This window comes from Marinomonas phycocola (assembly GCF_047525455.1).
Taxonomy (GTDB): Bacteria; Pseudomonadota; Gammaproteobacteria; order Pseudomonadales; family Marinomonadaceae; genus Marinomonas.
On the sequence record NZ_JBLIXL010000021.1, the window covers coordinates 1 to 55029 of the forward strand.

The window sequence follows — 55029 nt, forward strand, 5'->3', positions numbered from 1 at the left end:
GATGAGACGAATAAACAATCGTCCAAGGAAGTGTTTAGGGTTCAAGCAACCAGCCGTAATTTTTAAAAACATGTGCTTAGTTGCTTGAAGTGAAAAGTGTCGCACTTCGGACTTGAATTCAGGCTTAAGGAAGGTGCGAATAAGTCTACTAAGACTCAGTCTTTCAGAAAAACCGTCAAATAAGGCACGATTCTGCAGGAATGTTAATACCTTTCAAAGAGTCGTAACGAAATGTGGCGTTTTCTCTGAAAGACCCGCAGGGCATGGTCTAAAAGCCAGTCTCCAAAGAGTACTGACTTTTTATGCATCATTTCTTATGAGCCACTCTACTGTATTTTTCAATAACAGCTTGATTCTCTGCTATTAAATAACAGTAATCACATCGCTTGCTGGCAAACGAGATTTTGGTAAACCGTGGTTATAGTCTTCGCCCTCTTTGTGGTAACCCATTGCAAGCGCTACATCACAAACATAACCATCCAATTCGTCTTTAAAAAGCTCGCCTATAAGTTCTGCATCAACGCCCTCCATCGGAGTGCAATCAATGCCTAAACGCGCAACAGTATGCAATGCATTGCCTAGAGCAATATACAATTGTGCTTTTGTCCAATGACCATTGAAACCCGTTTCGTCCGTGTTCATTTGAGACACTTTTTTCTCCGAACATGCATTCAGTTAATGTAACTGGGCGAATTTACTAATAAGACTCACCTTTAAGCTTAGTGAGACTATTGGTCTGGTGTTGATTTAAGACGCATTCTACGCTTCGGAGATAGAAAATTCGATATGCAAATTCAACATAGAGTGTTGGCATGAAATCACCAATTCTACTTTTACCTTTTATTAGATGCAGATTGAAATACTTCCTTTTCCCGTTTTATTCACTTATCTATCGGCCTTCAATAAGAAAGATAAGCAACAAAAAAAACGCCTCGATAACAAGAGTCACCGAGGCGTTTTTAAAGATCACTTTTCAATGCCTATTTAGCTAAACATTGTCTTTAAGAAAGGAAATTATTCCGTTTCTTTGTGAAGGTGAACATCCATTTGTGGATAAGGGATACCAACGCCTTGCTCATCAAATGTGTATTTGATTTTTTCTAGTACATCCGCCCTTACTGTCCAGTAGTCCGCAGCATCAACCCAAGGACGAAGTACAAAATTTACCGAGTTATCCGCCAATTCCGAAACCGCAATAGTACACTCTGGTTCTTTCAGGATACGAGTATCGGCGTCTACAATTTCCTTCATGATCTTTTTAGCCAACTTAATGTCTGCATCATAGCTAATACCAATAACCAAATCGATACGACGCGTTTTTTCTTTAGAAAAATTAACAATGGCGCCGTTTGTTATCGCTGAGTTAGGGATAATAACCACGCGGTTATCCAGTGTTTTTAAGTACGTTGAAAACAACTCAATACGATCAACTATACCAGTTTGACCCGCTGCATCAATAAAATCACCAGCCTTAAAAGGGCGGAACAAGATAATTAATACGCCAGAAGCAAAGTTAGACAGTGAGCCTTGCAATGCAAGACCAACCGCTAAACCAGCCGCACCAAGAATCGCAATAAAAGATGTCGTTTCTACGCCAACATGACCCAATGCCATCAAAATAACACCAGCAAACATCAATGCGTACAAAATGCTGGATGCAAAACCTGCTACCGCTTTGTCAACATTGGATTTAAGCATTCTGCCTTCAATAAACTTGGCGATCTTAGCCGCAACCATTTTACCCACAATAAAGATTACCGCTGCAATTGCAACGTTTAACATCATTCCCATTATCCATGGTGCCATACCCGCACCTTGATCAATCACGTCATTCATATTTTTAGTCTCAACTATTCAATCATATTAAAAGGGCTATATTTCAAAATCCGTCTTAAATTTCCATTCATCCAGCAGTGCGCGTAACACTTTTTTGCCTTCGTTGGAGAATAATACACAAGCTTGAGAATTAACCAAATGACTTCCTGTTACATATTGTTCATCAATATCAACACACATTTGTCTCAGCTCGTCCAAATGCTCAGAATGAGTGACTGTCATACCAATAAAGAAATGCCAATCGGAGATGGGCAAATCACCTGCAATGGCATGTTCTAAAAGGCGTAGGCAATAGTTTTTATTGACACGATAGTATGGGATCTGTTGATTGTATTTTATATAAAACAACAAAAGCCCCACAAAAACGAGGAAACAGGCGGCGATCGAAATGACAAGATTCATTTGATTAAATTAATGGATATTCAAGTAAGGCTTTCTTGCCCACTTTCAGCGCGTCAAGGTGCGTTGCTTCCGTCTGTTGCATTTGAGCACGAAATTTTTTCCTTGCTGAAGCGGGTAATTCGTTCCAATTGTCATGCGTTGGGATATGCTCCGTCTCTGCATACACTTTATAGAACACACCAATTTCTTCATGCTTCGAGAGATCAATGCTTAGTTGATCCAATAATACTTTGATACGAATGGAAGCTTCCATCCATCCTAACTCTTCCGAGCCAACCACTTTCAGCAAGACTTGAATGCTTTCAACAATATGAGAACGGCCTTTAATAAAACGTTCTTCTGCTTCTTCTAATGATTGCTTTCGTTCGTGGCTTTTCCTCAACAAACGCAGGATAAGCAATACCAACGCCGCAATAGCCAATACTCCAGTCGTTAACCCCAGAAAAAATACACTTAATGACATACGGTAAACCCATACAGTTAAACAATAAACTAATTAAAAACACATTCGTCTAAATTCTAACACTATGCAGACCTTCCATTACAGTGAATCTCTTGGTATTTCCAAGATCGAACTAGCCCTAACGGCCTAAAACGTCATCAGTGTTTCTTAGTCCCTTTATTATTTTTCATGGCCTTATACGCTATATATCCAAAGCCACTCAAGAATGCACACATCAAACCAACTGTCATGACACCAGCAAGAACTACATTATCAAAAAACATAATTAAACCCCTCGTTTGTTATGCTTTTACTCTAGTCCTTACACCCATTTCTCTATTGATACAGATCAACCATCAATCTACCAAAACAACATAACCCTATGATTCATTGATCTGTATCAGTCGAAATAAGAAAGTCTTTGCTTTTTAAACTGTCACGAAATTCGATTTCTATTATTCTTACTTATCGAACAAGCAATGCTTTTAGCCAATTAGAAATGTCTGAAATTTGTTCAGGACAAACCGAATGCGGCATACTGTAATTCTTCAAGGTCACAGGGTACGATTTACTCAATAAAGTCTCGCGAGCTAAGTCGCCTAACGAAGGAGGAACAACGGGATCCATGGTTCCATGATGGATAAGAATTGGCGTCTCACCATTAATGCTGTCTTTTGCCTCAACAACCGAATCACCTTCTACCAAGTAAGTAGACAAAGCCATAATACCGGCTATTTTCTCTTTGATATTCAAACCTAACTGATACGCAATGACACCACCTTGGGAGAACCCTGCTAGTACGATACGCTCACTCGGAATACCCAAAGCAATCTGTGCATCGACGAGTTCATTAATTTGAGAGCAAGACTCTTTTATGTTTTCCATATCTACTTTGCGCTCTATAGACATTTCCAAAATGTCGTACCATGCACGCATTTCCATCCCCCCATTAATCGTCACAGGTCGAATGGGTGAATGCGGAAAAATAAAACGAACGCCTAGTTCATCCGGCAATGCTAAACTTTCAACAATCGGTTGAAAATCGTGTCCGTCCGCCCCTAGACCATGTAGCCAAATAACCGCACTGTCTACTGAGGGAGACGTTTCTACAACAACACATTCTAACAATGGCATTCTTTAATCCTCTATTTTAAAAATGAACCCACTCAACACGTATTACTCGTCTAACGGTAACTGCATTTGCATGGCATTATCCGATTTTAACCGATATCCCAGCCCAAGTAAGCGCACAGGTCGAGATTGACGAGCAATGGCTTCACTCATTAGCATTCTAAAGAAAGTGTCTTCTTCACCAGGTTGATAGGTTTTTTCCACCGTCGTTTGTTGAAAATTATCAAATTTCACTTTCACATAAAATTTACTCGGGTGTAAGGCTTCTTTTTTATTCGACATGCGGCGTGTCAGTTCTTCCATCAATATGGGAATTTGCAATAAGCATTCCCCCATTGTCTGCAAATCTTTATCGTATGTATGCTCCACCGAAAGGCTTTTACGAATTCGATTGACTTGCACTTCACGTTCATCAATCCCTAAAGCCAACTGAGACAAACGATAGGCAAAGCTACCAAACTGCTTTAATAACACCGTAAAGTCGACTTGTTGTAAATCCAGACAGGTTTCAATGTTTAGCTTATGCAGCTTTTCCTGGCCTACTTTACCAAGCCCCCAAATGTTTTTAATTGGAATGGTTTTAACAAATTCACTTTGCGATTCTGGCGTCACAACAAATTGACCATTTGGTTTATTCCAATCGCTGGCAACTTTGGCTAAAAACTTATTACTGGCAATGCCCGCAGACACTGTAATTCCTGTTATTTGAAAGATTTTTTGTCGAATGTCTTCTGCCATTAAGGTTGCACTGCCTCTACACAGCGTCACGTCAGTCACGTCAAGATACGCTTCATCTAAAGAAAGAGGTTCGATCCGATCCGTAAATTCATTAAAAACAGATCGCATTTGTTGTGACACTTCACGATATTTCTGCATGTTTCCGGGGATAATGGTTAACTGAGGGCAAAGTCGAACAGCATGGGCCGAAGACATCGCTGAGCGAACACCGTATTTACGGGCGTTATAATTCGCTGTTGAAATCACGCCTCTTGACGCAGACGGACCTCCGATAGCCAAAGGAACAGCACGCAATTCTGGACGATCACGCATTTCTACCGCAGCAAAGAAACAATCCGCGTCAATATGAATAATTTTTCTCTGGGACATAACTTAAATAAAAGCAATTAAGAATACTGAAAATACCACAAATACTGTATATAAAAACAGCTGTATTCATCATTTCCGCATAAATTCATTTCTTCATTGGCGTTATTTTCATCTAATTTTCCTTACAAACAAATTATCCTTTAAGATATGCAAGAAAAAGCCGTAAACTAATTACCTAAGGCGATCATCAGGATATGGGTAATATGAATTATACAGCACTGTCCATTCTTACATCATTTACCGTGATGCTATCAGGGTGCAACTATACTTATCATAAAACGTCGAGCGAAGAAGAAATAATTAAGCCTTCAAACCCAATGAATACCGTAATCACTGAAGAAGAACCAAAAAATCAATCTCAACAGCCCACTCCTCGTAAGATTATTATTTACAGGGTTCATTAATAAAGATCACTAAAACACCACAAATATAACGTGGTGCGATTTAAGAAAGAATTAGGAGACATTGCAATGCGTTTTTTCAAACCTGTGTACCTTTTATGTTTCGCCAGCGTGTTGTTAACAGCATGTAATGCACTGCAAAATGCAAACAACTGTACCAACATCGCCCCTTGCAATAACAACACTGTCAGTAATTCATTATTGGATAACAATAGCAGCAGTAACAACGGCAGCCCTTTCGAAATTATCGATGTGATTCCTAGAGAGCCCATCATTATCAATGCAACGGGTTACTCAGCACCGATTAGCAATAAAAAGTTCTCCAAGTCTCAAGCCAAACTACTCTCACTGCGCGGATCAAAGTTAGACGCCTACCGTAATTTGTCTGAACGTGTTTATGGTTTAAAAATCAATGGATCATCTACTCTAAGTAATATGATGACTCAGAACGACGAGCTCAGAACATACGTAGATGCATACCTTGTTGGTGCAAAAGTGGTTTCCCAACGAGAATTGGATGATGGCAGTTTTGAAACCGTCGTAGAAATGGCGCTACAAGAAAACTTTCGTCAATGCGCAGGTACACCAGAAAGCATAAAATCCAATCCGGCTTGCCAAATTCGTCCATCCTATCGTAGTGCTGATACCAGTAAAGCACAAAGTCAAACTAACAACTTTTATTCTGTAGAATAATGAACAGTTTTTTTAAGCGCCTCTCGCTCAGTACACTCAGCATCGCCTTACTAAGCGGTTATCCTTTAAATGCGGCCAGTATAGAATCGTCTGGTCGAGCCATCATTTATAACAATGATATTGAAGACGCTCGTTATCGAGCAACAGAACAAGCGATCAAACAAGCCGTTTTACAGTCTAGTGCAACCTTAATTGCAAATGACAAACTTGATAATGGCCAACTGGATTCCTCCATTCACCTGCAATCCGCAGGGTTCGCTGAATCAACAAAGATCTTGTCTGAAATCATTGACGATAACATTCTAAAAATACGCATTTCCACCGAAATCACCGATGAAATGCAATGCCGAAATGGCGCAACAAATCTTTATAAAAAATCCGTTGGGATCACAGGATTCGCCTTACAGTCACCTCAACACGCCAATGTCGGTGCGCTGCACAATATCCCACGGGCACTCCCTAAAAGCTTAACAAATGAAATCAACAAACAGGGCTATTTACATGCCCTAGCCGCCACAGAAATACTCATTTACCCAGACCTCATTAACGCGCCAACCTCAAGAAATGTTGATGGCTCTCTCACTGATGTCGCTAAAATTGGTGAAGAGTTGGGCGTTCAGTACGTGGTCAGCGGTGTCATACGCGACATCGATGAACTGAATCCTAGAAACCCAAATCAAGATACGCCATTGAACTCACTTTTAAGATGGGCTAATAAAGAAACCAACGAACGCAATATCATGCTTGATATTTATATTTATGATGGTTTCAGTGGTGCACTATTATTTGAACAAAGCTATCAAGAGTCTGGCGTTTGGACATTAAAACGTAATAAAAAAGTGGGATTCGGGTCGAACGCTTTTTGGAAAACAAATTATGGAAACGTTGTAAAACAAGTTTTGTGGCAGGCCTCTCTTGATGCCAGCGAGAAATTACGTTGCCAACCTTTTGTCGCCAATATTTTTCGTACTGAAGGCAATAAAGTCCATTTAAATGCGGGTACATTGTCTGGCATTAAAAAAGGCGATCAATTCAGCGTCTACCGTCGATATGAAATTTTTGATCAATTACAAAATGCCCAAACTCAGCTTAATAATGCCAATATAAATGTTACGATTACCCAAGTTCAGCCTAATTTTGCCATTGGTGAACTGGCTGTAGATGCAAGAATACTAAATGTACAACAACAAGATGTTGTTATCGCTTGGTAAATCACTACAATCAACTAAATACTTTTCTTAAAAGGACACAATACAAGATGAACAACGAATTATTACATCACCTAGAACAACGCATTAACCAAGCCGTTGAAGAAATTAATACGCTAAGAGGCAAGCTTTCTGATTTAGAAGTGAAAAACTACGAACTTAGTGAAGAAAAGTCCGAACTAGAAGCGAAGCTATCACAGAACTCAGAACAGCAAACAAGCTGGGAGGATTCATTAAACGGCATGCTTTCTCTTCTTGATCAATTAGATAAACATCAATGAAATATGCCATCGCCGCTGCGTTGATGCTAAACACATTCAGTGCCAATGCAGCTGGCACTTTGTCTACGTTACTTAACTATGATCATATTTTTAGTAAACCTTCTACCGCAACCAGTAATACGGATTCTATTATTTCTGGTTCAATGGAATACTCTTTCCCAAGAAGCTTAGCTTTTTATGGAGGCGCCTCTTTCTTTCTAAGAGATAGCTTTGAAAGCACAATCCATGTTGGCGCTAGATTTTACAGTATGAACCCAATAGCCAACGTAGGTAATGTCCCTGTCTGGAGCTTTATTGGTTTAGGAAATTACTTTGTTACTGAGAATGCATACTATCCTGAAGTCGGTTTTCGAGTCGGTATCAATCAGCAATCTCGCGTTGACATAACATTAAAAGTGCTCAATAGCAGTGACACCGCTTATGACAACCACGCGGCTTTGGGTTTTGGGTTTTCGTTCTAGTTCAGATCGCATACAGCGTTTTCTGCTTAGCATTTTACTTTAACAATAAAGAGGTATAAAAAGACCTCTTTTCTTTTACTGCTCGATATTTTAGCTATATCAGATACCATTTATCTGAATAGCTTACGAAGCGATTAGGTTTTGTTTTTATGGATCAACTTATTCAGAGACTTCAAGAAAAAATTGCGATTCTGATACACGAATTGGATGAGGCCCGTGCGCAAATAGCTACACTCAAGCAAACGGATCCAGATACAAATTTTTCAGCATTCCCATATTCAGAAACCCAATCGCCATACGATTTATTAAGTCAAATTAGCGACTTAAAACCCAACGACAAGCTACAGCTTTATATTGAAGACTCTCTAGATATAGACTCTTCTGATACTTTAAACGCGACAAATTCCGCTGGTAGCACTCAAAATACGACTAACGTTAATCCATCTGAAACTGACGAACAATCAACACAAACTCCATTTACTGAAAACGCATTTGCTATTGAGAATCAAGTGATATTAGAAGATCTATCCCCTGCTGAACCAACAGTCATTGAAACAACACCTGCTGAATCCACGCCTGTAGAATCAGTAATAGATACGCCATCAGCAGAGACACAAAAAGTAGAACCGCACTTAACCCCTCCAGAAAGCACCACCCCAGAAACAGAACAGGCAACCACCGCTCAGCCACGCCCTAAAAAACGCAATAAGAACAAACAAAATAATCTTAAACTGATTCAGCTTTTAGAAAAAAAATACCCTAAAGCGTTCAACTGGAGCAACCCTTCGCCTCTTAAGATCGGCATAGATAAAGAAATGCAAATTGATGAAGAGTTGACAGAGAGTAAATTAAAACGCGCTCTAGCCGCTTACACACGCTCTGACAGATACAAAAAGAGCCTTGCTAAGCAAAAAATCCGTATTGATCTAAACGGCAACCCAGTTCTTCCAAAGAAAATAACGAACAGACCAACAGACACCAAGCCATCTAACAATAAATATCAGAAACAACCTAAAGCGCAATTCAAGGAAAAAGAAGTTAAGGAAAAAGAAACAAAAGCAGAAGCGCCTCAGCATAGCGGGCTTTCAGATGAAGCTCAGCATAGCGGGCTTTCAGATGAAGAAAGAATGCAGAAAAAATTGGCTCTTTTATTAACAAAAAAATAAAAGGAAATTATTTCCAAAAAGCTATTTACAAAGTATAGCGGCGTAGATACTATATGCCGCGCTGCTGTGGAGGGGTTCCCGAGTGGCCAAAGGGAGCAGACTGTAAATCTGCCACGAAAGTTTCGGTGGTTCGAATCCACCTCCCTCCACCATCTCAGCACATTCAGATACAAATCATACCGCTACATCATTATTGCCTTCACTCAAAACACCCTCAAATCAAACAGTCTTTTATATGCACAGCATTACCTAAAAGCACAAATCATCCCAAAAACACAATTAGAAGCCAAATACTCACACACCGTCATTCAGTGCATCAACATCAAACAAGAAAAGCTAAAGCAAGCGATAAGCGATAAGCGATAAGCGATAAGCGATAAGCGATAAGCGATAAGCGATAAGCGATAACTTTAAACGCAATACCTAAACCAGAAAGAACTATAAGAGTTTTTTACAAAAGAAAGAAGAGAGATGAGAAGTGGTGGGCCGTACTGGATTCGAACCAGTGACCAATTGATTAAAAGTCAACTGCTCTACCAACTGAGCTAACGGCCCGCTCATAGCTTAATAATAAGAACAATGGTCGGAGTAGAGAGATTCGAACTCCCGACATCCTGCTCCCAAAGCAGGCGCGCTACCAGACTGCGCTATACTCCGGAATAACTCTTTTGAATGGCTCCTCGAACTGGACTCGAACCAGTGACCCAATGATTAACAGTCATTTGCTCTACCAACTGAGCTATCGAGGAACAGAGTATTTCCAAAAGATTTGTACGATGAAGAATAGTGGTGGGTCGTACTGGATTCGAACCAGTGACCAATTGATTAAAAGTCAACTGCTCTACCAACTGAGCTAACGACCCAACAATAGTATTCATCAGCAATGGGGTGGACGATGGGGCTTGAACCCACGACCGCCGGAATCACAATCCGGAGCTCTACCAACTGAGCTACGCCCACCATTACTAGATAGTAAAAATTAGTGGTCGGAGTAGAGAGATTCGAACTCCCGACATCCTGCTCCCAAAGCAGGCGCGCTACCAGACTGCGCTATACTCCGATTGGCTCCTCGAACTGGACTCGAACCAGTGACCCAATGATTAACAGTCATTTGCTCTACCAACTGAGCTATCGAGGAATTACTAATTTTTTTGCTGCAACACACTTTAAGTTAAAGTGGCGGAGGAGGAGAGATTCGAACTCTCGGTAGGCTATTAACCTACGCCAGTTTTCAAGACTGGTGCATTAAACCGCTCTGCCACCCCTCCGTTGCGAGCGAGGTGTATATTACTGATTTGAAATTTCAGTGCAACCACTTTTTTCATTTTTCTGAGTTTTTTTCGCTTTTTTCTTCAACATAGCCTTCTTCTGCCCTTGGTTTCACCCAAACGTTCGAAAACCAGTGAAAATTGGCTGTTTTATAGTCAGGCATAGTGCAATTTATTCTACCTCTACCATAAGAAAAAGGCTTTGCCGCTGTTACCTCCACTCTACGCTTATCTAGCCAATTTAACTGAGCTTTACCCTGCCCTGATACATAGCAGGTTAAATCACGTAATCTATAGCGACCTTCTTTAAAGGTCAGCACCATAGAAACCGCAGAGTCGCCCGCAAAATCCCCCTCCTTTTCGATATCTTTCAAAGGCATAGGTAAAGATGACAGCTTTGTTTTTAATGTAGAGACTGCTGCATATGCACCTGAAGCTGGAAAGCGAGGCAAGTTCGTAAAGTCTGAATCGATGTTCACAACACCTGATTGTTGACCAAAACCGACGATGCCTTTTTCTTTCAAAAAGCTTCGTATATAGCTGTTGGATTCACCGTAAGGATACGCCAACATCTGAGGCGAGCCACCTAGCTTCTGAATTAATAAATCTTCAACCTGCATGACCTCTTGTTTTATCCTATCAAACCAGACATCAAACGTTTCTTCTGCTTGTTTACGCATCATATAGGGATGGCTGATGGTGTGGTTTGCAAACACGCCTCCATATTGTTTCATCTCCCTCATATGATCCCATGTAAGAAAATTAGGATTTTTTCTAACAATAGGGTCGGTATTAATAAAGACAGTAAAAGGAAACTGTTTCTCTTTTAACCGTGGGTAGCCATTTATATAAATATTCTTATAAGCATCATCAAACGTAATCGCGACCGCTTTATCAGGCAGGCCCTTCCCTGCTTTTAACTTATCCAACCCTGATGCTAAATCAACAACCTGAAAGCCTGAGTCACTTAAATAGTCCAGATGCTCTTGAAATTGCTCAGGTGTCACGGATGTCGTAAAAGGTAACGAATCCCCCACATGATGATATTGTAAAATAGGCAAGTGATGCTGTTCTGCAAAAGCATGCACGCTAGATAACATAGCGCCCCCCAACCCGATACACAGTTTCAATTTTGTCATTTCAGTCTCATTCATTTTGTTGACCGTTAATATATCACCAAAAATCCATGATTTGAGTGTTGAATAGCACAAATAATCAGCTAAAACTGCATTGATGTAATCTCAACTGTTATGCTCAAATTAACTTGTCACTGCATCTTTTTCGTTTTTAATTTGTCTTCTAGACTTTAGAAACACTCACAAATAAAGCAGGAACAACCTATGAGCAAAGCAGCCTTTTTAAATAACCTTCAACATCAATTGGTTGAACTAAAAGAACAAGGATTGTTTAAAGAAGAGCGCATGTTATGGTCTCCACAAGCCACACAAGTAACTGGCAACAACAACCAACCTCTTATTAACTTATGCGCTAATAATTATTTAGGATTAGCCAGCGATAAAGATATCGTCTCTCATGCAAAAAATGCATTAGACGAGTATGGATACGGTATGGCGTCAGTGCGTTTTATCTGCGGCACTCAAACTATTCACTCTCAGCTAGAGCAAGAGATTAGTAAATTTTTGGTCATGGAAGATACGATTCTGTATTCTTCTTGTTTCGATGCCAATACAGGTTTGTTTGAAACATTATTATCAGACAAAGATGCTATCATCAGCGATTCACTTAATCATGCGAGTATTATTGATGGCGTTAGACTGTGTAAAGCAAAACGCTTTCGCTATAACAACAATGACATGCAAGATTTGGAGTTACAACTTCAAAAAGCCATGGAAGTTGGCGCTCAGACAAAACTGATTGTCACTGATGGTGTTTTTTCCATGGACGGTATCATCGCGAATTTAAAAGCAGTTTGTGATCTAGCCGACAAATACGACGCTCTTGTCATGGTCGATGATTCTCATGCCGTAGGCTTTTTAGGTAAAAACGGCCGAGGCAGTCATGAATATTGTGATGTTATTGGCCGTGTCGACATTATTACAGGCACACTTGGAAAAGCGCTTGGTGGTGCATCAGGCGGTTACACCAGTGCATCCAAGCCTATTATCGAGTGGCTAAGACAACGCTCGCGCCCTTATTTGTTTTCCAATTCTTTGGCTCCTGTCATTGTTTCTACGACATTGCACATACTAAAAGACATTCAATCCAATCATCAAGCACGTCAGTCTATAAAAGAAAACAGCCAATACTTCCGTGAAAAAATGACACAGTTAGGGTTCGATCTTGTTCCAGGTGATCACGCCATCATCCCCGTTATGCTAGGGGATGCAAAAGTCTCGCAAATCATGGCGACCAGACTCTTTGAAAAAGGCGTTTATGTCACTGGGTTTTATTACCCCGTTGTTCCTTTAGGGAAAGCTCGTATACGTACTCAGATATCGGCTACACTGACTCAGGAGCAACTGGATTATGCCATTGAAGCCTTTGCCACAGTAGGCAAAGAGCTTAACATTATTGGGGATCAGTAAATGAAAACACTGGCAAAAGTGCAAGATGCTCCAGGGATATGGATGACGGATTCTGAAGTACCAAAGTACGGACACAATGACGTTTTAATCAAAATACGCAAGACCGCTATTTGCGGCACAGATATGCACATTTACCATTGGGATGATTGGGCTAAAAAAACCATTCCCGTTCCAATGACAGTTGGCCATGAGTTTATTGGCGAAATTACGGCTATTGGCCCTGAAGTAATCGGCTTTCAAATTGGAGACCGCGTTTCTGGAGAAGGTCACATTACCTGTGGCCACTGCCGAAATTGTCGTGCAGGACGCCGTCACTTATGTGGTAAAACCATCGGTGTTGGCGTCAATAGAACAGGAGCATTCGCTGAATACCTTGTTATACCAGCCGTTAATGCATTCAAAATACCAGACAGCATTCCTGATGATATTGCGTCTATTTTTGACCCATTTGGTAACGCCGCTCACACTGCGCTTTCGTTTGACCTTGTTGGTGAAGATGTCTTAATCACTGGGGCAGGGCCAATCGGTGCAATGGCCGCTGCAATTTGTCGCCATGTTGGCGCACGTAATGTGGTTGTGACAGATGTAAATGACTTCCGATTGGAGCTTGCAAAATTAATGGGAGCCACCCAAATCATTAATGTTGCAAGAGAGGACATATCGGATGTTATGGCTGAAATGGGCATGAGAGAAGGCTTTGACGTTGGTCTAGAAATGTCAGGCAATGGCCAAGCGCTTAACACCATGCTCAGTAAAATGAACCATGGAGGCAAAATTGCCATGCTTGGCATTCCCAGCGAAGGAACCACCATCGATTGGAATCAAGTCATCTTCAAAGGCCTACATATCAAAGGCATCTATGGCAGAGAAATGTTTGAGACTTGGTACAAGATGGTCGCCATGCTTCAATCTGGCTTAGACATCAGCAAAATAGTAACTCATCACTATAAAATTGATGATTTTCAAGAAGCATTTGAAACGATGGCATCTGGTCAGTCTGGTAAGGTTATATTAGACTGGACATAAGCTTCCCGCTTGACCACTATTTTTCGATAGAATTGACTGGACCACTTGCGTCAGTTCTGTCGAAAAGGTAGCGTTAAACAATAGCTTAATTCAGAGTAAAACCATGCTTACTATCGGAACAACCAGTCACCCGAAGCCCCACCATAACGCTTTATTCATACTTATGTATCGTGGAAGCGTGCTAACCACCTCAGACTCACGAGAATACCTTGTATCAATAGACCACTTCCAGCCAAAAACCCAAACTCAACCTGTTTTTTGTGGCGGATGGCAGGGACAAGACGTGTTTGCTTGTTTACTAAACGCTATCCCACCGGGATTTCAAGAGGTGGGTTTACGAGATCTGTTATTCGAACAAGATGAAGCCCACTATTACCTCCTTAGTCGAGCACGACAATTGGCAACATGGAATGACGATCATAAATTTTGCGGTCGATGCGGCACAGATTTTAAAAACAAACACGATACCGAACACACTAAAATTTGCCCAAAATGCAATTTAAGACACTACCCCAGAATTTCCCCTTGTGTGATTGTCGCGATTCGTAAAGACAACCAAATACTCCTTGCCAGAGGTGTAAACTCCCCTTCCAGCCGATTTAGCAATATCGCAGGGTTTGTAGAGGCAGGAGAAAGCTTAGAACAAGCCGTAGTCAGAGAAGTACAAGAAGAAGTCGGCATTAAAGTCACCAACATTCAGTATACAGCCAGCCAACCATGGCCATTTCCCCACCAGCTTATGGTCGGCTTTCTGGCAGACTATGTTGAAGGAGAACTCGTACCCGCTCCCGGTGAGATAGCAGAAGCGGGATGGTATGACATTGATAATTTGCCTCAGATACCACCCACCGCCACGATCTCAGGTCAAATCATCTTAGAGCAAATAGAAAAAATTCGACAATCACAGTAAGCAATATCAACCGAGAAAAAGCCCATGTCTTTTTAAAATATGGGCTTTTCACTTTTTCAGATAAAGACTAAGACCGTCAGTGACACCGACTTTAATCCGTAATCACTTTATAACAAGGGATGTATTTACTTCCCGGTAACTTCATTCTTTGTTGCTCAACAAAGGCTTGCAGCAGTAAATCTAATTTTGCCAATAGCGTTTTATCACCATGAATTTCAAATGGGCCATGCTCTTTGATGTAAGCCACACCCGTCGTTTTTACATTACCAGAAACAATCGATGAAAATGCTCTTCTTAAATCGGCAGCAAGTAAATGCACGGGCTGATCAAAGTTCAAATTCAAACCGGCTACTTTTTCATGGGTAGGTTCAAAAGGATGTTGGAATTCTTCTGGTATATGAAGCTTCCAATTATAGTAGAAAGCATCGTGATGCAATTTACGATAGGCTCTAACCTCTTCCATACCTTGCTTCATGACTTTCGCAACCGCCGATGCATCATCAATGATAATTTGGTAGCGTGCCTGAGCCTCTTTACCTATGACGTCTCCAATAAACTCATGGATTTGTTCAAAGTAAGCCGCGCTTTCTTTAGGGCCAGTAAACACAACAGGGTACGGCATGTCCGCATTTTTTGGATGCAATAGAATACCCAGTAGATATAAGATTTCTTCCGCTGTACCCGCACCACCTGGAAAGACGATAATGCCATGACCTGTTCGAACAAACGCTTCAAGGCGTTTTTCAATATCCGGCATAATCACAAGCTGATTTACAATCGGATTAGGCGATTCTGCGGCAATGATACCAGGCTCGGTTAAACCTAAGTAAACACCGTCGGTAATACGTTGTTTAGCGTGAGCAATAGCAGCGCCTTTCATAGGCCCTTTCATTGCGCCAGGTCCACAGCCAGTACAAATATTTAAATCTCTTAAACCAAGCTCATGACCTACTCGTTTAGTATAGTCGTATTCATGCCTAACGATGGAATGACCGCCCCAGCAAACAATGAGATCCAAATCCTCAGAACGCCTAAACACATTGGCATTACGTAGCAGCTCAAACACAACGTTGGTGATTTTATTGGAATCTGCGTTTTCTAACCCTCTGGCTAAGCTGTACTCGTGATAGGTAAAAATGATATCGCGTAATACAGAAAACAGCATTTCACGCACGCTGCGTATCATTTTTCCATCAACAAACGCGCTGCCCGGTGCATTAATTAATTGCAGTTTTACGCCACGTTCTTGTTGGACGATGCGAATTTCAAAATCATTAAACTCATCCATGACGGCTTGAGCGTCATCAGAATCGCTGCCGCAATTTAAAATGGCTAAGGAGCAACGACGGAACAATTCATGTAATTGACCAGAGTCTTCAGAAATACGAGAAATTTCATCCTGAGACAACATTTCAAGTGCACCTTTCGGTGCAACAAGTGCATTAACGCGATCTTCATACTGCATGATCGCCTCCTTTTTAAATCATTGAATAACAAAGTTATAGTGGTATCAATTTGCTAATTTATCAAGTCATAAAAAAACCGCTTTCGCGGCTTTATATTAGACTCAATACATATTCAGCTGAACTGACATTAAATTCGCCCGGTTCATCAAGCCATAACTGAGTTACAATACCATTATCCACTAACATGGCATAACGACGACTACGAATCCCCATTTTTGCAGCCGAAATATCCAATTCTAATCCCATGGATTTCGTTAACTCTGCAAGACCGTCTGCGGCCATAACAATATTCTCTGCGTTGTTTGCTTTCCCCCATGCATCCATAACAAACACGTCATTCACAGACAAACAGACGATGTCATCAACGCCTTTTTCTTTAAACGCATTGGCATGAGCAACAAAGCCCGGTAAATGACTCACACTGCACGTTGGTGTAAACGCACCTGGAACAGCAAACACAATCACTCTTTTACTTGAAAAAAACTCTGTGACATTAATAAATTCTGGGCCACTTTCGCCCATTACTTGAAACTGGCCAAGAGGTAACATATCCCCAATTTGAATTGACACCGTACTTTCTCCTAATACAATACCCTGCCTATTTAGTAGGCAGGGAGACAGTCCATGATTAACGAATGATAAACTGCTTTAATAAATCTTGTTGATGGCTTGCTAATTGCTCCAAACTATCACTGTCTTGCGCGGTTTTAACCGCTGCTAATGATGCCTGTTCAGACATGCCTGCAATATGATGCACACTCTTACTTATTTCAGTCGCTACGGATGATTGCTGCTCTGCAGCTGTGGAAATTTGTGTGGTTAAATCTCTAATATCCGCAACAAATGTTTGCATTTCCTGTAAAGAAACCCCAACCTTTTGAGATTTAGAGACGCTGTCATAAGCGCTAGAGCAACTTTTTGACATACTTGCAACCGTCTCTTTCACACCATTTTGCAACTCAATGATAACACGTTGAATTTCTTCGGTAGAACTGTGTGTACGGGTTGCCAGTGTTCTCACTTCATCCGCTACTACTGCAAACCCTCGTCCTTGCTCTCCTGCACGTGCGGCTTCGATCGCTGCATTCAATGCAAGTAAGTTCGTTTGCTCTGCAATACTTTGTATTACTTCAAGAATTTTACCGATGTTTTGAGAGTGCTCATCAAGCACATTAACTGCTTTCGAAGCAGATTCAATCTCTTTTACCAAGGTTTCAATGGCTTTTACATTGATGTCCATTTGATGGAGATTATCCAGTGCTTTTTGATCTACCAACTGCACTTGGTTCAACGTCGTCTCAGAGCTTTTCGCCACTTCTTGCACGGTTGTCGCCATTTCTGTCATCGCCGACGCAACATTGGTTGTTTGCTCGTTTTGAGAATTCATTAACGCTTTTGATTCATTTGCAAGTAAAGAGCTATGTTTGGCCGACTCAGAAACCTCCGTCGAGGCAGTTCGAATGTCTCGCATCACACTTTCAAGCTTATCCACCAAATCATTTACCCAACGGGAAAGCTCTCCTAATTCATCTTGTGATGATATTGTCACTCTCTTAGTAAAGTCACCTTGCGCTATTTTGCCCAATATAGTCATGACTTCACCTAAAGGACGCTTGATACTACGACTTACCCATAACGCTACCAATATCGCCATTACAATCGAAACAAGTACAATAACCAATGATAAGAAACGAGAAAAACCCGCCACTCCAGAAGCATCATCACGGGCTTCATATCTTACATTATCGGCCAGCAACAATAAGTTATTCGTATTTTGAGAGATATCATCAATAACAGCAGAAAGCTGCTTCGCGTTTTCAACGGATGTTTCTTGCATAGATAAGAAGTTACGGAAGCGCATGATCACCCCTTCTTCTGGAATAACCTCCATTTCAATTTCTTTAATTAATATCTCTATATTTTCATCTTTCACATTCTTCATTTGATTGTATATATCAGCAAACATACGACCTAAAGAGTCATACAACACATCTAGGTAATCAATATCTCGTTCATCAAAATAATCATTGATCGTCATTTGCAAGCTTTCCATTTGCGTCATCATGTAGATCGCAGCAAACATTACTTCTGAATCTGTAGACTCCGTTAATATTTCCAAGTCTTCAATGGCGAACAAAACAGAATCTTTTAAGTCTAACTTACGCTCTAGGATAATCGCGTTATTTTCTAGCATGGATTTGTGGTTAATAAAGGCAGATTCAGAAATTCGATAGAAATTATTTGCTTCGGATTCAATCAGCTCCAGTTCCGATAACATGCTTGGGCGATCTTTTATTAAACCACTTAAATATTGAGTGCTTTTTGTAAACGCTTCTTTTTGTAAAGTGAACTCATCTTCTAACGATTTCAGAACATCCGTATCGCGGCTAAGAAGAAAACGCAACATAATTAAATTGGACAACATTAACTCGTCTTTCACTTGATTACTTGTCATTACAATTTCAGCAACATCCCCTGTCACAACATCAAGTTTTTCCTCAACTTGTTTAAGCCCTAAAAAACCTGCGCTAGCGACAACGACAATCAGCAGTACTAAAATGGCAAAGCCACTTAAAATACGCTGTATAACCGATAAAGACATTATATTCCCCTTTGTGAACATAGGTGCTGATAATATGCATTCAAATTCTTTTGTTGAATTTAGAACATACCTCAAAAAAAATTACATGGAAACAAAAAGACACATTTAGACACATTCCCACCTGCCGGAATGATAATTTCAAAACAATCAAAAAGCGAACCTTTGAACCGACAAGTAACCTTCTATCCTGTTCATTTGGTCATTTAATTTATTTCAACAGTTCAATCTGTTAAATTCTCCTCTCATATTCGACTAAAAGCATGCCGTGTAAATTTATGGAACAACCTTTATACGAAAAAGTTGCCAACCAAATAGAACAACAAATCTTGGATGGCGTTTTTTTACCTGGTACAAAAATAACATCGGTGAGAAAATCCAGCAGCCAACTGAATGTTAGTGTTGCGACTGTGTTACAAGCTTATAGCCTACTAGAAGATCGAGGGGTCATTAAAGCCCAGCCTCAAAAAGGCTACTATGTGCAAAATACACTCCCCAATACAACAGCGACTCATAAGATAGCTCCTGCGAAGACAGCAGACTCCATGCCAGCTTTAATTAATAATTTGCTTCATTCATCTCAAGACGATTCGATTATTCAATTTGGTGCCGCTATTCCTAAGGGCCAATTCCTGCCCATTAGACAGCTACAGAGATCGGTTGGTAGGCTTATGCGTTTAGAGCCTGAGATTTGCGCTGCTTATGAATTCACACCTGGAGCACTCAGTTTAAGAAGACAAATAGCCATTCGAATGCTGGATTCGGGATGCAAAGTACAACCTAGGGATATCACCATTACTTTAGGGTGTCAAAATGCCATTATGCATGCTCTGCAAGCCATTACAAAAGCAGGCGACACGGTTGCAATTGAAACGCCTACTTACCATGGATTATTACAAGCAATTGAAGTTCTAGACCTTAAAGCGATTGAAATACCCTGCCATCCAGGCTCAGGAATTGACCTTCACTTACTTGAACATGCATTTAATCATTGGGATATTAAAGTTTGTCTTGTGACGCCAAATAATCAAAATCCAACAGGATCTTCTTTATCAAAGCCTTCTCGTAAATACCTTCTCAATTTATGCGCTCAATACAAGACAACCATCATTGAAGACGATGTCTACGGTGAACTAAGCTATCATAACAACCGAGAAGATTCGCTCCTCTCTTACACTGAATTTGATAACGTTATTTATTGCAGTTCTTTTTCCAAAAGTATTGCTCCGGGGTTTCGTATTGGCTGGATCATTGGAGGAAGATTTCAGGAGAGAATAGAACACTACGCATCTGTACAGTCGCTCGCTATTCCGACTCTCACACAAAGAGCCATCGCCAATTTTCTAGAGAATGGCGCCTATGACAGACACTTAAGAAAAACACGTCAAACGTACGAAGAGAATATGCATCGTTGCCGTACTCTGATTCAATTACATTTCCCCGAAGGTACTAAAGCATCATCACCAACAGGAGGGTTTTTACTTTGGATTACGTTACCAGAATCAGTCAATGCATTAACGCTTCATCAAACCGCCTTGACTGAAGGCATAGGCACCATGCCGGGGTTAATATTTAGCATCACGCCAACCTTTACTCATCACCTGAGAATTAATTATGCACTTTCTTGGAACAATAAAACGGATTCCGCTATTAAGAAAATTGGTGTGTTATGCCACAAGCAACTGAGCAATCATTAAGGCGGTTTGACTTACTAATACTCACAAAAGAAAATGACTCTAAAGTGGCAGAAATAGCATTTTTGACGTATTCCTAATTATAGAGCCACCGTATAAACGTTCAATCTAAGATAATTTCAGCGTTTTTAATAAATTATCTTTATTTAGCGCTGTACAGGCAGTGCAAAAAGCGTACAATTCGCATTCTTTTTTAAATTAATCGACTTTTTGGCCGATAGTTTTATTATCATATCAATTACTGGCATTTGTAATGGAATTTGTTGATCATCCTCAAGACATACCACTTCAAATTGAAAAAGTTAATGATCGTATGTTTCCAGAAACATCTTTCGATAGAATTGGTTTTGTTGGCATAACTTGTCAAACAAACCAAGCCTATGAAATGGGGCAATCGGTTCAGGTCACTTTGAAAGAGATTGATCCTAACTTTTGTGTAACTGGTCGAATTGCTTGGTGCGACAGTGATCAAAATAACTTTAAGATTGCTATCGAGTTCCCAGAAAAAGACGATTGCTTTTGTGTTCGTATGGTAGAACAGCTTTCCCAAATAGAGCATTATCGACGTCAGGCAAAAACACAAGGCAGACGCCTTAACTATAATGAAGCGGCAGCAGAGTGGATCAGTAAGTTTGCCGCCTCCTTCCCAGCTTTTACGATTTAACCTTTATGAATTCAGTCCTTAGTCAAGTTGAGCTTGATATTATACGCTCCCAATTAGGCCGTGAGCCGAATGGTATTTCAGCCATCGCACATGCCTCTCCCAATAAAACACCTCAAGTTCTACAGATGGAAAGCTGGGTATTTAATCAACCTTTCCCAACCTTATACTGGCTTTCTAGTAAAGCGATAGACAAGGCGCTTGCCCGTATTGAAAGTCTCGGTGTTGTAAAACAGTTAGAACAACGTATTAAAGACGATCCAGAATTAAGAGATGCACATCATCAATCTCATCGGGATTACATTCAAAGACGTTGGGATGCAATGACACTGGAACACAAACAAATTATTGAAGACAAAGGCTTTACCAGCCTTTTTGAAAAGCTCGGTATTGGCGGTATAGCAAACTGGGACCAAGTACGCTGCTTACATATGCAGTATGCCCATCACCTTGCTGGCGACAATGTGATTGGCCGAATCTTAGATACTGAATATGGCATACGAGACATTGCTGACGCAGAATAGTTTAGGTGATATAAAAATAAAAAAAGGACCTCGTGGTCCTTTTTTTATTTCAGTGATTGATTACTTTTGTAACCAACTTCTCAATTCATCTGCTGATTTTACTTGAGCAAGACCTTCACGCACTTTATTAAACGCGTTTGCAGCAACAACTGGGCGAGAAGCATACGTCGCTAATGCGCCACCCGTCCAACCAGCAAGCTTTAACGCTTCTATTTTAAATGCATTTCCAGCAACACCATGACCACCTAATGCCATCAAAGCGTCTTCGATATCCAAATAGCTTGGTCTATCTGCCCCAAATTTCATAAAATCATCTTTATCAACTGCATCAAATTTACTTGTCATGAATAAGAATCCTATTACTAAAAAAACAATAACTAAAGTTATCGATAACAGAGTCAATACACAAGGTTTTTCAGAAAAGAAAAGGAAGCAAGAAACATAACGTTACAAAAACCACCTACTATGTAATTCTACTCTGGCTTAGTTTTCACTCGTTCGATCGCATCTAACCATCCAGAATACAAAGCATTTCGCCTTTCACTTTCCATCTGCGCATCAAAAACTTGATCTACACGCCATAATTCAGAAATTTCATCTAAAGAAGAATAGACACCGACATGAAGACCCGCTAAAAAGGCAGCACCTAAGGCCGTTGTTTCTGTCACTTTCGGACGCTCAACACGAATGCCCAAGATATCCGCTAAAAATTGCACCACCAAATCATTAATGACCATGCCGCCATCCACTCTTAATGAGCTGAACTCAGCACCGTCGTTCTCCATTGCACCAACCAAATCTTTCGTTTGATAACAAACCGAGCGTAACCCAGCGCTCACAATATCGGCAACACTCGTGTCTCGAGTTAATCCAACCATTGCGCCTCGTGCATCAGGGTCCCAATACGGTGCACCCAGTCCGGTAAATGCAGGCACCAAATACACAGCGTCATCGTTATTCGCACTTTCTGCCAATGCTTTTGTTTCTTTGGCATCCGTAAACAGTTTCAAGCCGTCTCGTAACCATTGAATTGCAGCACCCGCGATAAAGATACTGCCTTCAAGCGCATACGTTACCTGGCCATTTAGGCGATAACCAACGGTTGTTAACATTTTATTATCAGATTTCAGCGCTTTATCACCCGTATTAATGATCATAAAGCAACCTGTACCATAGGTGCTTTTTACCATACCTGGGGTAAAGCAAGCTTGACCTATCAAGGCGGCTTGTTGGTCACCAGCCATACCTGTCACAGGGATTGCTGCACCAAGGATACTCTCATCCGCTACACCAAAGTCTGCGCTGCAATCCATCACTTCTGGAAAGTTGACACCATCAATACCTAGCAAGGAAATCAGCTCAGCATCCCACTGTTGAGTATGTATATTAAACGCCATGGTTCTTGCGGCATTCGTCGCATCCGTTTTATGAGACTTCCCTTCAGTAAGACGCCATAAAAGAAACGAGTCAACCGTACCGAACATTAAATTCCCTTTATCTCTTAATGCCTTAGCCTCCGGTACATGATCAAGCACCCAACGAATTTTTGTCGCTGAAAAATAAGGATCGATTAACAATCCTGTTTTTTCTTGAACTTCTGCGCTTGCACCATCATCAACGAGAGTTTGACAGAACTTACTGGTTCGACGGTCTTGCCATACGATTGCATTATAGACAGGTTTACCTGTTTCTTTATCCCATAAAATCGTTGTTTCACGCTGGTTTGTTATACCTATGGCGGCTATCTCTTGGGCATGTAAGCCTGTATCCTTTAGTACTTGCAAACAAACAGCAAACGTAGACGACCAAATCTCTTCTGGATCATGCTCAACCCAACCATCGCTAGGGAATATTTGCTTGAACTCCTGTTGAGCCTGACCAATACGTTTACCTTTGGCATCAAAAACAATTGCCCGGCTACTGGTTGTCCCTTGGTCGATTGCAAGAATATAATTTGTCATAAGGTCGCCTCTTATCGCTGCGTGAATACAAGTTTGTTTCATTTTTATTATTTTCGAACATCAAATGTTCAAGTTTGAATACTGCATATTAAAACCACTGCAGCCAACGATAGCAAGTTAAAAAATTTAGGAGTGTTTTGCCTAATGGGTCAACAAACTAGACAAGAAAGAATTGTTTCTTTAGTACAAGAGCAAGGCTACCTGACAATTGATGAACTAGCCGCTTATTTCAAGGTGACACCACAAACGATTCGTAGAGACATTAACGCACTCGCAGAAAGTAACCAAATACGCCGTCATCATGGTGGCGCCAGCTATGACTCAAGTACAAGTAACGTTTCCTATGCTCAACGCCAAGTATTAAATCACGATGCCAAACAAGAAATAGCGCAACGTATTGCGTCAGAGATTCCAGACCATGCGTCACTTTTCATCAACATCGGCACCACCACAGAAACCGTCGCTAAGGCGCTATTACAGCATTCTGGCCTACAAATAATCACAAACAACCTGAATGTCGCCACAATATTGAGCAGTAAAGAAGATTTCACCGTCATCGTCGCCGGTGGTAAAATCCGCTCTCGCGATGGGGGTATAATGGGAGAAGCCACCATTGATTTTATACGCCAGTTTAGAGTGGATTATGGCATCATAGGTATCAGTGGTATCGACCCTAATGATGGATCTTTACTCGATTACGATTACCAAGAAGTGCGCGTTGCCCAAAGTATTATTCAAAATTCTCGCACTATCTTTCTTGCTGCTGATAATGCTAAATTTGGTCGTAACGCTGTCGTTCGTTTAGGCAATATTACTCAGGTAGATCGCTTATTTACCGATCAACAACCTCCGATAGCCATTCAAAAGCTATTAGCCAAACACGATATTGAACTCGAAATCTGCACTAAAAACACTATGCCTCAAGTATAACTTTTCCTAAAAAAGAGGTTCTGATCGTTTTTCCAACACATCTTGCTTAAAAAGTAAGTTTGATTTACTCTTTCATCTCTCATAATGTTCGTTTTACAACATTTAAAGTTCACATTCGCTAATTCAGTAGGTATTACATAATGTCTAATACACATTTCGATCTTTTTGTTGTTGGTGGTGGCATAAACGGCACGGGGATTGCCGCAGATGCTGCTGGAAGAGGCCTAAGTGTTGGCCTATGTGAAATGAACGATCTCGCTAACGCGACGTCGTCTAATAGCAGTAAACTTATACACGGTGGCTTACGCTATTTAGAGCATTATGAGTTCCGCTTAGTAAAAGAAGCATTGAATGAACGTGAAGTATTATTGAAAATAGCACCGCATATTGTGACGCCTCTGCGTTTCCAAATGCCACACCGCCCACACCTAAGGCCTGCGTTTCTCATTCGTTTAGGTCTATTTTTATATGACAACCTTGGTAAGCGTGAAGCACTGGCTGGTTCAAAAGGCGTTAAATACGGCGCGTCTAGCCCATTAAAAAGTGAAATAACAAAAGGGTTTGAATACGCTGATTGCTGGGTTGATGATGCACGCCTTGTCGTATTAAACGCTCTGTCTGCACAAAAGCACGGCGCTCAAATTCTTGATAGAACCCGTTGTATCAGTGCAAAACGCATTGATGGGAAGTGGAAAATCGAGCTGAAAAAACAAAATTCTGATGAAATCATTACCGTAACAGCCAATGGTTTAGTCAACGCAGCAGGCCCATGGGTTTCTTCTTTCATTCAGACGGGCTTGCAGCAAAAAGCACCTTATGGCATCCGCATGATAAAAGGCAGTCACATTGTTGTACCAAGACTGTACTCAGAATCCAATGCGTTCATCATGCAAAACGAGGACAAACGCATCGTCTTTGCCATTCCTTATCGTGAAAATTACACTCTAATAGGAACAACCGACGAGGAGTATAAAGGCGATCCATCCAAAGTGACGATTTCCCAAGCTGAAACGGACTACATTTTATCGGTTTCCAATAAGCACTTTAAGAAGCAGCTTAGCAATGACGATGTTGTGTGGACGTATTCAGGTGTTCGCCCTCTTCTAGAAGATGAATCAAGTGATGCTTCTGCTGTGACTCGTGATTACACGCTGCACGTAGCCGATGAAAATGGAGCAGCACCTTTGCTGAGTATTTTTGGCGGCAAAATCACAACCTACCGTAAACTTGCTCTATCCGCTATGGAAGATTTATCAAAATACTACCCAACTCTTGGGAAGCCATGGACAGATAAAGAAGTTTTGCCCGGTGGTGATTTAAACGGAAGCTTAGAGAATTATGCAACGGAATTAACCCAACGTTTCCCTTTTCTATCGTCTAAACTGGCTTACCGCTATGCAAACAGCTACGGATCATTGTGTGATACTTTCTTAGCAGGAAAAAGCAATATTGAAGAATTGGGCCAACACTTCGGCCAACAATTATACCAAGCAGAAGTTGATTACCTTGTCGCACACGAATGGGCATACTCTGCAGAAGACATTCTTTGGAGACGATCGAAACTTGGCATTGAATTTACTGAAGAAGAAGTGTCTGCTCTGGAGAAGTATCTAGCAGCGACGTAATTCCCCTGTTTAAGGGGTTGCATTCCCCTCTAAATACCTCGATAAAATATTCAATATAACCACTAGTGATCTATGATCCTAGTGGCTTTTTATATACTCCAAATAAGCCATTAATACACTTTAAAGGACGTCTGCTCAACATTATGGACATTGAATTACTTGGATTTTTTCTTGAGCTGTACCTTCTATTAATTGCGGTTGCTGTTTTTGCAGGAGCAATAGACGCCATTGCTGGTGGAGGGGGATTAATCACTGTCCCTGTATTGTTAGCCGCTGGACTGTCTCCTGCCGAAGCACTGGCAACCAATAAATTACAAGGCTGTGCAGGAACTCTTTCCGCCTCGGCACACTTCATTAAAACGGGCCAAGTGGATTTATCAAAAATGTGGCTAGCCATTATTATGACGGCCATAGGTAGCGTAGTAGGAACCTTGCTGGTTTCTTATTTAGACAGCAAAGCACTTATTAAAATCATTCCTGTTATCTTAATTCTCGTTGCTGTTTTCTTTTTCTTTTTACCTAAGCTTCAACCTTACGTTGCCAGCAAAGTATCTCTTAGCCAAACCGCGTTCGCTCTTATTATTGGTAGCAGTATTGGTTTCTACGATGGTCTTATTGGCCCTGGCACTGGCGCCTTTTTCTCTACAGCCTACTTATGTTTTATGGGTGCCACCTTGATCACAGCGACCGCTCAAACGAAGGTACTTAACGCCACAAGTAATGTGTCGTCTTTGTTTATTTTTGCATTCACTGGAAACATTATCTGGGGGTTAGGCATCGCTATGGGTGCGGGACAATGGGTAGGAGCACAAGTTGGTTCACGTCTTGTCATCACGAAAGGTAGCAAACTGATTAGACCCATGGTGATTATGATGTGCTTGGCCATTTCAGTGAAACTCATTTTAGATCATTGGCAATAAACCACTCAGTCCTTTAGCTTAAAATAAAGGGCTGTATACTACCTCTTTCTGAATACTGTACACTCACCTTTACTTTACTCAAGCGATATCGTATTAGACAAATCATTGTGGAACTCTGCATTCAACCAGTGCAGCAGCTTTTGCACATAAGGCCGTGTACGATATTCCTCTGGGCAGACAAATAAATAGACATTTCCCATGTCCAGCTCTTCTTTAAATGGCTTAACCAAACGACCTTCTCGAATATCATCGATCACTAAAGGTGTTCGACCTAAGGCCACACCTTGGCCAGCAAGAGCCGCTTGAACCGCCAAGTCACCTCGGTTAAAACTCACCCCTTTTGATGGCTTCACCCCTTTAACTCCAGCAATGTTTAACCAATTTTCCCATTCCGCACACGGTGTAGAAAACTTCCATTCAGAATCGTCGTTCAATAAAGCAACAGTAGAAAGCTGATCTGCCGAAGTTAGATTGTGTTCTTTAACAAAAGCAGGGCTACAAACAGGGAATACCTTGTCTACCAGGAGCGGTTGATGAAAATCTTTTCCATTATGAAGGTGACTATTCAGGATAGCGACATCAATTCTGTCTCTATGGAAGTTCACCTCTTTATCACTGGCTTGTATTCGCAGTTGAAGCTCTGGACAGGCTTCCTGTAAACGACCCAACCTAGGTATTAGCCATTTTGTTGCCAAGGAAGGAATAACAGACAACGTAAGAATGTGATCGCACTCCTCTTCTTGTAACTCTTTAATAATCGACTCAATATCATTAAAGCTTTTCTGGAGATGCACCGCCAATTGAGCCCCTTTAAGAGTAAGGGATAAACGACGGTGTTGCCGTATAAACAAAGCAAAGCCTAATCGGGATTCCAGTAGTCTAATCTGCTGGCTCACCGCACCTTGAGTAACATGCAACTCCTCTGCGGCTTTAGTAAAACTCAAATGCCTTGCTGACACATCAAATGTGTATAACGTTGCCAATGGAAGCTGATGCATTTATTTTCCTTTTCCACACACACCCTTTACTCATTTAGGTAATAAACATAACTAAAGGCGTTACTACTTAAATGCAAGATTATTTTAAAAGAGTCTATACAGTACAGCAAAATAATTGTATTAGAATAACTAATGCAAGGGTATAGATCATATCGTTTGTAAACCATTCAAAAAAAACTACAATGACCTCTGAATTTAGGAACACAGCGACCTAAATTGGCTAGTAAATATAGATGACATTATCTTCTATAGACTCCATTAATCGCCCCCACAGCTTTAATGGAAAGAGCACAAACCCACAAGGTGAACTCTCTGTCATTACTGGTTACTTTTGCTTAAACCGGACTTTATGTCCGGTTTTTTTATGCCTATTAAAAACATCATTCTTTAAACAAAAAAAAGCGGCCTATTCCAGCCGCTCTTTTAGATACTATTCAAATGGCTAGAGTACTAAGCTGCAGCAGGCTCTGTATCAACCTCATTAGCGACAGATAACGCTTGTTTAGCTAACTGTTCCATCAAACGAACCACTTGACAACTGTAACCGAACTCATTGTCATACCAAACATACAGTGTTGCCTGACAGCCGCGAACTTTTGTTGAAAGTGAATCCAACACACCTGCTTGGGTACTGCCAATAAAATCAGATGATACAGCATCCGCCTCTTCGCTAAAACCGATTTGACCGGAGAACTCCGCCGCACTCGATGCCGATTGCAATAAGCGATTGATTTGCCCAACAGTGACCTCTTTTTCTAACCTGATACTTAACACAGCAATAGATACATTGATAACAGGAACACGGATCGCACTGCCACTTAATTTCCCCTCTAGAGAAGGAATGGCTTTAGATACCGCTTTTGCCGCACCCGTTTCCGTCATCACCATATTAAGTGAAGCGGCACGGCCACGACGATCACCTTTATGCACATTATCAATTAAATTTTGGTCATTGGTGTACGCATGAACGGTTTCAACATGACCAGACTCAATACCGTACTCTTTTTCTAATACAGATAAAATTGGTGTGATTGCATTGGTCGTACAAGATGCCGCTGATACGATTTGATCATCTAAAGAGATATCATTGTTATTGACACCATAAACAACATTCTTCATTTGTTTGCCAGGCGCTGTTAATACCACTCGATCAACGCCTGGACGCTTAAGATGCACACTCAATCCATCATGGTCACGCCACATGCCCGTATTGTCTACTAACAACGCATTGTTAATACCATAGGATTCGTAATCCACTTCACTAGGATGAGAGGCATAAATCACTTTAACCGTCTGACCATTTATCAACAGACTTGAATGCTCTTCATCTGCTTTTACAACACCATCGTACGTACCGTGAACCGAATCAAATTTCAGCAGACTTGCTCTTTTCTTAAGGTCTTTATCTCCAGCTCTACGAACAACAATCGCGGCCAACTTCATACCAGGTGTGGTATGACCAAGTGCGCACATACGGCGGGCAACCAATCGACCAATACGACCAAATCCGTATAAAACAACTGGAATTTGAACCGTTGAAGACACACTCTGAGAAAATAAGCTTTCCACATCCTTATCAGCAATTAAGCTTTCTAGATCAACAGTGGTATTACGAATGGAAGTGGATTGAAGATCAGTAAGCAATTCAAGGGTTTTAACAAGGTCAATTTCTGGATACTGGTCAAGAATTGTCATCAGAGCCGTAACGGAATCAGACATTAACGGCTGACCTGCCAGTTCAACTTTAACCTCTTGCTCACGACCAAGTTTACCTAAAACAGGAATCAAAGATTCCACGTGAGAAAGCGTTTGTAACCAAGTATTTGTCATTATTCGCCCCTAAGAGTCTTTACGTTGTATCAATACCGACGAAGTCTACCTACCCTTTAGAGGCAAGACAAATTGTAAATAGACTACAAAAAACCAATAAAATCAGCAGTTTGGTAAGTAATTCTCATACAAAGAACGGAACAAAACAAACATAAAAGAAAGTTTACTACATTTGATAACAGAGACAGCGGATAGAGAAAAAAGAACACGAGAAATGTTGTAATATCATCACTTACATGAATAAAAATTACATGTTATTTTTTTATAATTGACGTCTTCTTTCTGCAAGAAACCCTAAAATAGCAAAACAAGACACAATAAAGAGCGGTCGATAAACAAAAGTTACGGCAAGTAAGGCGGCCTGCACAAACGGTTGAACCCATACCGTAAGTAGACCATAACCAAATGTACACATAAGCGTAAACGCCAATACTCTGGCAACAAATGCCCACCCAGACACCACCCGTTTTAGAACTTGGTTCAACTTGTCCCCATAGATCACCAATACTGTCGCGACTAACGCGAGCGAGATATCATTAATATAGGGTGTCATCAAATGGGCTAGTTGACCATTCAAACGTAAGAAAAATTCAATCACCCATATATCCTACTCATTTGCATTGCCTTCCTTATAACACATAGCCCTTTAACTGGCTTTTCTTAAACCATTTTTCTCAAAATCACGATGTTGGCAACATAAATGTAACGTGCAACAAAATAAACACAGAGCTATTTTGAACTCTGTATTTTCTTCTGTAATAACTCCACATCAATCTCACCAGACAAGGGTGGCACTTTAGGTGATCGGTCAACATAAGACATAGAAACATCAAAAGTAGTATTTCGTAACTCAATTAGCGTACCATCACCAAATAACCATTGCGCCATGCCAAACCCTTGATTAACAAAACCAACCGTTGGAGCGCCGTATTTATTAATCAGCAATGAACCTAATGCTTTTCGTTTTTCATTACTTTTAACAACACCAACAAGTACTATTTTCTCAATGTATTTTGACTTATTATATACAACAGTTAATGAACGAACACCCAGAATACCCTCTTCTCCCAAGCTGTAACTGGCAATGCCTTTTCGAAAGCTAGGGAAAGAATTCAAACCCATTTTCTTCAACTGCCCCTCAAATTCAGACTGAGATAAATTATTGATTTTTAAACCAAAAAGCTCTGCTTCCTTAGAATAAACTTTCGGTTCCGGCTTTTCGCCTGCATCTTCATTGAATGCGCCTGAAGTCACGCAAAAAAACAGAAGAAATGATATAACCATCATCTTCAAAAAATGCGCTCTATCCTGAAAAATTGTCATTTTTTAAATCTCTATTATGCCGAGTCGTCAGACTAGGAAAGCAATATTGAATCAATCTGATATAATAGCTTAGTCAACTGTTTCACTACAGTAAAAGCCTAACTTAACTTTATTTTTGAGGTACTCTATGGCGCTCGTTATTGGCATAACAGGTGTATCTGGCAGCGGAAAAAGCCGTCTTTGTGCTCTACTAGCAGAAGGGCATGACGACAAAATCACCGTTATTTGCCAAGATAATTTTTACAAAGGATGTGGAAGCATCGACCCTGACGTATATAATTTCGATGATCTTAACGCCTTAGATGTTGAAAGTCTTACTCTCGCAATTCACAATTGCAAAAATCGCCAACAGCCAAATGAAATCCCTATTTACGACCACTCTCAACACAAGCGTGTTGGCTATCGTAATCTAGACCCAACTCATGTTGTGCTTGTTGAAGGCCACATGATGTTCCAAGATCAAGGTGTACGTGATGCCGTAGATTATCTATTGTTTGTTGATACCGATTTAGACATCGCTGTCGTTCGGCGCTTAAAGCGTGATATTGCAGAACGTGGCCGTAATGTTAACGAAGTAACCAGTCGCTATATGCGTCATGTAAGACAAGCGGCATTGAAAACATTAGAGATTAGAAACAAAGCGGATTTTATTATTCCTAATAATAATAGCTTCACTAATGCTGCTAGCTTATTAAGACATCACATTGACTTTATCTTAAAAGAAAAAGGGGCAAAGTAAGCCCCTTCTTGGATTAGCTTTTTCGTGTTTTATTTTTTGATCTCATCAAAAAATTTCTTCACACCATCAAACCAACTCGATTGCTTAGGGGAATGGCTAGAGCCTTCTCCCATGCTATCGTCAAACTCTTGTAAAAGCTCTTTTTGCCTTTCCGTTAGGTTTACTGGCGTTTCAACAATAACGCGACAGATCAAATCACCCACAGGACCACCACGAACAGGTTTCACCCCTTTCGAACGTAAACGGAACAGTTTGCCTGTTTGACATTCTGCCGTTACTTTCAAGCGAACACGGCCATCTAATGTAGGTACATCAATCTCACCACCTAGAGCGGCTTTTGCAAAACCAATTGGTACGTCGCAATGCAAATTCGCACCATCACGCTCAAAAATAGCATGTGGTTTTACTGATACCTGTACAAACAAGTCACCAGCAGGAGCACCGTGAGCACCCGCTTCACCTTCTCCAGACAAACGAATACGATCACCCGTATCGACGCCTGCAGGGATTTTCACGGATAAAGTTTTGGACTCTTGAGTACGCCCTTGTCCATTACATGATTTACATGGATCAGAAATAATCTGGCCTTGACCATGACACTGTGGGCAAGTTTGTTGTACAGAGAAAAAACCTTGAGACATGCGTACTTGGCCTTGCCCCTGACAAGTAGGGCAAGTAACAGGCTTAGTACCGGGTTTAGCACCACTGCCACCACATGGCTTACAATCAACCAAAGTTGGAATGCGAATTTTTTCATCGCAGCCCCAAACAGCTTGCTCTAAATCCAGCTCCAACGTGTAGCGAAGATCAGAGCCACGTCGAGCACGACTACCGCCACCACCTTGCCCACCACCGCCGAAGATATCACCAAAAACGTCCCCAAAGATATCACTGAAACCACCTTGAGCACCACCGTAACCGCCACCTTGACCGTTTACCGCATCATGGCCATATTGGTCGTAAGCAGATCGCTTTTCTTCAGAAGAAAGAACTTCATAGGCTTCACCAATTTCTTTGAATTTTTCCAAAGCTTCAGTATTGTCTGGATTTTTATCTGGGTGGTATTTATTGGCGAGAGATCGATACGCTTTTTTGATCTCTTTTTTATCTGCGCCACGTGCTACCCCAAGCACTTCATAATAATCTCTTTTGCTCATAACAGGCGATCCTGGAAAGTAAAGTCGAAAGTAGATACAGTCATATTATCTATAAACAAGCATGGGAAACGCCCGTTTAATAAATAACAAAACACGGACATTGACCGTGTTTTGTTATTAGCGAAAACCCAAACCAAACAGTTTAGATTTGTGACGGTTTATTTTTTCTCGTCTTTTACTTCTTCGAATTCAGCATCAACAGCATCATCCTGTTTCGTTTCTTCACCTGTTGGTTGCTCACCAGCTTCCGCTGCCTCTGCTTCCGCATACATTTTCTGAGCTAATGTTCCAGAAGCTTGAGTCAACGCCGTGGTTTTCTCTTCGATTGCTTCTTTATCATTGGATGTTAACGCTTCTTCTAATTCAGTAATCGCTTTCTCGATCGCTTCTTTTTCTTCTGCCGTCGCTTTATCACCAGCATCAGTCAATGTTTTACGCGTCGCGTGGATCATGCCATCAGCAGTGTTACGCACTTGAACAAGCTCTTCAAACTTACGATCTTCTTCAGCATTTGCTTCAGCATCACGAACCATTTGTTCAACTTCTTCATCACTTAGACCAGAAGATGCTTTGATCACGATCGATTGTTCTTTGCCTGTTGCTTTGTCTTTCGCTGACACACTCAAGATACCATTGGCATCAATATCGAAACTTACTTCGATTTGAGGCACGCCGCGTGGAGCCGGTGGAATCTCAGCCAAATCGAAACGACCTAGCGATTTATTCTGAGCGGCTTGCTTACGCTCACCTTGAACTGCGTGAATTGTTACCGCATTCTGGTTGTCTTCTGCTGTAGAGAACGTTTGTGATTTCTTCGTTGGGATCGTTGTGTTTTTCTCGATCAACGCTGTCATCACACCACCCATAGTCTCGATACCAAGAGACAAAGGCGTTACATCTAACAAAAGAACGTCTTTAACGTCACCCGCAAGCACCGCACCTTGGATAGAAGCACCAATTGCAACTGCTTCATCTGGGTTTACATCTTTACGTGGTTCTTTACCAAAGAACTCTGTTACTTTAGTTTGAACTAAAGGCATACGAGTCTGCCCACCAACCAAAATAACTTCATTGATGTCAGATGCGTTCAAGTCCGCATCTTTCAACGCTTGACGACAAGGCTCAAGAGATTTAGTAACCAACTCTTCAACCAAAGATTCAAGTTTAGAACGAGTCAATTTCACGTTTAAGTGTTTTGGACCACTTGCATCAGCAGTGATGTAAGGTAAGTTAACTTCTGTTTGGGTAGCAGAAGACAACTCAACTTTCGCTTTCTCACCCGCTTCTTTCAAACGTTGTAGAGCTAACGGATCATTATGAAGATCAATACCTGATTGCTTTTTGAATTCGCTTGCTAGGAATTCAATAACACGCATATCAAAATCTTCACCGCCTAGGAACGTATCACCGTTTGTCGCTAATACTTCGAATTGCTTCTCACCATCAACGTCTGCGATTTCAATAATAGAAATATCAAATGTACCACCACCAAGGTCGTATACAGCGATAACAGAATCGCCAGCATTTTTATCTAAACCGTATGCCAATGCAGCTGCTGTTGGCTCATTGATTATACGTTTCACTTCAAGACCAGCAATTTTGCCCGCGTCTTTTGTTGCTTGACGCTGAGAGTCATTGAAGTAAGCAGGAACCGTGATAACCGCTTCAGACACAGTCTCACCAAGATAGTCTTCTGCTGTTTTCTTCATTTTTTTCAAAACTTCAGCAGAAATTTGTGGTGGAGCTTTCTTATCGCCTTTTGCCTCAACCCACGCATCGCCATTTTCTGCTTGAATAATTTTGTATGGCACCATAGAGATGTCTTTTTGTACAACATCATCTTTAAAACGACGACCAATCAAACGCTTAACCGCAAATAAAGTATGTGTTGGGTTTGTTACAGCTTGACGTTTTGCTGATTGACCAACCAAAATTTCACCATCTTCTGCATACGCAACAATGGATGGGGTGGTTCGATCGCCTTCAGCATTTTCAATTACACGAGCTTTGTCACCGTCTAATACGGAAACACAAGAGTTTGTTGTACCTAAATCTATACCAATGATTTTACCCATGGTTTTTTCTCCAGTAAAAATCAGTTATTACATTTGTTAATTCTGTATTTGGGTGCTCTTTTGAGCATTTCAACCAATCAGTGTCAAAAAAGTGACAGAGTATTACGCCGCGCTTGAAACAACGACCATTGCTGGACGTAATAAACGACCGTGCAAGGTGTAACCTTTCTGAATAACGTCCATAACAGTGTTCGGTTCTAAATCAGGATTCGGCACCATAGTAATGGCTTGATGAAAATCTGGGCTAAAGGGTTCGCCATGAGGGTCAACCGCTTTAACTTCAAAGCGAGATAATGTTTCAACTAAGCTTTTCAACGTTAATTCAACGCCTTCACGTACTAAATCTTCACCTTCCGATTTTTCCGTAGAACTTAACGCTCGCTCTAAATTGTCTGCTACTACAATCACTTCTTTAGCGAATTTTTCTAAACCAAATTTATGCGCTTTCTCGATGTCCAAATCCGCACGACGACGAATATTTTGCACATCAGCTTGCGCACGTAGCGCCGCTTCTTTGTATTTAGTCGCTTCTTCTAAAGCAAAGGACAGTTGCTCATCAAACTCTGAAGAAAACACTTCAGACTCTGGCTCTACAATAGACTCTACATTCTCTGATTGAATGTTTTCTGCTTCGTTATTCAAATCTTGCTCCGCGTCAAAAGACGAATTTTTTTGCTTATCACTCATTACTTCCTCCAAATAACAGAACGTGTTCATTGTCTGTGTGGGATATATGGGGATTGGGTTCTACCTTTCAATAGCAAATCCTCATTAAATTTAAGGGAATTTTTTTTATTGCCAACCCTTGTCAAAAAACAACAAAATACTGTATAAATAACCATGTGTTTTCAGATTTATATTAAACAAAGCGCATACACATCCCTCATGGAGAGCAAATAACCATGTTAACCAATATATCAATTACTAATTTTGCTATTGTTGAGTCACTCGAACTTGAATTCCGCAAGGGAATGACAGTCATTTCCGGAGAAACAGGTGCGGGTAAATCCATTATGGTAGATGCATTGTCCCTATGTCTTGGCGCAAGAACAGACAGTGGCGTGGTTAGACATGGGGAAAATAAAGCAGAAATTAACGCAACGTTCGATGTGAGCGAAAACGTCGCCATTCAAAAATGGTTACAAGAAAGGGACCTAGAGTCTGACCAACATTGCAGCCTGCGTCGTATTGTCACCAAAGAAGGTAAATCAAAAGCCTATATAAACAACCGCCCTTGCGCATTGGCTGATTTAAAGTCCGTAGGTTCGCATCTAATAGACATACACGGTCAACACGAACACCAGTCATTATTGAAAAAAAGCGCCCAGAGAGCCCAATTGGATGCCTTCGGAGGGTTAGAGCCTCTGGCTCAGGAGGTCAAAAAACATTTCCATGACTGGAAACAAATCAAAACAGAACTCAACGCCCAACTCAATCGATCAGCAGACCAAGAAGCTCGTATTCAACTGCTTTCCTATCAAGTCCAAGAATTGGAGCAACTCGCGCTAAAAGAAGGAGAGCTGAAAGCGCTGGAAGATGAACAAAGCTTCCTCGCTACCGTTGCCGACGCCCAACAAAAAGCCTATCAAACTAGCCTTATTTTATCGGAAGATGAAAACAACAATATTCAAACTTTGTTGAATCATGCTGTATTAACCGCATCCAGTATTCAAACTCGCACACCTCAATTACAAAGTGCATGCGATTTAATGAATGAGGCCCTAATTCAGATTGAAGAAGCCTGTGATAGCCTTTCCCATTATCAAGACACATTAGAGCAAGACCCTTCTCGCTTGGCCGAGGTAGAACAACGCCTAAGTGACATTTACAACACCGCACGCAAGCACAAAACATCGCCTGAAATGCTATTGATACTTCAAGAAAGCATTACAGCCGATTTAAATGACGTGTTAGGTAGTCACGAAAATTTAGACACGCTAAAAGAAAAAGAAGAACAGATTTATCAGAAACTAACAGACATCGCGACTGAACTTACAGAACTCAGGATTCAAGCAAAAGATCGACTTTCGAGCAAAGTAGAAGAGCAAATTCATGCCTTGGGAATGCCTTATGCGCAGTTTCAAATTCATTGCCTCCCACTCGATGAAGTAAGCAGTAGTGGTTTTGAAGATATTGAATACATGATTGCCTCCAATCCAGGGCAACCAGCGCAGCCTCTGCGAAAAGTTGCATCAGGTGGTGAACTGTCAAGAATCAGCTTAGGCATCCAAGTTGTAACGGCCAGCACATCCACTATTCCGCCCCTTATTTTTGATGAAGTAGACGTCGGCATCAGCGGTGGTATTGCTGAAGTTGTTGGACGCATGCTCAGATCGGTAGGTTCAAAAGGCCAAGTTTTCTGCGTGACCCATTTGGCACAAGTTGCCGCTCAAGGCCACCAGCACTTATTGGTGAAAAAAGAAGTCGAAGAACAGCAAACTTCCTCTGCAGTCACCACGTTAAGAGCTAAAGACCGCACCGTAGAGATTGCTCGCTTACTCGGTGGCTTAGAGCTCACTCAACAAACATTGGCCCATGCAAAAGAAATGCTAGATAATGTCCATCTTCAATGAGAAAACCGTTATAAAAAAGACATAAAAAAACCACCTAATGAGGTCACTTCAGGTAACTCACTAAGTGGTTTTTCACCCATCTGCTTAACAACGTGTTTAACTAAGCTTTTGGCTTCACATACAAAATCAAATTATGATCTTCGATTATATAACCGTGTTCAGCCGCAATTTCTTGTTGACGTTGTTCGATAATCGGATCGCAAAACTCAATGACTTTACCCGTATCTAAGCAAATCATATGATCATGGTGATCTTCTTGAGCAATTTCAAACACCGCAGTACCCGCTTCAAAATGATGACGCATAACCAAACCTGCGCTTTCAAATTGAGTTAGTACACGGTAAACGGTTGCTAAACCAACATCTTCACCTTGATCCAGTAATTTTCGATAAACATCATCAGCACTTAAATGCAGACCATCCGAGCCTTCTAATATCTGTAAAATCTTTACTCTTGGCAAAGTTACTTTAAGACCAGCTTTCTTGAGTTCTTGATTTTCGTTTGTCATTGACTATTCTCTACTCGAACTTATTTTTAATTACTTTATCATTAGTTGATCTAAATTAGGATTAAACAAATGAAAAAAACATTAATTGCTTTAACAACCGTCTTCACACTCAGTGCTTGCAGCCTATTTCCTGATGCTTACAAAGCCCCTGTGCCACAAGGAAATGTCCTAAAAGCAGACGACGTTGCCCAACTGCAACTGGGCATGACGGAACAACAAGTCACCTTTTTGCTTGGTACGCCTGCAATAAACGATTCATTCACACCAAATGAGTGGCGCTATTTATATTCATCCACCTACGCAACGGATAAAACCAAAAAAAGTGAGGTGAACAAACTTACTCTTACTTTTGAACGCGGCCGCTTAGTCAATATAGACCAGACGGAGTAATTTTTTATTTACCCGATTTTGCAGCGCGATTGGCCCGAGCTTGTTTTGGGTCAATCTTCAGCTCTCGATAAAGCTCAACTCGCTCACCTGCTTTAATAACCTGAGTTTCAGGCGCACGCACCGATTTACCAAAAATACCGACTTTAATCGTGTTTAAATCCACTTCAGGAAAAAAAGCGTTCATATTCGACATCAACACCGCTTCACGTACGGTACAACCTTCTGCCACATCCATCGCTATAATTTTTTGTTTTTCTGGAAGTGCATAGGCCACTTCTACATGTATTTTATCCGCCATACACAACCTTCGCTCTATTACTAAATGCTTCAACCATTGAATTAGCAACTTGACTGAACACACCGCCAAAGGCCAGCTTCAACATACCATTCAACTCAAACTCCAAAGAGAGTGCAATTTTACAACTGTCATCCGATAGATGAGTAAACATCCAAACGCCATTTAATTTTTTAAACGGCCCTTCCACCAAATTCATTTCGATTCTATTCACATTTTTCAGCGTATTTTTTGTAGTAAAAGACTGCTTCACAGGGCCTTTCCCCACTTCCAGTGTTGCTACTATTGTTTCCTCCGTTTGAGACACCAGCGCAGAACTTAAGCATCCCGGTAAAAACTGTGGGTATGTCTTAATATCGTTCACAAGATCAAACATCTGTTCACAACTGTAATTTACATAGGCAGACCTTTCGATTTTACTCACTCTATACTCCTATCCAACCACCAACAGTAATCACTACCATTATGGGAATGCTGCAAAACTTCAAAACATTATACCACCACTTAAAATGCTTCGGATTGCGTGTGATTAATTCATTTTCTAACATATTCCGAGGGATGCGCAACGCCACCAAAACACTGAGTAAAAGCGCAATCATTGGCAGCAAAATCAACGAAGTAAACTTATCTAAAAAGTCAAAAATAATGAAGCCAAAAATATGGATATCTTTCCATTCATTCAAGGATAATAAACTAATAAAACCCAATAACCACACACCCACACCTAAGCCAAATGCCGCTTTTAAACGACTCACATAAAAGCGCTCATGCAACCAAGACACAAACAACTCCAGCATGGAAATCGCTGACGTTAATGCCGCCAAAATAAGCAGTAAAAAGAAAATCGCACCGACAAACAAACCTCCGGGCAAACGCCCAAAGGCAACAGGCAAAGACACAAAGGTTAAACTTGGGCCAGTATCCACATCAATATTCAATGAAAACACCAAAGGTAAAACAACAAGCCCGGCCAAAATCGCAACCAAAGTATCCACCCCCACAACAATCGTACAGGCCCGTGCGATCGACATGTGCTTACTCATGTACGCGGCATACGCAAACATCCCCCCCATACCAATGCTCAAACTAAAAAAAGCATGCCCGACAGCCGCAAGCACCACATCAGGGGTAATTTGATTCCAATTCCACGAAAACAAGAAAGACACTGTTTTATCAAAATCCCCCACTATGGAGGAGTAAATAGACAAACCAAACAGCATGACAATCAATACTGGCAACAGTATTTTTACCAACATAGCCAAACCACGGGTTACCGATTGCCCAACACAAAGAATAACAAGCAGAACAAACACCGAATGCCACGCTAACATTTCAGTAGGGGTACCAACTAACGTACTGAAAATACCCTGCGTTTCGTCTTTCGTAACACCTTTAAAAACGCCCTTTAACGAACGTTCAAAAAAAGCTAACGCCCAACCAGCAATCACACTGTAAAAGCTCAGGATTAGAAAACCGGCCAACCCCGCCAAATATGGAACAAAGACCCATCCTTTGGTCACAATATGCCGTTCATGCAAATCGTTTATCGTATCAATAGGATTAGAACGAACCGAACGCCCTAATGCCACTTCAGCAATTAACACAGGCAACCCGACAAGTAAGAGGCACAACAAATACACAAAAAGAAATGCACCTCCACCGTTCTCTCCAACCATGTAAGGGAACTTCCATATATTGCCAAGGCCGACCGCAGAACCACTTGCAGCCAAAATAAACAACCAAGGGCTGGACCAAATTCCTTGCATACAACGACTTTCAGGCATAAATTAAGCTCTTATAAGATTTTATTAACCGTCTAATGTGAGCGAATTAACCCGCCACCTTAAACAATTAAAGAATAAACTTTCTTAAAAAGTGTGAATTCTCTAACATTAAGCGCCTGAGCTCAAGAAAAGCATAGGTTTTTCCAACCTAGAGTCGTATAATTCTGACCCATGAGTAAAGCTAAGAAAAAATCCACCAGTACAGGCACCATTGCCTTAAATAAACGTGCGCGCCATGATTATTTTGTTGATACAAAATTTGAAGCGGGTATATGCCTTGAAGGTTGGGAAGTAAAAAGCCTGCGTGAAGGTAAAGCTCAACTCGTTGACGCCTTTGTTATCATTCATCAAAATGAAGCTTGGCTCATCGGAGCTCGCATTACCCCATTACTAAGCGCATCTACCCATGTCGTCTGTGATCCTATCCGCAAACGTAAACTGCTACTAAACCGAAAAGAATTGGATAAAATCATCCAGATTACCGAACAAAAAGGTAAAACCTGCGCGGCGATGGCACTTTATTGGAAAGGCAATCACATCAAATGTGAGATTGCCCTAGTAACAGGTAAACAAGACCACGACAAACGTAATACTGAACGTGACCGTGACTGGGCACGAGATAAAGAAAGATTGATGAAACACAGTGCATAAATGTGTTATTTCGATCTTGCTGCTAGCGTATAGATACACTTTACGCTAGAATCAGCCTACTTTTTGGGGGCGACATGGTTTCGACGTCGGTTACAAACCCAAAGGTGCATGTCGAGAGCGGTATGTGATCTCGTAAATCCCCCATACCATTTTAATAGTCGCAAACGACGAAAACTACTCTTTAGCAGCCTAAACCCCTGCTAAAGTGCTGTCCTCAGGTTGCTTGTAGCCAGAGAATCGACAGTATCATAAATTACGAGATGCTAATCGATGCCCCGCCTAGGGATAAGGTTCTAAGACTAAGTAGGCTCGCCATTAACACCCTGTCCTTCGGGCGGTTCGTGGTCAAATAATAGAAGTGACTATGCATGTAGAGCCGATGGCAGAGGACTGACGGACGGGGGTTCGATCCCCCCCGCCTCCACCACTTAAGCTATTGATTTTACAGGGGTTTATAAGACACAAATCACAAAGTGTCCATAGAATGTCCATAAGATCAATTAAGAAAGCCGCTTACGCGGCTTTTTTTATGCCTGTAATTCCGCTTCCTTCAATCGGATTGAGCGTTACAGCATCCTGTAAGTGATCGGGCGCTAAATGCGAGTATCTCATGGTCATTCTTATGTCACTGTGACCAAGTGCCCTTTGTAGTGTCAGTATGTTACCGCCGTTCATCATAAAATGGCTTGCAAAGCTGTGACGTAAAACATGGGCGGCTTGCCCTGCAGGTAGCTCTATGTTTGTTCTTCTTAATGCCCTTCTAAACGCCCCGATTGAACTAGTAAATAAATTGTTACCTGTTGTCGTTTTTGCATGATCTTTTAAACGATCAAATAACCATTGTGGAATCGGTATGGTTCTGTTCTTGCCGTTCTTTGTATCGGTGAACGTCACACGGCCATGGTGTACTCGTTGTTCTGTTAGTCCTTCCGCTTCTCCCCATCTTGCACCAGTGCAAAGGCAAATCAGCGTTATTAGCTCAACATGTGGGTTGTCACATTCCCCTATTGAATCCATTAACTCTATTATTTGCTCATTGGTTAAATAAGAGAGTTCGTTCTCTGGCACCTTGATATTATCAATTTCAGATAATGGGTTTGGGTAATCGATCTCACCCGCTTTACGTAATGAGTTATACAGCGAGGTTAAATAACCAAGTTCATTATTAAGCGTTTTTGGTTTAATGCCTTCCTTTGTCCGTGTTGCTCTATATCTTGAAAAAGCTATGGGCGTAAGCTGGGACGCTATCGGGTTACTTAATTTATCTATGATCAATCTTAATTTTGATAACCTGCGTTCACCGTCTTTTAAGTGCTGGCCGTGCAGTAAAAACCAAGGCTCTAATAGTTCAGACATTCGGCGCGTGTCTTTTGGCTTTTCAGTCCATGCTTTGCCTGTTGTGGTAAATTGCCCTTCTACGTATTTTTGATAGCGCTCGGCTTCGGCTTTTGTCGTGCAAGTTTTGCGGTATCGTTTACCGTTCGCCCCGCCAACCCTGAAATCTGCTTTCCAACCATCCTTTGTATTTGTAATCATTGTCTTACACCATTTTTCTTCCAAACCAAACAACGCGCCCTATAATTTTAAGTCGCTCCAGGTCGTGCTTTGAAATTTCGATACTCATGTGGTTTTTATTATCAGACGTTACCGCTATGCGACCATCGAGTAATTTTTGAACACGTTTTACAAATAGTTCACCTTCATAGTTGATAACGTAAATACCGCCCTCGCTATTTACCATGTTTTTTTCTCTATCAATCAAAAGAGAATCGCCACTTGTTATGGTCGGCTCCATGCTGTCGCCCTTGGCATAAATACCGATTAAATCAGTCGAGTTAATTCCCTCTCGTGTTAACCATTCGCGACTTAATGACAAGTGTTGCTCTATCTTTTCGGCTTCAACTAATGCACCGCCGCCAGCGCTGGCATGTATTGCATAATGGGGTACTGATAATAAACGCGCTGTGTTTATTGATTCCATTTTTTCCCCTTTCCCTGTTAGTAACCATTCTAGAGAAACGCCAAACTCTAACGCGGCATTACAAACTTCTTTGTAAGGTATTACATTGCGAAGCTTCCAGTTTTTTACTCCGCTACTACTAACTCCTAACGCCTCTGAAAGTTTCAAATTGTTAGATACATTATGAATTTCTTTCAATCTTTCTATTACATCAATGGAATTATTCATCTAAAAACCCTTATGGATTCAAATGCAGCCTTTACTTTGGCTAATTTGGCCTTTAATATTCTGATAAAGTTAATTTGAAACCATAAAAGGGTTCAAAACGATATCATCTATACAAGGTTAGGAGTGTAAACCAATGAATGAAGAATCAAAAGTAGCCAGAAGGGTGTCATTTGTACAAATTGACATAGAAAAAGATTCAATTATGACCGCTTTACCTCCTTACATGAGTCCAAAGCGTTGGGCTTTGTTGATCGATAAGACAGAAGGTGCAGTTAAGAAAGATTTACAGACAGGAGTTATTGCCCGTTACCAGCCTGTTGTTGGTGGGTTGGTTTACGTGAATGTGGTTAAAGAAATGCAACGTGCTGAAGCTGCGGCTGATTATTAATGAGTGTTTTATCTGTAAGCCGTGAACAGCTCGCGGCTTTTATTGTTTGCAAGCCACCACGCCCTATTTTTGATCAAATTTTTAAATCGTATCTGGAGTATAAAAAAATGTTTAACGAAGAGAATGAAGATCGTTTTTTTAAGATGCTCGAAGCAGCGCCAGAGTTGTCCCAATACTGGGATAAAGAAGAAAGCAACATCAAAATGAAGTCAATACAAACCGTGCTACACAGACGGCCAAAAGAAGAGTGTGTGTTGTTGCGTTTTTTTGGGTCGGTCTGGTTTGGTAACTCAGACATGTTTGATTTTGATTTTATTCATTCGGTAAAAAGCATGAGCGAGCGAGATATAAAGATCGTTCGTAAGTGGCTTATTTCGCCATTCTTTTGCTAGGTGGGCATGATGATTTTATCTACTCCAACCCCACAGTGCATAAAGTGGCGCTCTGATTTACTGGACGGTGTAAGTCCTCAGCACGTGGGCTTTTATCGCTCGCGTCTTGACGAGTTAGATAGAGAAAAAGGATATGTAGCAGCTAATACGTGGCTACGTGAATCTGAGAAGAGAATCAAGATAGATAAGATCGTTTCGAGGCTTGGCTCTATGTCTGCATGTGTCAAAAGAGAGGCTGAAAGACTATCAAAGAAAAACATTAATACTGCGCTGTCTTGGGTGGTTAGCGTGTCTGATCGTCTCTTTTACTGTGATGAATTGATCGCGGAATTGACAGCCGATAAGTTAGAAAGTTGGGCGCAAGAAAAAAGTCGTCGCTTTGAAATGTCGGCAAAGTCAAAGCAGGCAAAATTTAGAGACGACTTCTTTGATTATGTGAAGAATCAGGCAAGGGTTGCAAGAGCTCTGTTTAATAGCTGGGACGATGACGAAAAACTAGCGGCCTTAATATTGCGTATGTACACGCCAGAATGGTGGAAGCGTCAAGCTAAGAATCAATATAGACACGTTGAAAATGTCCGCAGGGAGTGCGGCCAAGTTTGCTATAAAGAATCAGCGTATGTGTCGCGGTGGGGTATTCAGCGTTTCAGAAGGCAAAAACAAAATAATCGTGCTTATTTGGAAAGCATGGAAGCGGTAAATCAATATGAGCAGAAATTCTTGCTTTCACAGCTTGCAGAAAAAAGCATTTCAAATCCGATTCATTGTAAAGCCGAGTTGATGGTGAGAGTAAAGGGCTGTCAAAGTTTGGCGGTAGAGCACGGTCATGATGCTTACTTTATTACGTTAACTTGCCCGTCCAAATATCATGCAATTCATAAAGAAACAGGCCATAGAAACGGCAAGTTTCAAGCGTTTGGCTGTCCAACTCCACGCGATGCACAACAGCACCTAAGAGCGGTTTTTGACGCTTTTGGCAAGGCGTGTAGTAATAAAGGGCTTCACTACTACGGCATTAGAACCGTAGAGCCGCATCATGATGGGACACCGCATTGGCACCTAATTCTGTTTGTTGATCCTAAACAAGCCACAGTGATTTTGGGTGAGTTTAGGAAGCAGGCTTTTAAAATCGATGGTGAAGAAGCAGGCGCAAAGAAACACCGCTTTGAAGCTAGAAAGATTGATCCAGCCACGGGCGGTGCAGCGGCTTACGTTGCTAAGTACATAGCAAAAAACATAGACGGTGTGGACGCCTACGGGAAAATCCTTGGCACTGATGAAGAAAGCGACCTAGATACCATTAGTTCAGCGGAACGAGTGCAAGCTTGGAAAAGCCGCCACGGTATCAGACAGTTTCAATTTGTCGGCTCTGTCTCTGTCACTGTCTGGCGTGAAATTCGACGTTTAAAAGATTCTATTCCCGAAACTTTTATAGACATTTATAACGCAGCAAAAGCCAGCGATTGGAAGCAATTCACGGTGCTCATGGGTGGCATGTGGGCGGGTCGTAATCAAACAGTAAAACCATTTTATGAGTCGTTAGAGCTAAACCAATTTGGTGAGCCTAAAAAATGCGTTAGGGGCTTGGTGTCTGTTACTGCTGAATATGTCAGTACCCGACTTTATGAATGGGCCATACAGCGTGTCGGCTCTGTCTCTGGGCTTGAACTTCAAGAAGCGGCAAAGCCGTTTCCTAGTTCTCGTGTCAATAACTCCCCGCCTCCTGATTCGTGGCGGAAAATCAACGTAGTTTATATGTAAGAAGGGCTAAAAATGGAAAACAATCAATTAATACAAATCATGCTAAAGAGAGAAACAGCACAAGACCTGTTAATGAACTCATTGAAAAACTTACAAGACGTAAGCCCTATGAGTTTGATTAGTGGAGGCTTTAAGGGGTTGGGTAGCGTGGCGGCTCAACTTGAAAGTGTCGCGTTTCTGAATGACCAAGTCATTACAGAATTGACAGGTAGAGCAATACAAGATAGCCGAGTAATTAATGAACTCGTTCAAGATGTGCTTGGTTATAAAGAGAAATTAGATAACTTAGAGGGGCTTATTAATGGCTGAATTAATCGGGTATATGAAATGCGGCATCGGTAGTTGTACCGATACCGCAGAAGTAAAAAAAGCGGGGGGTAAAAGAGCCAGTCTTTATACCGTTTGCCCTTCCTGTGGAACCAATCAGGGTAACGGGGTAAGGCGACAAAACGAGATAACTGAAAACCTAAAGGCTTCTCGTGAAGAGGTGAAAAAAGGGGTGGTATCCGATACCGAAGAAAGCCCTGCTATACCTACACAAAATGCGGCTTTGAGCGTTTCAGAGGATACCGATAATAAGCCTAAGCCGATATCTGAAAATAAGCCTAAAGGCTCGCCAGCTTATCCCCCCGTGTTATTGGGAGCTTTGGCATTAATCGCGGCTGTTGTAACAGCCATTTTTGCAACTCGTAAACCTACAAATAAACCTAAAGGACAAACAGCATGAGTCAAGAACAACTAGACATGATCGAAAACGAGAATGAAGAAACCGCGACTATATCAAGCGAACAAGCGGCCTTCATAAGCCAACTTGAGTCAGAAGAAGAGCAAGAAGACTTTAATCCAGCACAAGAAAAACTTGAAAACGAATTTGACGAACAAACAGCGGGTATGACCGCTGCTATGAGTTTGGGAACAATTGAGTTTGCATTGCGTCGTGTAGTGCATCCTGATTTTGAGTTTACTGAAAGCACAAAAGCTTATGCAGTTGAAAACTTGTCTCCTGTCCTGATCAAATACGGTGCTATTGTGCCTGGTTGGTTAAGCCAATATGACGCAGAAATTAAAGCGGCCATGGCGGTTGGTAAATTAGCGTCTGAGGGTATGGACACGGCTCATAAACTGAAAAAAGCCGATGCTGAAAAAGCCCAAGCCAAAAAAGATGAAAAAGAACGTGTGAGGGTGGCCGCATGATCCTACAGCCAATTAACCCAAATAACCGACTAAGTGCAGAACATGCGCTTTTTGTCGGTTCCTCTGGATCGGGAAAAACAACAGGCGTAAAACAAGTTGGAGTAATTAAGGCCACGGATCAAGTAGCCTTGTTTGATCCCTATTGTGATTATGACGTGTTGTGTGGTCGAGAGGTGCGCCGCTATACCTCATTGGCCGCTTTTGCTCACGCCTTATTTTCAGCTCGTATTGCTAAAACGGGGCGCGGTTTTAAAATTGCTTACAGTCCTAAAGACGGGGCCAACACTAAAAACTTAGATTCGTTTTCAAAAGTGATATGGGGTGCTGGTGACGGCAACCATAAGAAACCTTTAAAAGTGGTTTTTGAAGAACTGGCCAAGTGTGTAACGACCAGCGGTGCGGCACGTGGTGCCTTTGGTGAAATTCTAACAGGAGGGCGTAAATTTGGTATTCATGCGATTTGTATTTTTCAGCGTGGTCAAGAAGTACCTAAAACGGTTATGGGTCAATGCTCGATTAAATGGGTGGGCAGACAGCAACGAAAACAAGACGCGGTGTATTTGGCTAATGAGTTAGATTTGCCCGTTGATAGGATTATTACCTTGCCTAAATATAACTATTTAATGAAGACAGACGATCACGACATAGGTCAATTCGATTCTGGAAAACTCAAAAAATTAGCCGCTTGATGCGGCTTTTTTGTAAAGAAATTGTAAATTTATACCTTTAGGTATCGGAGCTTTTTTTGGTCTTGACTCGATACCGACCCCTTGCCCTATTCTCCAGCCTGTTCAAACAAATCAATTAACAAACAGAACAGGTAAAAAAAATGGATGTAGACGACATTAAAAACACAGTGAAAAAGAACATCGATACCAAACTTTTAGTCACTGGTGTTGTAACGGTTTTTGCGGCTGGCTTCGCTATTTTTGTGGTAGGTAAAATGGGGAAAGTTGGTAAGCAAGTTGCCGCGATCGCAAAGGGGGGTAAATAGTCATGCCTCAATCAGTTACGGATATTTTACAGTCACCAGATGGTTCAATTGGGTCAGGTAATACGCTTCAGCTTCGCCTTTCAAACGGTGCAGTGTATGAGGCGCTCTACATTGAAACCAACATTCCACACAATCTGCTTAACAAAATCAGCATTATCAATGGTGCAGATGACTATTGGGTAACGTCTGGCTCTCAGATCGTAGACGTGTTTGAAAAGCACCGTAACCGCACTGTCGCAGCGAGTGACTTTTTACCTATTCGTTTTAGTGACCCAGATGCGGCCATGATGGATGTACAGGGCTTAACAGCGCTGGTTCCAGAAGCGGGTGACTCTTGGCTTTTAAAAGTGGAGCTTGGCACATTACCAGAAGCACCCGCCGAAGGTTGGAAGTTTTTTGTGTGGGCTGAAACAACAAGTCCGATTAAAGCAATGAACGATGGAAAAGGTGGTGTCCAGCTTATGCAACGAACACGACAAATCGAGAGGCGCTTAGATCGTAAAGTTATTACAGCAGCGGTCATGGGAATAAACACGTTTGACAAAATCACCAAAGGCCCAGAAATTAATGTTCGTACGATTTACATAAAAGGAGATGTGACCGAAGTCGAATTCGAGGGTAAGCGAAACGGTCAAATACAAAGCAGATGGAAAGTTTCAAAAGAGCTGAATTCTTTCTTACAAAAAGTCAAAGCTCAACGTAACGGAATTCAAGACATTTCGGGCTATTTCATTATTGACCCTATCGCATCGGGCTTTTCGTTTGCTGACATGATGGTCACGAATTACGATGAAATTAACATCAAGTTCAAGTGTGCGACGGCTGGGACAGTTGAGTTTATCACTGACTACGTTAAAAGACGCTAACAGGGGGCCTAGGTTATGGCAGAGTCTATTTTAGACGAAGCTGGAAGATGGTTAGGTGGAATTTTGGATAAAGGGCTTGATGTTTATCAGAATATTGAGATGTCAAAGCACGAAACAAATTCAACACAATTGCCTGCCAGCGTCGGTGTTACAGAACCAGTTACGCAGCCAGATAACACGGCAAAAAACACAGGCATTTCTGTTTCTTCTGTCGAGAATATAGATAATAAAATTTTGATGGTTGGGGGTGGTGCGTTTGTGCTGCTGCTGCTTGTTGTTTTGCTGAAAAAATAGGGAGATAACATGGATTTGAGCGGATTATTGTCAGGAGGTAGCGGTGGAATAACGGGCGGTTCAAGCGAAGCGGGCGGAAATGACAGCTTGAAAGGGGGCGGAAATATAGCTTTTGGAGTGTTGCCACCGCTGCCACCGCTCCACGGCCGTCATTCTTCTGTTAGTCAGCTTAGTGCTACAGCAAAAATAAGTGATTCTATCTTCACTTTGAGAGCTTTGCTGGGTGCAGCTTGTGTTTTTTACATTTTGATAAAGAGGCGATGAGATGGGGCTTTTTAGTTCGAAATCAAAAAAAACAACAAACAACTACACGCAATCAAGCGCAGCACAATCGCAACTAGGGGACGCATTCAGCTCGACAAATGGCAGTGTCAATGTAACAACATTGGATGGCGGTGCCGTAGCGGGTGCAATGGCGCTGGCGGATAAAGTGGTTGCTCAGAATCAAATGCACACAGAACAAAACAGTGCAGCGAGTATCGAGTTATTACAGAGTACTGCGAACAATAACGCCACGCTGGCGGGAATGTCGATTGATAACAGCGCGGCATTGGCAGCCGCAGGAATGGAAGCCCTAGCAGAGTCGCAAGCTCAAGCGCTTGCGGCATCAAAAGCGCAAAACGAAGCGGCATTAAAAGCCAATTCGCAGATAGCAAGTCAAGCCATTGCGCAAAGCGGTCGATCAATGCAAGCAATATCAGAGTTTGCTAACGAATCATTCGAGCGTGTTGCTGATAGTTCAGATACAGCAGTTCAAGCGATTCAGGAAACAAGTGAAAACGCGATGGATCAAGCAAATGTGGCTTTTAGTCAGTCGTTGACAGCAATCACGAAAAGCAATGCTGAATCACAGATTCAGATGGGTGACGTGTTAACAGACGCACTAACGCATGGACAATCATCAATGCAAGAGAGTTCACAAAAAATGGTGATTTATATAGCGGGTTTTATTTCGCTGTCGCTTGCTACCGTGTTCATTTTCAAGGGGCGCTAAATTGAAATTAAACATTAGTAACTCATCAGTTACAGATTTGCCGAACAGTGGGGAGTGGCTTTTTATTCAATCTGCTCTGGGGGATATCGATGTAACGTTTGTTCATGATTCAAAATCAAGAACAATCACAATCGGACAAGGCGAAATGATTGAAATGCCCTACACGGGCTTGCAATTTCAAGCACGTGGAAGCACTCAAGAGATTCAATTTCGAATCGGCTGGGGCAAATACACACCTAATATAACGGCTGTTACATCAACAATCATCGATCAAATTAAAAAGCCGATTGAAATTAGCGGTGTTAATTCGGAGCTTAATGTAAAAAGCATTGCTGATTCTGTCACTGTGAAAGAAATATCGGAAGCTGTTGAAGTATCAAAAATCAATGATGCTGTCACTGTGAAAGAAATCTCGGAAGCCGTTGAAGTGTCAAAAATCAATGATGCTGTCACTGTGAAAGAAATCTCGGAAGCCGTTGAAGTGTCAAAAATTACGGAAAATGTAAAAACGGTTGAGCAAATACGAGAAAGTTTTGTTTCAACTGATTATCCAGTGTTAGCAAATTCGTTTATTGACGTGCCCGCCCGTGATCGCTCACAAATCATGTTTCAGAACATGGGCGAGAATGAAACGCGCTGCCGAGTCTCTGACGCTGATGCGCTGGCCGCGTCGGGCCTGTGGTTAATTGGTGGTGGCTCTCTTTTCGGAGAATCGCCAATTCTAAGAACAAAATCAGCGTTCAGAATTTGGAATACATCAGACGTTGAATCAATGATAACAGTGAACGAGGTTTTTTAATGACTACAACAAACATTAGTAAAAGTACTGTTTTTAACAGTTATGATAGTAATTTTGTAACGGGTATTTTTGGCGAAGGTAAGCGCCTATTTTTAGAAACATCACAAAATTTCGTAGCCCCAAAAACGGGTAAATATCGTGTTCGAGTGTGGGGCTGTGGTGGAAGCAGTTACTATGATGTAAAAAAAAAATTACTTAATGTTGGAAGCGGTGGCGGTTTTTCGATGAAAGAAATAGAACTCAACGAGGGGGATGTGGTGCCAGTAAATGTAGCTGTGCAATCTCCACAATCGTCGTCATTTGGCGCTTTTCTTTCTGCGACATCGGGAGCCAACCGAACTAGCAATAATTCTGTTTTTGGTGGTAATGGCATCGGTGGTGATATCAATGTCACTGGTCATAGGTCGTACGTATTTTCATATGCAAGTTTCGATGATGCGTTGAAAAAAATTAAAAGATTTTGCGGTTTATCGATGAAATATTCTTTTTTATCTGGCGAAAGTTTCGTAAAAAAAAATGATATTGACGCTTTCGAACAATTTGCAAATGTGGGTTTCTCAGGCCACGGCAGCCTGAAGGGCCTCGGCTTTGTGATCGTGGAGTATTAAAAAATGAAATACGGACGTATCAAAAACGGTGTTGTCGTTGACATTGCCACCGATCCTAAAAACCAGTTTCATCCTATTTTGGCTGCTGAATTTGTTGAAATTCCCGACGATGTAGGCGCTGGCTACACGTTCGACGGCACGAATTACACTGCGCCAGAATTTGATGAAGATGAAATTGATCAATTGGATGACGTTTCTGGATCAATAAAAATTTCACCTATTGAATTTAAACTTTTATTTAACGTTAATGAGAGAGTAAAAATAAAAGAAATACGCGCTAAAGACGATATTTTGGACGATTTTTACGCAATGCTGGATGACCCACGCTTGACTGTTATTGATTTGTCAAAACGAACAATTGTCGAAGCCGTCAACTACACGTTTGATGCGTTGGAGAATGCTGGTGTAGTCAGTGAAGAAAACAAAGAGACTCGCATTTTTGAAGTACTGGGCGGTCAAGATGTTGATGCCTAAACTTTCACCTGTTCCTAGTTCTGAAAGCTGGCTTTTAGTCGATGATTGGCATTACACAAGTTTAGCGGGTGAGCGATTTGAAATACCCGCTGGTTTTGTCACTGATTTAGACAGTGTGCCTCGTATTCCGTTTGTTTATGCACTGTTTAAAGGGCGTGTACGGGTGGGCGCATTACTTCACGATTGGCTGTATAAAAACGGTGTGGATCGATTAAAGGCGGATAAGCTTTTAATCGAAGTTGGCGAAATTGTTGACAGAGTTGCCATTGAATATCTAAACAATATTTATAATGCCGTTAGGGCGTTTGGTTGGACTCGATACAGAGTAAAGAAGAATGAAAAAATTACTATTGTTGGGAGCGTTGGCGGGGGCGTGGTGGATGCTAAAAAAGTGAATGCGTGGGTGCCGCCTGAATCTGCCGCGCCCTACGTTGACGACATAGCGAAAGCAGAGAAACAGAATGGTATCCCGTTTGGCTTACTTGCTCGTTTGCTTTACCAAGAGTCTCATTATCGAGATGACATAATCAAAGGTCAGACCGTAAGCCATGCGGGGGCCGTGGGCATTGCTCAAATCGTCCCGAGATGGCACCCGAACGTTGACCCATTGAACCCAGTCGAAAGCATTTATTATGCCGCTGAATACTTAGCACGACTTAAAAGCCGTTTTGGTGACTGGGAGACGGCTTTAGCGTCGTACAACTGGGGTCAGGGTAATGTGTCAAAAGCTCAAAGTAAGTACGGCGATGGATGGCTTTCACATGCACCCGCTGAGACGCAAAACTACGTTAATCAAATCAGCGCTGACGCGCTGGCATAAGGAGGAAGGATGCCATTGTTACTATGGCCGCTTTTAGCGGGTGGCGTTGGGTTTGGCGCTGGCTGGTTCACGAATGACAAATACGGCTGGATGAAGTGGGTTGCTATTGGCGTTATTGTTTATCTAGTCTTAAAAAAGCAAAAGATGATGTGATTATGGATAGAGTTACTGTAACAACTTATAGTTCGTCATTCGTTGCGTTTTTTGGCGGAATTACGATTAATGACGCAGCAGCGGTTGGTGGGCTGGTGATCGGTGTGGCTACGTTTGCTGTAAATTTTTGGTTTAAGCGACAGCATTTACAGATTGCAAAGAGAGAAAAAGAAAAGGGGGCTAATTAATCGCCCCCTTTTTTTTTACAAGCGTTTAATTGTCGTACCAACTACAGTATCTTCTTTAAAAATAAATAAGGTTAAATCTTCTGTTCCATCATCTGATGCAACACCAGAAAATATAATGCCTTCATATTCTCCATTGTTAGTGCTTGTGTTGCAATTACTTGCTGTTGCTGAAACTAAAAACTCTGAATATTCAAAATCGTCATCTTTTGCTATTAACGACATAGAGCAATTATCACCTGTTTCTACAAACGTTGATTGACCATTTTCAAATGTTAGTGTTGTAGGGTTGCTTTCAAAGTGTTCGAACCAACTCCCGTCAAAACTGGATAAATCGCGGTCTTTCTTAAACTCGCTATTATTTACTTGCTCTACTGTAAATGTTTCACTAAATGTATTATCTGTTACAGCATAAGTTGCACTAATTTGATTATTTTCTAGTGATAATGTTGTTGAAACTTTATTATCAAGAAAGGATTCATCTTCTGTTTCGTAAAGCGTTAGATCTGCTGTTGCATTGTTGCCTTCCCATTCAGCGTTTCCGAATAAGATAGCTTCGCTGTCATCTTGGAAGATAATAACAAAACCTGATTCACTGATGAATGCTTGAGATAGATCATTGTCCCAAACACCGACGGCACCTAATGGTGCTACTTTTGGCGCTAATGTTACGTTGTTTGTTGTCGTTTCGATATTGCTTGTATCACCGCCACCGCCACCGCCACCGCCACCGCCACCGCCACCGCCACCGCCACCGCCACATGCTATCAGGGTCGATGATATTAGAAGTGGTAAAAGTAATTTTTTCATCCGTATGTTCCTTGTTTTTTAGTTTTTTTCAAAATCGTGTTCATAATAATTTAAGTGTCCATATTGTGTCCACACAGGAGTGTGTATATAGCTAACAACTGTACATATATACAGTATTTTAATTATTGTTTGAGCCAGTAAATGCGCTGTATACCGCGTATTTACTGCATTCTGAAAACATGTTTTTATGGGTTCGATCCCCCCCGCCTCCACCGATTAGAAGCTTGATTTTAAAGAAATTTTTTTATAATTAAGTTAAATATGTTGTCCATAAATTGCCTAGCCATTTTAGACAGCAATAAAAAAAGCCGCCATTAAGCGGCTTTTTTTATGCCTGTAATTTAACATTCTTTAATTACAAACAACGGTTAAATTTGCATTATCTTTACTGACTAATTCAATGAAGGTAAGCGTACGGCAAACCACACCTTGTTTCTATCTTAGAGCTTAATATTCCAAGGCAGCAGGTCTTCTAGGCTGTCCTCTGTATTGCGCTTCGGAAGTTCTTCAAATAATTTCACTAGATAT

General features: G+C 41.3%; 62 protein-coding genes, 9 tRNA genes and 1 other RNA gene. 37 read left to right on the forward strand and 35 right to left on the reverse strand.

The annotated features are described in order from the left end of the window. Positions 1 to 363: 363 nt before the first annotated feature. From ACMUMJ_RS13470 to dinB, 7 genes are all read right to left on the reverse strand, one after another. Positions 364 to 651, reverse strand: coding sequence for a nitroreductase family protein (locus ACMUMJ_RS13470; RefSeq protein ID WP_414679377.1), 288 nt, complete (start codon positions 649 to 651; stop codon positions 364 to 366). A 363-nt stretch (positions 652 to 1014) separates the two neighbouring features. Next, positions 1015 to 1836, reverse strand: coding sequence for a mechanosensitive ion channel family protein (locus tag ACMUMJ_RS13475; RefSeq protein ID WP_414679378.1), 822 nt, complete (start codon positions 1834 to 1836; stop codon positions 1015 to 1017). 36 nt (positions 1837 to 1872) lie between these two features. After that, positions 1873 to 2238 carry a hypothetical protein gene (locus ACMUMJ_RS13480; RefSeq protein ID WP_414679379.1) on the reverse strand — a complete coding sequence of 122 codons (366 nt, stop codon included), beginning with the start codon at positions 2236 to 2238 and terminating at the stop codon, positions 1873 to 1875. A 4-nt stretch (positions 2239 to 2242) separates the two neighbouring features. Beyond that, the gene (locus ACMUMJ_RS13485; RefSeq protein ID WP_414679380.1) at positions 2243 to 2701 is read right to left on the reverse strand and encodes a DUF2489 domain-containing protein; all 459 of its coding nucleotides are present in this window, start codon (positions 2699 to 2701) and stop codon (positions 2243 to 2245) included. A gap of 137 nt (positions 2702 to 2838) precedes the next feature. Beyond that, positions 2839 to 2964, reverse strand: coding sequence for a cytochrome c oxidase subunit CcoM (gene ccoM, locus ACMUMJ_RS13490; protein ID WP_414679381.1), 126 nt, complete (start codon positions 2962 to 2964; stop codon positions 2839 to 2841). Positions 2965 to 3145: 181 nt separating this feature from the next. Next, positions 3146 to 3814 (reverse strand): alpha/beta hydrolase, encoded by a 669-nt coding sequence (locus ACMUMJ_RS13495; protein ID WP_414679382.1) that lies wholly within the window; start codon positions 3812 to 3814, stop codon positions 3146 to 3148. A 42-nt stretch (positions 3815 to 3856) separates the two neighbouring features. Beyond that, entirely contained in the window at positions 3857 to 4918 is a 1062-nt protein-coding gene (gene dinB / locus ACMUMJ_RS13500; protein WP_414679383.1) for a DNA polymerase IV, read from the reverse strand. 470 nt (positions 4919 to 5388) lie between these two features. Here dinB and ACMUMJ_RS13505 point away from each other — a divergent pair, with 470 nt between their 5' ends. From ACMUMJ_RS13505 to ACMUMJ_RS13530, 6 genes are all read left to right on the forward strand, one after another. Then, complete coding sequence (locus ACMUMJ_RS13505; RefSeq protein WP_414679384.1) at positions 5389 to 6012, forward strand: LPP20 family lipoprotein; 624 nt, start codon at positions 5389 to 5391, stop codon at positions 6010 to 6012. Then, the gene (locus ACMUMJ_RS13510) at positions 6012 to 7223 is read left to right on the forward strand and encodes a flagellar assembly protein T N-terminal domain-containing protein (protein ID WP_414679385.1); all 1212 of its coding nucleotides are present in this window, start codon (positions 6012 to 6014) and stop codon (positions 7221 to 7223) included. The genes ACMUMJ_RS13505 and ACMUMJ_RS13510 overlap by 1 nt, the downstream gene beginning before the upstream one ends. A 47-nt stretch (positions 7224 to 7270) precedes the next feature. Next, positions 7271 to 7501 (forward strand): cell division protein ZapB, encoded by a 231-nt coding sequence (gene zapB / locus ACMUMJ_RS13515; protein ID WP_414679386.1) that lies wholly within the window; start codon positions 7271 to 7273, stop codon positions 7499 to 7501. Then, a complete protein-coding gene (locus ACMUMJ_RS13520) occupies positions 7498 to 7962 on the forward strand; it encodes a hypothetical protein (RefSeq protein ID WP_414679387.1) in 465 nt (154 codons plus the stop codon). The genes zapB and ACMUMJ_RS13520 overlap by 4 nt, the downstream gene beginning before the upstream one ends. 149 nt (positions 7963 to 8111) lie before the next feature. After that, positions 8112 to 9128, forward strand: coding sequence for a ProQ/FINO family protein (locus ACMUMJ_RS13525; RefSeq protein ID WP_414679388.1), 1017 nt, complete (start codon positions 8112 to 8114; stop codon positions 9126 to 9128). A 68-nt stretch (positions 9129 to 9196) separates the two neighbouring features. Continuing rightward, positions 9197 to 9280, forward strand: a tRNA-Tyr gene (locus ACMUMJ_RS13530). A 327-nt stretch (positions 9281 to 9607) separates the two neighbouring features. Here the strand turns inward: ACMUMJ_RS13530 and ACMUMJ_RS13535 are convergent. From ACMUMJ_RS13535 to ACMUMJ_RS13575, 9 genes are all read right to left on the reverse strand, one after another. Then, positions 9608 to 9683, reverse strand: a tRNA-Lys gene (locus tag ACMUMJ_RS13535). 25 nt (positions 9684 to 9708) lie between these two features. Beyond that, positions 9709 to 9785: transfer RNA gene (locus ACMUMJ_RS13540), tRNA-Pro, on the reverse strand. Between the two features lie 16 nt (positions 9786 to 9801). After that, positions 9802 to 9877: transfer RNA gene (locus ACMUMJ_RS13545), tRNA-Asn, on the reverse strand. A 38-nt stretch (positions 9878 to 9915) separates the two neighbouring features. Continuing rightward, positions 9916 to 9991: transfer RNA gene (locus ACMUMJ_RS13550), tRNA-Lys, on the reverse strand. 21 nt (positions 9992 to 10012) lie between these two features. Continuing rightward, positions 10013 to 10088 (reverse strand) — tRNA-His (locus tag ACMUMJ_RS13555). 23 nt (positions 10089 to 10111) lie between these two features. Continuing rightward, positions 10112 to 10188 (reverse strand) — tRNA-Pro (locus ACMUMJ_RS13560). A 2-nt stretch (positions 10189 to 10190) separates the two neighbouring features. Beyond that, a tRNA-Asn gene (locus tag ACMUMJ_RS13565) sits at positions 10191 to 10266 on the reverse strand. Positions 10267 to 10305: 39 nt separating this feature from the next. Next, positions 10306 to 10396 (reverse strand) — tRNA-Ser (locus tag ACMUMJ_RS13570). A gap of 53 nt (positions 10397 to 10449) precedes the next feature. Beyond that, on the reverse strand, positions 10450 to 11535 hold the full coding sequence (locus tag ACMUMJ_RS13575; protein WP_414679389.1) for a polysaccharide deacetylase family protein: 1086 nt from the start codon (positions 11533 to 11535) through the stop codon (positions 10450 to 10452). Between the two features lie 201 nt (positions 11536 to 11736). On the opposite strand from ACMUMJ_RS13575, the gene kbl reads away from it, so the two are divergent. The 3 genes from kbl (at position 11737) to nudC (ending at position 14878) form a co-directional block, all read left to right on the forward strand. Beyond that, a complete protein-coding gene (gene kbl / locus ACMUMJ_RS13580; protein ID WP_414679390.1) occupies positions 11737 to 12942 on the forward strand; it encodes a glycine C-acetyltransferase in 1206 nt (401 codons plus the stop codon). Further along, a complete protein-coding gene (gene tdh / locus ACMUMJ_RS13585; protein ID WP_414679391.1) occupies positions 12943 to 13968 on the forward strand; it encodes an L-threonine 3-dehydrogenase, zinc-binding type in 1026 nt (341 codons plus the stop codon). A 103-nt stretch (positions 13969 to 14071) separates the two neighbouring features. Beyond that, the gene (gene nudC, locus ACMUMJ_RS13590; protein WP_414679392.1) at positions 14072 to 14878 is read left to right on the forward strand and encodes an NAD(+) diphosphatase; all 807 of its coding nucleotides are present in this window, start codon (positions 14072 to 14074) and stop codon (positions 14876 to 14878) included. 91 nt (positions 14879 to 14969) lie between these two features. Here nudC and ppnN read toward each other — a convergent pair whose 3' ends face one another. The 3 genes from ppnN to ACMUMJ_RS13605 form a co-directional block, all read right to left on the reverse strand. Beyond that, the gene (gene ppnN / locus ACMUMJ_RS13595) at positions 14970 to 16343 is read right to left on the reverse strand and encodes a nucleotide 5'-monophosphate nucleosidase PpnN (RefSeq protein WP_414679393.1); all 1374 of its coding nucleotides are present in this window, start codon (positions 16341 to 16343) and stop codon (positions 14970 to 14972) included. Between the two features lie 91 nt (positions 16344 to 16434). Continuing rightward, positions 16435 to 16914: a peroxiredoxin gene (locus tag ACMUMJ_RS13600; RefSeq protein ID WP_414679394.1), complete on the reverse strand. Its 480-nt coding sequence runs from the start codon at positions 16912 to 16914 to the stop codon at positions 16435 to 16437. Between the two features lie 58 nt (positions 16915 to 16972). After that, positions 16973 to 18946, reverse strand: coding sequence for a methyl-accepting chemotaxis protein (locus ACMUMJ_RS13605; protein ID WP_414679395.1), 1974 nt, complete (start codon positions 18944 to 18946; stop codon positions 16973 to 16975). Between the two features lie 275 nt (positions 18947 to 19221). On the opposite strand from ACMUMJ_RS13605, the gene ACMUMJ_RS13610 reads away from it, so the two are divergent. The 3 genes from ACMUMJ_RS13610 (at position 19222) to ACMUMJ_RS13620 (ending at position 21822) form a co-directional block, all read left to right on the forward strand. Next, positions 19222 to 20640, forward strand: a complete 1419-nt coding sequence (locus ACMUMJ_RS13610; protein ID WP_414679396.1) for an aminotransferase-like domain-containing protein — start codon at positions 19222 to 19224, stop codon at positions 20638 to 20640. A gap of 250 nt (positions 20641 to 20890) precedes the next feature. Continuing rightward, the gene (locus tag ACMUMJ_RS13615; protein ID WP_414679397.1) at positions 20891 to 21301 is read left to right on the forward strand and encodes an energy transducer TonB; all 411 of its coding nucleotides are present in this window, start codon (positions 20891 to 20893) and stop codon (positions 21299 to 21301) included. 5 nt (positions 21302 to 21306) lie between these two features. Then, entirely contained in the window at positions 21307 to 21822 is a 516-nt protein-coding gene (locus ACMUMJ_RS13620) for a DUF501 domain-containing protein (RefSeq protein WP_414679398.1), read from the forward strand. Positions 21823 to 21882: 60 nt separating this feature from the next. Here ACMUMJ_RS13620 and ACMUMJ_RS13625 read toward each other — a convergent pair whose 3' ends face one another. Then, positions 21883 to 22167 carry a hypothetical protein gene (locus ACMUMJ_RS13625; protein WP_414679399.1) on the reverse strand — a complete coding sequence of 95 codons (285 nt, stop codon included), beginning with the start codon at positions 22165 to 22167 and terminating at the stop codon, positions 21883 to 21885. A 128-nt stretch (positions 22168 to 22295) separates the two neighbouring features. Then, positions 22296 to 23783, reverse strand: a complete 1488-nt coding sequence (gene glpK, locus ACMUMJ_RS13630; RefSeq protein ID WP_414679400.1) for a glycerol kinase GlpK — start codon at positions 23781 to 23783, stop codon at positions 22296 to 22298. Between the two features lie 144 nt (positions 23784 to 23927). On the opposite strand from glpK, the gene ACMUMJ_RS13635 reads away from it, so the two are divergent. From ACMUMJ_RS13635 to ACMUMJ_RS13645, 3 genes are all read left to right on the forward strand, one after another. Continuing rightward, complete coding sequence (locus ACMUMJ_RS13635) at positions 23928 to 24713, forward strand: DeoR/GlpR family transcriptional regulator (RefSeq protein WP_414679401.1); 786 nt, start codon at positions 23928 to 23930, stop codon at positions 24711 to 24713. Positions 24714 to 24853: 140 nt separating this feature from the next. After that, positions 24854 to 26338: a glycerol-3-phosphate dehydrogenase gene (gene glpD / locus ACMUMJ_RS13640; RefSeq protein ID WP_414679402.1), complete on the forward strand. Its 1485-nt coding sequence runs from the start codon at positions 24854 to 24856 to the stop codon at positions 26336 to 26338. Between the two features lie 143 nt (positions 26339 to 26481). Further along, positions 26482 to 27258 carry a TSUP family transporter gene (locus ACMUMJ_RS13645; RefSeq protein WP_414679403.1) on the forward strand — a complete coding sequence of 259 codons (777 nt, stop codon included), beginning with the start codon at positions 26482 to 26484 and terminating at the stop codon, positions 27256 to 27258. A 74-nt stretch (positions 27259 to 27332) separates the two neighbouring features. On the opposite strand, the gene gcvA is transcribed toward ACMUMJ_RS13645, so the two are convergent. The 4 genes from gcvA to ACMUMJ_RS13665 all read right to left on the reverse strand — a co-directional run bounded on the left by gcvA (position 27333) and on the right by ACMUMJ_RS13665 (position 31409). Continuing rightward, positions 27333 to 28256, reverse strand: a complete 924-nt coding sequence (gene gcvA, locus ACMUMJ_RS13650) for a transcriptional regulator GcvA (RefSeq protein ID WP_414679404.1) — start codon at positions 28254 to 28256, stop codon at positions 27333 to 27335. Between the two features lie 450 nt (positions 28257 to 28706). Further along, positions 28707 to 30086 (reverse strand): glyceraldehyde-3-phosphate dehydrogenase, encoded by a 1380-nt coding sequence (locus tag ACMUMJ_RS13655; protein ID WP_414679405.1) that lies wholly within the window; start codon positions 30084 to 30086, stop codon positions 28707 to 28709. A 262-nt stretch (positions 30087 to 30348) separates the two neighbouring features. Beyond that, positions 30349 to 30684 (reverse strand): DUF3392 family protein, encoded by a 336-nt coding sequence (locus ACMUMJ_RS13660; RefSeq protein ID WP_414679406.1) that lies wholly within the window; start codon positions 30682 to 30684, stop codon positions 30349 to 30351. A gap of 131 nt (positions 30685 to 30815) precedes the next feature. Continuing rightward, a complete protein-coding gene (locus ACMUMJ_RS13665) occupies positions 30816 to 31409 on the reverse strand; it encodes a uridine kinase (protein WP_414679407.1) in 594 nt (197 codons plus the stop codon). Positions 31410 to 31536: 127 nt separating this feature from the next. Between ACMUMJ_RS13665 and ACMUMJ_RS13670 the strand changes: the two genes are divergently transcribed. Beyond that, a complete protein-coding gene (locus tag ACMUMJ_RS13670; protein ID WP_414679408.1) occupies positions 31537 to 32148 on the forward strand; it encodes a uridine kinase family protein in 612 nt (203 codons plus the stop codon). Between the two features lie 29 nt (positions 32149 to 32177). Here the strand turns inward: ACMUMJ_RS13670 and dnaJ are convergent, their stop codons facing one another. From dnaJ to grpE, 3 genes are all read right to left on the reverse strand, one after another. Next, positions 32178 to 33305: a molecular chaperone DnaJ gene (gene dnaJ / locus ACMUMJ_RS13675; RefSeq protein WP_414679409.1), complete on the reverse strand. Its 1128-nt coding sequence runs from the start codon at positions 33303 to 33305 to the stop codon at positions 32178 to 32180. Between the two features lie 158 nt (positions 33306 to 33463). Continuing rightward, on the reverse strand, positions 33464 to 35380 hold the full coding sequence (dnaK, locus tag ACMUMJ_RS13680) for a molecular chaperone DnaK (protein ID WP_414679410.1): 1917 nt from the start codon (positions 35378 to 35380) through the stop codon (positions 33464 to 33466). 102 nt (positions 35381 to 35482) lie between these two features. Next, a complete protein-coding gene (gene grpE / locus ACMUMJ_RS13685; protein ID WP_414679411.1) occupies positions 35483 to 36067 on the reverse strand; it encodes a nucleotide exchange factor GrpE in 585 nt (194 codons plus the stop codon). A gap of 215 nt (positions 36068 to 36282) precedes the next feature. Between grpE and recN the strand changes: the two genes are divergently transcribed. Beyond that, positions 36283 to 37953 carry a DNA repair protein RecN gene (recN, locus tag ACMUMJ_RS13690; RefSeq protein WP_414679412.1) on the forward strand — a complete coding sequence of 557 codons (1671 nt, stop codon included), beginning with the start codon at positions 36283 to 36285 and terminating at the stop codon, positions 37951 to 37953. A gap of 100 nt (positions 37954 to 38053) precedes the next feature. Here recN and fur read toward each other — a convergent pair whose 3' ends face one another. After that, positions 38054 to 38461 carry a ferric iron uptake transcriptional regulator gene (gene fur, locus ACMUMJ_RS13695; RefSeq protein WP_414679413.1) on the reverse strand — a complete coding sequence of 136 codons (408 nt, stop codon included), beginning with the start codon at positions 38459 to 38461 and terminating at the stop codon, positions 38054 to 38056. A 69-nt stretch (positions 38462 to 38530) separates the two neighbouring features. Here fur and ACMUMJ_RS13700 point away from each other — a divergent pair, with 69 nt between their 5' ends. Further along, positions 38531 to 38851, forward strand: coding sequence for an outer membrane protein assembly factor BamE (locus ACMUMJ_RS13700; protein ID WP_414679414.1), 321 nt, complete (start codon positions 38531 to 38533; stop codon positions 38849 to 38851). Between the two features lie 4 nt (positions 38852 to 38855). On the opposite strand, the gene ACMUMJ_RS13705 is transcribed toward ACMUMJ_RS13700, so the two are convergent. From ACMUMJ_RS13705 to ACMUMJ_RS13715, 3 genes are read right to left on the reverse strand one after another with little or no spacing between them, the layout of a single operon-like run. Beyond that, positions 38856 to 39149, reverse strand: a complete 294-nt coding sequence (locus tag ACMUMJ_RS13705; protein WP_414679415.1) for an RnfH family protein — start codon at positions 39147 to 39149, stop codon at positions 38856 to 38858. Next, entirely contained in the window at positions 39139 to 39570 is a 432-nt protein-coding gene (locus tag ACMUMJ_RS13710; protein WP_414679416.1) for a type II toxin-antitoxin system RatA family toxin, read from the reverse strand. Before ACMUMJ_RS13710 ends, ACMUMJ_RS13705 begins: the two co-directional genes overlap by 11 nt. Position 39571: 1 nt before the next feature. Beyond that, on the reverse strand, positions 39572 to 40930 hold the full coding sequence (locus tag ACMUMJ_RS13715; protein ID WP_414679417.1) for a sodium-dependent transporter: 1359 nt from the start codon (positions 40928 to 40930) through the stop codon (positions 39572 to 39574). Positions 40931 to 41101: 171 nt separating this feature from the next. Between ACMUMJ_RS13715 and smpB the strand changes: the two genes are divergently transcribed. After that, positions 41102 to 41581, forward strand: coding sequence for an SsrA-binding protein SmpB (smpB, locus tag ACMUMJ_RS13720; RefSeq protein WP_414679418.1), 480 nt, complete (start codon positions 41102 to 41104; stop codon positions 41579 to 41581). 65 nt (positions 41582 to 41646) lie between these two features. Next, positions 41647 to 42008: a transfer-messenger RNA gene (gene ssrA, locus ACMUMJ_RS13725) on the forward strand. A gap of 86 nt (positions 42009 to 42094) precedes the next feature. Here ssrA and ACMUMJ_RS13730 read toward each other — a convergent pair. Continuing rightward, the gene (locus ACMUMJ_RS13730) at positions 42095 to 43117 is read right to left on the reverse strand and encodes a phage integrase (RefSeq protein WP_414679419.1); all 1023 of its coding nucleotides are present in this window, start codon (positions 43115 to 43117) and stop codon (positions 42095 to 42097) included. Between the two features lie 4 nt (positions 43118 to 43121). Further along, a complete protein-coding gene (locus tag ACMUMJ_RS13735; RefSeq protein ID WP_414679420.1) occupies positions 43122 to 43769 on the reverse strand; it encodes a LexA family transcriptional regulator in 648 nt (215 codons plus the stop codon). A 133-nt stretch (positions 43770 to 43902) separates the two neighbouring features. Here ACMUMJ_RS13735 and ACMUMJ_RS13740 point away from each other — a divergent pair, with 133 nt between their 5' ends. The 17 genes from ACMUMJ_RS13740 to ACMUMJ_RS13820 all read left to right on the forward strand — a co-directional run bounded on the left by ACMUMJ_RS13740 (position 43903) and on the right by ACMUMJ_RS13820 (position 53694). After that, entirely contained in the window at positions 43903 to 44157 is a 255-nt protein-coding gene (locus ACMUMJ_RS13740) for a hypothetical protein (RefSeq protein ID WP_414679421.1), read from the forward strand. Beyond that, positions 44157 to 44549 (forward strand): hypothetical protein, encoded by a 393-nt coding sequence (locus ACMUMJ_RS13745; RefSeq protein WP_414679422.1) that lies wholly within the window; start codon positions 44157 to 44159, stop codon positions 44547 to 44549. The genes ACMUMJ_RS13740 and ACMUMJ_RS13745 overlap by 1 nt, the downstream gene beginning before the upstream one ends. Positions 44550 to 44558: 9 nt before the next feature. Continuing rightward, positions 44559 to 46310: a replication endonuclease gene (locus tag ACMUMJ_RS13750; RefSeq protein ID WP_414679423.1), complete on the forward strand. Its 1752-nt coding sequence runs from the start codon at positions 44559 to 44561 to the stop codon at positions 46308 to 46310. 12 nt (positions 46311 to 46322) lie between these two features. Then, positions 46323 to 46619 carry a hypothetical protein gene (locus ACMUMJ_RS13755; protein ID WP_414679424.1) on the forward strand — a complete coding sequence of 99 codons (297 nt, stop codon included), beginning with the start codon at positions 46323 to 46325 and terminating at the stop codon, positions 46617 to 46619. Further along, the gene (locus tag ACMUMJ_RS13760; RefSeq protein ID WP_414679425.1) at positions 46612 to 47037 is read left to right on the forward strand and encodes a hypothetical protein; all 426 of its coding nucleotides are present in this window, start codon (positions 46612 to 46614) and stop codon (positions 47035 to 47037) included. Before ACMUMJ_RS13755 ends, ACMUMJ_RS13760 begins: the two co-directional genes overlap by 8 nt. Further along, positions 47034 to 47504 carry a hypothetical protein gene (locus ACMUMJ_RS13765; RefSeq protein WP_414679426.1) on the forward strand — a complete coding sequence of 157 codons (471 nt, stop codon included), beginning with the start codon at positions 47034 to 47036 and terminating at the stop codon, positions 47502 to 47504. The genes ACMUMJ_RS13760 and ACMUMJ_RS13765 overlap by 4 nt, the downstream gene beginning before the upstream one ends. Continuing rightward, the gene (locus tag ACMUMJ_RS13770; protein ID WP_414679427.1) at positions 47501 to 48193 is read left to right on the forward strand and encodes an ATP-binding protein; all 693 of its coding nucleotides are present in this window, start codon (positions 47501 to 47503) and stop codon (positions 48191 to 48193) included. The genes ACMUMJ_RS13765 and ACMUMJ_RS13770 overlap by 4 nt, the downstream gene beginning before the upstream one ends. Positions 48194 to 48333: 140 nt before the next feature. Next, on the forward strand, positions 48334 to 48498 hold the full coding sequence (locus tag ACMUMJ_RS13775; protein WP_414679428.1) for a hypothetical protein: 165 nt from the start codon (positions 48334 to 48336) through the stop codon (positions 48496 to 48498). Between the two features lie 2 nt (positions 48499 to 48500). Beyond that, positions 48501 to 49364 (forward strand): major capsid protein P2, encoded by an 864-nt coding sequence (locus tag ACMUMJ_RS13780; RefSeq protein WP_414679429.1) that lies wholly within the window; start codon positions 48501 to 48503, stop codon positions 49362 to 49364. Between the two features lie 15 nt (positions 49365 to 49379). Then, positions 49380 to 49658 (forward strand): hypothetical protein, encoded by a 279-nt coding sequence (locus ACMUMJ_RS13785; RefSeq protein WP_414679430.1) that lies wholly within the window; start codon positions 49380 to 49382, stop codon positions 49656 to 49658. Between the two features lie 265 nt (positions 49659 to 49923). Continuing rightward, positions 49924 to 50652 carry a hypothetical protein gene (locus ACMUMJ_RS13790; protein ID WP_414679431.1) on the forward strand — a complete coding sequence of 243 codons (729 nt, stop codon included), beginning with the start codon at positions 49924 to 49926 and terminating at the stop codon, positions 50650 to 50652. Position 50653: 1 nt separating this feature from the next. Continuing rightward, entirely contained in the window at positions 50654 to 51451 is a 798-nt protein-coding gene (locus ACMUMJ_RS13795; protein ID WP_414679432.1) for a hypothetical protein, read from the forward strand. Beyond that, positions 51451 to 52059, forward strand: coding sequence for a hypothetical protein (locus tag ACMUMJ_RS13800; protein ID WP_414679433.1), 609 nt, complete (start codon positions 51451 to 51453; stop codon positions 52057 to 52059). The genes ACMUMJ_RS13795 and ACMUMJ_RS13800 overlap by 1 nt, the downstream gene beginning before the upstream one ends. A 3-nt stretch (positions 52060 to 52062) precedes the next feature. Next, positions 52063 to 52533: a hypothetical protein gene (locus tag ACMUMJ_RS13805; RefSeq protein ID WP_414679434.1), complete on the forward strand. Its 471-nt coding sequence runs from the start codon at positions 52063 to 52065 to the stop codon at positions 52531 to 52533. After that, positions 52526 to 53353, forward strand: a complete 828-nt coding sequence (locus tag ACMUMJ_RS13810; protein ID WP_414679435.1) for a transglycosylase SLT domain-containing protein — start codon at positions 52526 to 52528, stop codon at positions 53351 to 53353. The genes ACMUMJ_RS13805 and ACMUMJ_RS13810 overlap by 8 nt, the downstream gene beginning before the upstream one ends. A gap of 9 nt (positions 53354 to 53362) precedes the next feature. Beyond that, the gene (locus ACMUMJ_RS13815) at positions 53363 to 53506 is read left to right on the forward strand and encodes a hypothetical protein (protein ID WP_414679436.1); all 144 of its coding nucleotides are present in this window, start codon (positions 53363 to 53365) and stop codon (positions 53504 to 53506) included. A gap of 2 nt (positions 53507 to 53508) precedes the next feature. After that, a complete protein-coding gene (locus ACMUMJ_RS13820; RefSeq protein ID WP_414679437.1) occupies positions 53509 to 53694 on the forward strand; it encodes a phage holin in 186 nt (61 codons plus the stop codon). Between the two features lie 15 nt (positions 53695 to 53709). Here ACMUMJ_RS13820 and ACMUMJ_RS13825 read toward each other — a convergent pair whose 3' ends face one another. Beyond that, on the reverse strand, positions 53710 to 54501 hold the full coding sequence (locus tag ACMUMJ_RS13825) for a hypothetical protein (protein ID WP_414679438.1): 792 nt from the start codon (positions 54499 to 54501) through the stop codon (positions 53710 to 53712). Positions 54502 to 55029 lie beyond the last annotated feature (528 nt).

Coding starts and splice junctions, on each gene's coding strand:
- ACMUMJ_RS13475 (WP_414679378.1), bottom strand. CDS start 1,836: ATGAATGACGTGATTGATCAAGGTGCGGGTATGGCACCATGGATAATG.
- ACMUMJ_RS13480 (WP_414679379.1), bottom strand. CDS start 2,238: ATGAATCTTGTCATTTCGATCGCCGCCTGTTTCCTCGTTTTTGTGGGG.
- ACMUMJ_RS13485 (WP_414679380.1), bottom strand. CDS start 2,701: ATGTCATTAAGTGTATTTTTTCTGGGGTTAACGACTGGAGTATTGGCT.
- ccoM (WP_414679381.1), bottom strand. CDS start 2,964: ATGTTTTTTGATAATGTAGTTCTTGCTGGTGTCATGACAGTTGGTTTG.
- ACMUMJ_RS13495 (WP_414679382.1), bottom strand. CDS start 3,814: ATGCCATTGTTAGAATGTGTTGTTGTAGAAACGTCTCCCTCAGTAGAC.
- dinB (WP_414679383.1), bottom strand. CDS start 4,918: ATGTCCCAGAGAAAAATTATTCATATTGACGCGGATTGTTTCTTTGCT.
- ACMUMJ_RS13505 (WP_414679384.1), top strand. CDS start 5,389: ATGCGTTTTTTCAAACCTGTGTACCTTTTATGTTTCGCCAGCGTGTTG.
- ACMUMJ_RS13510 (WP_414679385.1), top strand. CDS start 6,012: ATGAACAGTTTTTTTAAGCGCCTCTCGCTCAGTACACTCAGCATCGCC.
- zapB (WP_414679386.1), top strand. CDS start 7,271: ATGAACAACGAATTATTACATCACCTAGAACAACGCATTAACCAAGCC.
- ACMUMJ_RS13520 (WP_414679387.1), top strand. CDS start 7,498: ATGAAATATGCCATCGCCGCTGCGTTGATGCTAAACACATTCAGTGCC.
- ACMUMJ_RS13525 (WP_414679388.1), top strand. CDS start 8,112: ATGGATCAACTTATTCAGAGACTTCAAGAAAAAATTGCGATTCTGATA.
- ACMUMJ_RS13575 (WP_414679389.1), bottom strand. CDS start 11,535: ATGACAAAATTGAAACTGTGTATCGGGTTGGGGGGCGCTATGTTATCT.
- kbl (WP_414679390.1), top strand. CDS start 11,737: ATGAGCAAAGCAGCCTTTTTAAATAACCTTCAACATCAATTGGTTGAA.
- tdh (WP_414679391.1), top strand. CDS start 12,943: ATGAAAACACTGGCAAAAGTGCAAGATGCTCCAGGGATATGGATGACG.
- nudC (WP_414679392.1), top strand. CDS start 14,072: ATGCTTACTATCGGAACAACCAGTCACCCGAAGCCCCACCATAACGCT.
- ppnN (WP_414679393.1), bottom strand. CDS start 16,343: ATGCAGTATGAAGATCGCGTTAATGCACTTGTTGCACCGAAAGGTGCA.
- ACMUMJ_RS13605 (WP_414679395.1), bottom strand. CDS start 18,946: ATGTCTTTATCGGTTATACAGCGTATTTTAAGTGGCTTTGCCATTTTA.
- ACMUMJ_RS13610 (WP_414679396.1), top strand. CDS start 19,222: ATGGAACAACCTTTATACGAAAAAGTTGCCAACCAAATAGAACAACAA.
- ACMUMJ_RS13615 (WP_414679397.1), top strand. CDS start 20,891: ATGGAATTTGTTGATCATCCTCAAGACATACCACTTCAAATTGAAAAA.
- ACMUMJ_RS13620 (WP_414679398.1), top strand. CDS start 21,307: ATGAATTCAGTCCTTAGTCAAGTTGAGCTTGATATTATACGCTCCCAA.
- ACMUMJ_RS13625 (WP_414679399.1), bottom strand. CDS start 22,167: ATGACAAGTAAATTTGATGCAGTTGATAAAGATGATTTTATGAAATTT.
- glpK (WP_414679400.1), bottom strand. CDS start 23,783: ATGACAAATTATATTCTTGCAATCGACCAAGGGACAACCAGTAGCCGG.
- ACMUMJ_RS13635 (WP_414679401.1), top strand. CDS start 23,928: ATGGGTCAACAAACTAGACAAGAAAGAATTGTTTCTTTAGTACAAGAG.
- glpD (WP_414679402.1), top strand. CDS start 24,854: ATGTCTAATACACATTTCGATCTTTTTGTTGTTGGTGGTGGCATAAAC.
- ACMUMJ_RS13645 (WP_414679403.1), top strand. CDS start 26,482: ATGGACATTGAATTACTTGGATTTTTTCTTGAGCTGTACCTTCTATTA.
- gcvA (WP_414679404.1), bottom strand. CDS start 28,256: ATGCATCAGCTTCCATTGGCAACGTTATACACATTTGATGTGTCAGCA.
- ACMUMJ_RS13655 (WP_414679405.1), bottom strand. CDS start 30,086: ATGACAAATACTTGGTTACAAACGCTTTCTCACGTGGAATCTTTGATT.
- ACMUMJ_RS13665 (WP_414679407.1), bottom strand. CDS start 31,409: ATGACAATTTTTCAGGATAGAGCGCATTTTTTGAAGATGATGGTTATA.
- ACMUMJ_RS13670 (WP_414679408.1), top strand. CDS start 31,537: ATGGCGCTCGTTATTGGCATAACAGGTGTATCTGGCAGCGGAAAAAGC.
- dnaJ (WP_414679409.1), bottom strand. CDS start 33,305: ATGAGCAAAAGAGATTATTATGAAGTGCTTGGGGTAGCACGTGGCGCA.
- dnaK (WP_414679410.1), bottom strand. CDS start 35,380: ATGGGTAAAATCATTGGTATAGATTTAGGTACAACAAACTCTTGTGTT.
- grpE (WP_414679411.1), bottom strand. CDS start 36,067: ATGAGTGATAAGCAAAAAAATTCGTCTTTTGACGCGGAGCAAGATTTG.
- recN (WP_414679412.1), top strand. CDS start 36,283: ATGTTAACCAATATATCAATTACTAATTTTGCTATTGTTGAGTCACTC.
- fur (WP_414679413.1), bottom strand. CDS start 38,461: ATGACAAACGAAAATCAAGAACTCAAGAAAGCTGGTCTTAAAGTAACT.
- ACMUMJ_RS13700 (WP_414679414.1), top strand. CDS start 38,531: ATGAAAAAAACATTAATTGCTTTAACAACCGTCTTCACACTCAGTGCT.
- ACMUMJ_RS13705 (WP_414679415.1), bottom strand. CDS start 39,149: ATGGCGGATAAAATACATGTAGAAGTGGCCTATGCACTTCCAGAAAAA.
- ACMUMJ_RS13715 (WP_414679417.1), bottom strand. CDS start 40,930: ATGCCTGAAAGTCGTTGTATGCAAGGAATTTGGTCCAGCCCTTGGTTG.
- smpB (WP_414679418.1), top strand. CDS start 41,102: ATGAGTAAAGCTAAGAAAAAATCCACCAGTACAGGCACCATTGCCTTA.
- ACMUMJ_RS13730 (WP_414679419.1), bottom strand. CDS start 43,117: ATGATTACAAATACAAAGGATGGTTGGAAAGCAGATTTCAGGGTTGGC.
- ACMUMJ_RS13735 (WP_414679420.1), bottom strand. CDS start 43,769: ATGAATAATTCCATTGATGTAATAGAAAGATTGAAAGAAATTCATAAT.
- ACMUMJ_RS13740 (WP_414679421.1), top strand. CDS start 43,903: ATGAATGAAGAATCAAAAGTAGCCAGAAGGGTGTCATTTGTACAAATT.
- ACMUMJ_RS13745 (WP_414679422.1), top strand. CDS start 44,157: ATGAGTGTTTTATCTGTAAGCCGTGAACAGCTCGCGGCTTTTATTGTT.
- ACMUMJ_RS13750 (WP_414679423.1), top strand. CDS start 44,559: ATGATTTTATCTACTCCAACCCCACAGTGCATAAAGTGGCGCTCTGAT.
- ACMUMJ_RS13755 (WP_414679424.1), top strand. CDS start 46,323: ATGGAAAACAATCAATTAATACAAATCATGCTAAAGAGAGAAACAGCA.
- ACMUMJ_RS13760 (WP_414679425.1), top strand. CDS start 46,612: ATGGCTGAATTAATCGGGTATATGAAATGCGGCATCGGTAGTTGTACC.
- ACMUMJ_RS13765 (WP_414679426.1), top strand. CDS start 47,034: ATGAGTCAAGAACAACTAGACATGATCGAAAACGAGAATGAAGAAACC.
- ACMUMJ_RS13770 (WP_414679427.1), top strand. CDS start 47,501: ATGATCCTACAGCCAATTAACCCAAATAACCGACTAAGTGCAGAACAT.
- ACMUMJ_RS13775 (WP_414679428.1), top strand. CDS start 48,334: ATGGATGTAGACGACATTAAAAACACAGTGAAAAAGAACATCGATACC.
- ACMUMJ_RS13780 (WP_414679429.1), top strand. CDS start 48,501: ATGCCTCAATCAGTTACGGATATTTTACAGTCACCAGATGGTTCAATT.
- ACMUMJ_RS13785 (WP_414679430.1), top strand. CDS start 49,380: ATGGCAGAGTCTATTTTAGACGAAGCTGGAAGATGGTTAGGTGGAATT.
- ACMUMJ_RS13790 (WP_414679431.1), top strand. CDS start 49,924: ATGGGGCTTTTTAGTTCGAAATCAAAAAAAACAACAAACAACTACACG.
- ACMUMJ_RS13800 (WP_414679433.1), top strand. CDS start 51,451: ATGACTACAACAAACATTAGTAAAAGTACTGTTTTTAACAGTTATGAT.
- ACMUMJ_RS13805 (WP_414679434.1), top strand. CDS start 52,063: ATGAAATACGGACGTATCAAAAACGGTGTTGTCGTTGACATTGCCACC.
- ACMUMJ_RS13810 (WP_414679435.1), top strand. CDS start 52,526: ATGCCTAAACTTTCACCTGTTCCTAGTTCTGAAAGCTGGCTTTTAGTC.
- ACMUMJ_RS13815 (WP_414679436.1), top strand. CDS start 53,363: ATGCCATTGTTACTATGGCCGCTTTTAGCGGGTGGCGTTGGGTTTGGC.
- ACMUMJ_RS13820 (WP_414679437.1), top strand. CDS start 53,509: ATGGATAGAGTTACTGTAACAACTTATAGTTCGTCATTCGTTGCGTTT.
- ACMUMJ_RS13825 (WP_414679438.1), bottom strand. CDS start 54,501: ATGAAAAAATTACTTTTACCACTTCTAATATCATCGACCCTGATAGCA.